Origin of the sequence: Arthrobacter sp. Marseille-P9274, assembly GCF_946892675.1 — a bacterium.
In the GTDB taxonomy this organism is placed as follows: Bacteria; Actinomycetota; Actinomycetes; order Actinomycetales; family Micrococcaceae; genus Crystallibacter.
Genome location: NZ_CAMPOV010000001.1, coordinates 1,715,902 through 1,773,162, shown reverse-complemented (window position 1 = coordinate 1,773,162; position 57,261 = coordinate 1,715,902). Strand labels below are relative to the sequence as shown.

Below are 57,261 nucleotides of genomic sequence, written 5' to 3'. Positions count from 1 at the left end.
CGGCCTGGCCTGGTGCCTAGCGCCGCATGATGCTCAGTGCCCGAACGGGTCCGGGTCCACGCCGGGCATCCAGGTCTGCCCGGGGATGCCCCAGCCGGCATTCTTGATGTGCTTGCGGGCCCGCTTGCCCCAGCGCCCGTCGAGGCGGTCGATATAGAGCTTGCCGTCCAGATGGTCGTATTCGTGCTGCATGACCCGCGCGAACCAGCCGGTGGCCTCGAAGTCCAGCGGGTTCCCGTGCTCGTCGAAGCCGCGGACGCGTATCCATTCCGCCCGCTTGAGCGGATAGGACAGCCCGGGCACCGACAGGCAGCCTTCGACCTCGTCGTCCGGATCCGGCTCGGCGCCGGACACCTTGCCCAGCGTGAGCGAAGGGTTGACGACGACGCCGCGTTCGGGAACGCCGTCGTCGTTGGCGTAGTGGTAGGTGTAGAGGCGGAGACCGACGCCGATCTGCGGCGCGGCGAGGCCGACGCCGTGGGCCTCGTCCATCGTCTCGTACATGTCCCGGACGAGTTCGCGCAGTTCGTCGTTGAAATCTTCCACGACGGCTGCGCGGCGGTGCAGGACCGGCTCCCCGGTGATGGTGACGGGACGGATCGTCATGCTTCTCCTCATGTGGCACGGCCGGAAAAAGCGAAGAGCCGCCTGGAGATGTTCCATGCGGCTCTTGCTGGGTAGGCGTGGACGCCAACACTAAATGGGGTGAGTAACGGGGATTGAACCCGCGACCTCCTGGACCACAACCAGGCGCTCTGCCAGCTGAGCTATACCCACCATATGCCTCTTTGTTCCTCCCGGCAGACTCCACTCTAGCGGTTCCTGCCGGTCTTCAACCACAAAAGGCAACGCAGAATAGTCTACATGCCCGGCGGGGTGGTTTTGGCCAATTCGGGCGCTTTCGGCCCGAATTCCGCCAAATGTGTCCCACCTAACATTCGGCGCTACTCCACGGCGGAGACGGTCGAGGCGATCTGCTTGGCCGCCGCCGAGTCGGGACCGGGGGAGGGGACGAAGACGGCCTGCCGGTAGTAGCGCAGTTCGTTGATCGAATCCTTGATGTCGCCCAAGGCCCGGTGGCCGCCGCTCTTGGCCGGGGCCTGGAAGTAGGCCCGCGTGAACCAGCGGCGGGAGAGTTCCTTGATCGTGGAGACATCGATGATGCGGTAGTGCAGGTGCTCGATGACCCGGGGCATGTCGCGGGCCAGGAAGTTGCGGTCGGTGCCTACGGAGTTGCCGGCGAGCTGGGCCTTGCGCGGTTCGGGGACCCATTGGGTGATGTATTCCATCACGCGGTCCTCCGCCTCGCTCATCGAAACGCCCGACGGGAGCTCGTCCAGCAGTTTCGAGGTGGTGTGCATCTGGCGGACGAAATCGCCCATTTGCTCCAAGGCCTCTTCGGTCGGCTTGACGATGACGTCGACGCCTTCGCCGAGGACATTGAGCTCCGAGTCGGTGACCAGGACGGCTACCTCGATCAGGGCGTCCTTTTCCAGGTCGAGCCCGGTCATTTCGCAATCTATCCAGACAATATGTTCATTAGAGATAGGCACCGCTCCAATGTACCGCGTCGGCCCCCGGGCCAGACGGCTTGGACCGGCCGCCCGGTGCGTGCTGCCCGGGCGGCGACGGGTCCGAATGCTAGAATTCGCTGTTAGGCACCCCCCGCGGCATGAGCCCGCGGCAGCCTCCTTGCCCGCCGTTCCCGGGAAAGCCGCCGAGCGGCGTGGCAACCGGCCCAGCAGTGTGCCGCGACTGACCTGACCGCCCGGATGGATTGGATATGCCGAGACCATGACAGCCAGCATGCCCGCTGCTGAAGCGACCGGCTCCGCCAAGGAGCGCGAAGGAGGCGGGCAGTCAGCGCGAAGCATTATCGAAGGCACCATCGGCTCCTTCCTAATGTTCTTCGGCTCCCTCGGGGTCGGCTGGCTGGCCTCGATTTCGGAACTGCGCCGCTGGCCGCTGCTGATCTGGCTTCGGGTGGAGCCGGCGGGCGTCGTTCTCTCCGTGGTCCTGCTGGCGCTCGGCGGCATGCTCCTGGTCCGTTCGTGGCTGCGCCTCGGCCAGCGCTTCACGGTCTGGGGGAAGGAGTCCCGCAGGGCGACCTACACCGCGATCATCGCCTGGGGCACTCCGCTGGCGTTCAGCATCCCGCTGTTCAGCCGGGACGTGTATGCCTACATCGCCCAGGGCAAGGTGATGGTCAATAACCTGAATCCCTACGTCGACGGGTACGACCAGCTCTCCAATTACCTGCAGACCGGGGCCGACGACCTCTGGGCCCAGAGCCCCACGCCCTACGGTCCGGTCTTCCTGTGGATGGAAGAGTTCGTCGTCTGGCTGACCGGCGGCCACCCCGAGTTCTCCATCATCCTGTTCCGCATCATCGCCCTGGCCGGGGCCGCCATGTGCGTCTACTACGGGCCGAAGCTGGCAGAACTGCACGGCATCAATCCGAACCGCGCGCTCTGGCTGGCCTGTGCCAATCCGCTCTTCCTGACCACCTTCATCGCCAGCGTGCACAATGACGCCCTGATGCTGGGGCTGGCCCTCGGAGGCCTGTACCTGGCCGCAGTCGGGAAGCCGCTGCCGGGCATCCTGCTCGTCACGCTGTCCGTCGGCATCAAGCCGATCACGCTGATCTTCCTGCCGTTCCTTGGGCTCCTCTGGGCCGGCAAGGGCGCCAGCTGGCCGCGCAAGTTCTTCTACTGGGCCGTGACCGCGGCCCTGTCGCTGGGGCTCCTTGGCATCCTCGGCCTGATCAACGGGTTCGGGTTCGGCTGGGTCTCGGCCCTGAGCACCCCCGGGAGCATCTGGATCTGGTACGCCCCGATCGGCCTTCTCGGCGCGGCCCTGGGCGGAATGTTCGATGCCTTCTCCCTGGACGGGGAGACGGTGACCTGGCTGGTACACAAGATGGGTACGGCACTGTCCATCGCCGTCGTACTGTGGATGATGTTCCGCGGCCGGCACGAACTGATCGTGCGCCGCCTGGCACTGGCCATGGCAGCTGTGGTGCTGCTGGCGCCGATCATCCAGGCCTGGTACGTGGTCTGGTTGCTGCCGCTGTTCGCGGCGACAGGCATCCGCAACGACTGGCAGGTGCGGACCGTGTACTCCGTCACATCGTTCCTGATGGTCTATGCCATCGCAGACCAGCTGGACATCTTCCCGTACATCGCGATCGACCTGAACGCGGCGCGGCTGCTGGCCGCGTTCGTGGCCGTAGCTTTCGCGGTCTACCTGATCTTTTTCGACCCCAGGACGCGCAAGCTGTTCCGGAAGGAATACAGGGACGCGGCCGACGACAGGCTGTTCTGAGCCACGATAGGGCGGGCCGCGAGGCGGCCGCCCGAAGGCAACGGCAGCAGAGAGTGGAGATACTGGAGCAATGACGACCGAACCCGAAGAAGTAATCGCCGCCGATTTCGACGTCACCGAGTGGGACCCCGAGCCCTACGAGATGGAGGGCTCGAATTCGGAACTAAGCAGGGTCCGGGTGACCAAGCTTTTTGACGGTTTGATCACAGGCACCAGCCGCGCCGAACTGCTGATGGCAGGCAATAGCCGGGGAGCCGGCTACGTGGGCTCGGAGGTTTTCACCGGTACCGTCGACGGCAGGTCAGGTTCGATGATCATCCAGCACTGGGGCCTTGCCGAGGGAGAAGTGGCGGTCAGCGACGGACACATCATCCCCGGGTCCGGCACCGGCGAGCTGAAGGGAATTGTTGGCAAGGCGACGTACTCGCAGGACGCGGCCGGGCAGCACAGCCTCCAGCTGCGCATCTACTTCCGGACCGAGACGCCGACCGAGCTACCCGGCTGATCCTCTAAACTCAGTACGTTACGAACCGATTGCTGTAAGGAAACACACCTGGCATGAGCCTTGCCGACTATGCGAACCGGAACCGACTCCACCGAGTCGGTGCCCGGCCGTCGCTGCACCGCTATCTAGCCGATGCCTGGAGCCGCCGCGACTTCGCCATCGCCATGGCCAAGTACAAGATCGAAGCAGCGAACCAGCGCAATCGGCTGGGCATGCTGTGGATCTTCATCAAGCCCACACTCAATGCCGTGATGTACGGCTTGATCTTCGGCGTCCTGCAGGGATCGAACCGTCCGGAGAACTTCCCGATGTACGTGGTGATCGGGGTATTCCTGTTCGAGTACTTTTCGACCTCGATGAACAACGGTGCCAAGTCGATCACCGGCAACGGGGCGCTCGTGCAGTCCCTGGCCTTCCCGAGGATCACCCTGCCGCTGTCCACCGTGATCCAGCAGCTGATGACCCTGGTGCCGATGCTCGGCGTCATGGTGGTCTACATCCTTGTCCTGGGCGCTCCGATCCGGGCGGAATGGCTGCTGATGATCCCGCTGGTGGCGATCTTCACCGTGTTCAACCTCGGCGTGGCCCTGGTCGGGGCGCGGCTCACCGTGCATATCCGCGACCTGACGCAGCTGCTGCCGCTCGTCACGAGGATCCTCTTCTACACCTCGGGGGTGCTCTTCGCCATTGACCGTATCCTGGCGCCCTACCCTTGGGCGGTGGCCCTCTTCGATTTCCACCCGCTGCACGAAGTGCTGTCGATCGCGCGGGGGCTGCTGATGCCGGGTGTCGAATTCAATCCGATCTACTGGCTGTATTTCTCGGTGTGGGCCCTCGTGGTCTTCGTCGCCGGGGTCCTGTTCTTCTGGGCAGCCGAGGAGCGCTATGGCCGAGTCGACTAAAACCGGAGAAGAAGTGCTCAACGAAACCGCAGCGGACGGGCGGAAGCCGGTTGTCGTCGTCGACAACCTGCATGTGAAATACCAGGTGCACGCGGGCGGACGCCCGGTCAAGGGCGCCGGCCGCTCGCTGCTCAAGCGTTCGGGCCGCGGCATCAAGACGGTGCACGCGCTGAAGGGCGTGTCCTTCACGGCCTACGAAAACGAATCGATCGGCGTCATCGGCTCCAACGGCTCCGGCAAGTCCACGCTGATGCGCGCCTTGGTGGGGCTGACTCCGCCGAGCGACGGGGCCGTCTACGCTTCGTCCCGGCCCAACCTGCTGGGCGTGGGCGCGGCCCTGATCCCCGACCTGTCGGGGGAGAAGAACATCCAGCTGGGCGGGCTTGCCCTGGGGTTTTCCAAGCAGGAGATCGGCCATCTGCGGGACGATATAGTCGGGTTCGCCGAGCTCGAGGACTTCATCGACCTTCCGATGCGGACCTATTCTTCCGGCATGCAGGCGCGGCTGAAGTTCGCCATCGCTGCCGCCAAGCAGCACGAGATCCTCATCGTGGACGAAGCCTTGGCAGTAGGTGACCAGCGGTTCCGCCAGCGCAGCGAGGCCAGGATCCGCGAGATCCGCGAGAATGCGGGCACCGTCTTCCTCGTCTCGCACTCCATGAAGTCCGTCCTCGACACCTGCAGCCGGGTGATCTGGATCAACAAGGGCGAACTCATGATGGACGGCGATCCGAAGGAAGTCGTCTCGGCGTACAAGGAAACCAAGAAGTAGTGCCCGACTCACCCACCCTGTCGCGCATCATCCAGCACCCCGGTGTCTCCTATGTCATGCCGATCCTCAATGAGGCCGAGCACATTGAAGCCGCCGTGCGCAGCATCCTCGACCAGGACTACGCCGGGCAGAAGGAAATCGTGCTCGCCCTCGGGCCGTCCACCGACGCCACGAATGAGGTAGTCGCCAGGATGGCGGCGGAAGAACCACGGCTGCACACGGTTGAGAACCCCACGGGCCGCACACCGGCCGGGCTGAACCTGGCCATCCGCGCCTCGCAGTATCCCGTGGTGGTCCGCGTCGATGCGCACACCGAACTGGAGCCCGGCTACACGGAGCGGGGAGTCGCCACCCTGCTGCGCACCGGGGCGGCGGATGTGGGCGGGCTGATGGACGCCCAGGGCAAGACGCCGTTCCAGCGGGCCGTCGCCACGGCGTACGTCTCGCCGCTGGGCCTGGGCGGCGCCGCCTACCACAGCGGCGCGCCGGAGGGCCCGGCGGAATCGGCCTACCTTGGCATTTTCCGGCGCGAGGCCCTCGACGCGGTCGGCCACTTCGAGGAGACCCTCTGGCGCGGCCAGGACTGGGACATGTGCCTCAGGCTCCGGCAGGCGGGCTACGCAGTGTGGTTCGATCCGGAGCTGAAGGTCACGTACTGGCCGCGCGCCACCTGGACCAAGATGGTCCGGCAGTTCTACGCCGCCGGGATCTGGCGCGCCGAGCTGGCACGGCGCCACAAGGAAGGCAAGTCCGTCCGCCACTTCCTGCCACCGGTGCTCGTCATCGCGCTGGCCGTAGGACTGGCGGCGGACGTCCTGCTGGCCGCCGGTGCCACCGCTGCCTGGCCTGCCTGGCTCGCCGTGCTGGTCCTGCTGGCGGGCCTGGTTCCCGTGCTGTATGTGCTCGGGATCGTCTATGCCGCCGTGACGATCAAGGCGGACCTGACCCTTTCCGAGCGGCTCCGGTTGCTGGCCGTCCTGCCCGGGATCCACGTCAGCTGGGGGCTGGGCTACCTGCGGGGACGGATCTTCGGCGCGCACGGCACGGTGGACACGAGCAGGAGGAAATCATGACCGGCCCGATCCGTCCGGCCCGCCCCACGCTGGAGCAGCTGCGCGAAGTGGCGCAGCCGCCGGAAGTGCGCAGCCGCAAGAACGCCGAGCACTGGACCGCGGAGCTGTACCTGCGGCACATCTCGATCTACCTGACCAGCGTCCTGGTCCGCACCGGCATTTCGGCCAACGGCGTCACCGGCCTGATGATCCTTTCCGGCTGGGCTATCTCGGCCGCCCTGCTGATCCCCGGCATCTGGGGCCCGCTGCTGGCGGTGTTCTTCTCCCAGCTGCAGCTCTACTTCGACTGCAGCGACGGCGAGGTGGCGCGGTGGCGCGGGACCCAGAGCCCGAAAGGGATCTTCCTCGACAAGATCGGCCACTACACCACGGAGGGACTGATTCCGCTGGCACTGGCCCTGCGGATCGTCCTGGACCTCGGCCTGCTCGACGCGGACTCGGCGTCCGCGTACCTGCACCTGTTCCTCGGCGCCGTGCTGGCGCTGCTGATCGTGCTCAACAAGGCACAGAACGAGATGGTCCACGCGTCGCGCGCCCTGGCGGGGATGGACAAACTGCCGGACACGGCCGAGGCCAAGGCGGTTCCGTCCGCCTCCGTGGTGGGCAGGCTGCGCCGCCTGGCCCGCTTCCTGCCGTTCCACCGCGTCCTGCACTCCGTCGAAATGAGCCTGCTGATCCTCGCCGCGGCCATCGTGTCGCTGGTGGCGGGCCGGGCGGAACTCGGCGAGCAGTGGCTGCTGTACGTCCTCGTGCCCGGTGTCCTGTTCGTAAACCTCGGCCACTTCGTGGCCATTATGGCCTCGCCCAGGCTGCGGAAGTGAGGCGGCTGCATCATGGCTGACACAGCGGAAAGCACGACGGCGGAGGGCACGTCGCGGACGAAGGCGACGTTCGGCGTCGTGATCCTCACGCAGGGAACGCGCCCGGAGGACCTAAAGCGGGGGTTCCGGTCGCTGCAGGCCCAGCGGGACGTTGACCTCGACGTCGTCGTTGTCGGCAACGGCTGGCGGCCGGAGGGCCTGCCGGACGGCTTCAAGGCACTGCATCTCGAGGAGAATCTCGGCATCCCCGCCGGCCGCAACGCCGGCGTACCCGTGGTCTCCGGAGAGTTCCTGTTCTTCCTGGACGACGACGCGTGGCTGCCGGAGGACGACTTCCTCGCCTCGTGTGCACGACTGTTCCGCGAGCACCCTGACATCGGCATGATCCAGCCCCGGATCGAGGACCCGGCGGACCCGGCCGCGCCGCAGCGCTGGATTCCCCGGCTGCGCAAGGGCGGCAACCACGACTCGAGCAACGTCTTCTCGGTGGTCGAAATGGCCATCGCCATGCGCCGCGATGTCTTCGAGAAGACGGGCGGCTGGCCGTCGAGCTTCTGGTACGCGCACGAGGGCATCGAATTCGCCTGGCGTGTCTGGGACACGGGCTTCCGGACCTGGTACGACGGCGGGCTGCGGGCCGGGCATCCGGTGATCGACCCGCGCCGGCACGAGGAGTTCTTCCGGCTCAACGCCCGCAACCGTGTCTGGCTGGCCCGCCGCAACCTGCACTGGCCGTTCAGCTGGGCCTACGTCGGCTCCTGGACGCTCGTCCAGCTCGCGCGTTCGCGCCGCCAGCCGCAGCAGCTCAAGCCCTGGTTCGCCGGCTGGCGCTCGGGCTGGACCCAGGACCCCTGGGCCCCCGGGGAAGCCAGGCGCAAACTCAAATGGTCGACCATCTTCAGGATGGGCGCTGCCGGCCGCTGGCCGGTGATCTGAGCGCGCCCGCCCGTCCTGCACAGGCCTCCAGCCGAACTGCCCTAGACTGAACAAAAGGTAAATTCCAGCTGAAGAAAAGGTCTGTGGTAGCACGTGGGCAAGACGGTCCTCACTTATGGAACATTCGACCTGTTCCACATCGGACACCTGAACATCCTGAAGCGGCTTGGCGCCCTGGGGGACCGGCTGATTGTCGGAGTATCCACGGACGAGTTCAACGCGCTCAAGGGCAAGAAGCCCGTTGTGCCCTTCGACCAGCGGATCGAGATCGTGCGGTCCATCCGCTACGTCGACGAAGCCATTCCCGAAGACCGGTGGGAACAAAAGCGCGAAGACATCGCCAAGTACGGCGTGGATGTCTTCGGGATCGGCGAGGACTGGAAGGGGAAGTTCGACGATCTGGGCGACAGTGTCGAGGTGGTCTACCTGCCCCGTACCTCCGGCATCTCCACGACGGAAATGAAGCGCGTGCTCAGCGCGTTCGACGAGCGGCACGTGGAGGAACTCAAGCGGACTCTGGACAGCATCAGCCAGATCGTCAAGGAGCTGAGCTGACCGTCCTGGGTGCCGGCGGGAACAATGTCCGCGGCTCGACGACGACCGCCGTCACCATCCTGACCGGCTTCGAGCTGGCCACTATGCAGAATGCGAGCGAGGCTGCCATAAAGGCCACCGTGCGCAGCGTCGGCTGACCGGCGTCGACCAGGCCGGTGGAACCCACCACGGTCAGCAGCGGGAGATGCAGCAGGTACGGGTACATCGTGTGCCGGCCCGCTTCGGCAATCCACGATCCCAGCCGGGACGGGGCGTTGGGCCGGCCCGGTAGGGCCAGCATGAACGCCGCCGCCATGACGGTGCCGGCGGCGAGCGCCAGCAGGCGCCAGCCGGTCCCCTCGAGGGCGGACATGTTCATCGCTTCATAGCCGACGTTCCCCAGGAACGGCTCGCGGTTAAAGTTTCCACCCAGCAGCAACGTCAGCAAGGCGCCTGCCGCGAGCACGGCGACGCCGCCAATGCGGAACCGGACATCCCCGCGCCACTCCGAAATCCTGTCCACCAGCCAGGGCCCGAGCAGGAACATCGGCAGGAAATACAGGACGCGGGACAGCGACAGGAACCCGTCGAAGTCGGAGCTGAGGCCCGCCGCCAGGGCCAGCAGGACCGCGATCGGAACGGCAAAGCGCAGTCCCCGGAACCACGGCGCCATCAGGCGCCAGCCGGCCAGTGCCACCAGGAACCACAACCCGAAGGTCTGGGAGGTGAAGGACCAGCTCGGGTTGTCATCCTCGAAGCGGTAGTTGAAGCCGAAGGCGATCAGCTGGAAAAGGACGTACGGCACGAGCAGCTGCCAGAAGATCTTGGCCAGCCCGGCGCCATCGGCCTGGGCGCGGCGGGCGCCCCAGCCGGCGAGCAGCACGAAGACCGGAATGTGGAAGATGTAGACGTAATTGGACATCACCAGGGCAAGGCCGCTGCTGCCGCGCAGCAAGCCGACCGCGTGCCCGGCCACGACCAGGACGATCGCGGCCCAGCGGGCCTGGTCGATCCAGGTCTGGCGGACGCGGGCCTGGGCCGGCGCTCCGCTGTCGGGCTGCACCTTGGCCGTCATAGGCGGCGCCACTCTTCGGCGAACGGGGCGTAGCCGGAGCTCCACGGTTTCCGTCCGTCCCGCCAGTTGACGAGCCTGGCGTCGTGCCCGTCACCGAGCAGCGGCGAATAATTCCACTTCGGATCCAGTGGGGTCCGTGCTGCTCCGAGGACGGCGTTCAACGCCTCGCCGAAGTCCATCTTGTAGTTCACCAGGAGGCTGACGACGCTCCGGGCGACGCCGGACGAACGTGCGGCTTCCAGATCCATGACCAGGACCGAGGCGTCGAAGACGCGGAAATCGAACGGGTGGAGGGCGTGGCTCACCGCCACCATTTCCATCGCCTTCGCGTGGTCGTTGCGGTGCCGGATGGAAATGGACCGGAGCAGCCGGAAGCCGCTCTGATAGCCCTTGCGGTGCTCATCGCGTGCGGCGACGACCTGTCCGTTGAGCTCCGCCCGCAGTAGGTCGGCGATGTCGGCCCGCAGCATCACGGCGTCGTTAATATAGACGGCGCGCCTGCTTCCGGTGAGGATCTCCGGGACCAGGGCCAGCAGCACGTTCCGGCGCTGCTGCGCGGACACCGAGCCGAACCCGCCGCTGAGCGCCGCCCCGGATAGCCAATGCACGCTGAACGAGGGGGAGGGCAGCCTTAAGCCGCTTTTCACTTCCTCCGGGATGTCATGATCCGGAACCCAGAGCCTGACTTCGGCCGTGGTCGAGGCTGCGATGGAGTTAACCAGCCGCTGCAGGTATTCGGCCCTTCCGGGCCGCAAATCAATGACGACGTCGACGGCCCCGCCGTCCGAGGCGACCGAGGAAGCGGCGCTCCGGGCCATGAGGCTGATGTCTTCAGTGGTCGGCTCGGCCGCAGGCTTCATGGCCAGGAAGCGGTCGGCTTCAGCCATCGCGGGCGCGCAAACCTCCGCCCACTTTGCATACACAACGTCCTCGGAGGCGCCGCCCGCGATCAGGGGAACGACCGCGGCGAGCTTGTCCAGGATGCCCTGCCGGATCTTGTCGAAGTCCTGCGGGGTAGTACCGATGAGCCCGCCGAAGCGGACATCGGACGGGTTTTTTGGATGGAACTCGACTTCGCAGCCGACAGACCGGGCAGGAAGGAAGCAATGCAGCCGGGAGGTCGAAATGTAGCGGTAGCGCTCGTGGTAATTGCCGACCCACTCGACGGCGGTGCCAAGCTTGGCCGCGAACGGCATCTCGCGCATGCTTCGCTGCGTCTGCAGCAGGACGTCCCCCTCACCCGTCTTGGGCGCATCCACGAACGCCGTTGCCGTGCGGTCGTCGCTGCCGTCGCGGCGGAAGACGGTGTCTACCGTGGTCGTCATGCAGCCCGAGAAGAAGGCAGGAACACGTGCTGCCCGCAGCAGCGCCACGGTTTGCCAGTCCCGGCAACCGACCGGGCCGTATTTTTTCAGGTACTTGATCGCTTCCGGCGTCAGCATGTCCGGCTTGTTGACGTGGAACGAGACAAAGATCGGGCGGATGTTGGGGTGGAACGGGAAGTTGAACGTCTGGCCGAAGGTGTGGTGCATGTACCACCCGAAGGCGAAGGCCCAAGTGATTTCGGGTATGTCCTGCAGCGTGCTGGCGTCCCGGAATGTCTCGACGACGCCCACAGTTGCCCCCGCAGTATCGAGCCGACGCTCATCCTTGACGCGGGAACGTGCGTTCTCCAGGAACTGCACGAGGTCCGGATCGCCGACGAATTCGAGGTTGCTGTGCCGGACCAGGTGTCCGATAGAAGACAGGGTCTGGATGTAGTCACCGACATTCCGTGACCATGCATCCGGCTGCTGGTAACTGAGCAGGCCAAAGTTCACCGCAGCCTGCGGCTTCTCCAAGGGTCTCCGTCGCGAGCCTTCCGGAAACCAGGTCTGCAGGCGTTCCAGTTCACGGTGTTGGAGACGCGTCAGGGCATGCGGCGGCCTGTGCAGGCCGTGGACGGCCAGGAGCCGCGCCGCGTCCAACTGGTTCCTGGCGAACGCCATCCGTGCGACGGATAGCAGGTCGGCCGGCGACCAGTCTTCGTGCCCCTGATTGGCCAGGAGCCGCTCGAGGATTTTGGCGGCCTCGTCAGGCGCCTGGCCGAACGCTGCGGCGAAGTATTCCGCCGGGCACAGATTGACGATGCGGTCATCGTCGATGCCGCGGAACTCGCGCCAGGCCAGGTCGGTGCCGGAGATCACCAGCAGGGCCATGCCCCGCAGGCTCCGTACGACATTGGCCGGAGAGCCGGATGCACGCAGGCTGTGGCCCGCGGAGAGCACGGTTTGTGCCTCCCCTGCTGCAATGCTGGAGCGTGCTTCCCGGATGATCGTCGGGGCCAGTGAGCCGCCGCCTGCGACGGTATCGATGATTGACGGTGCCACCGGGGCCGGTTCGGTGGCCACTGCAGGGACGCGGGCCGCAGCTACGCGCGCTGGCTTGCGCCGCGCTATGGTTTCGCCGGCGATGCTGGCCACGGTGGGCAGGAGGGCCTTCGCCACCGGCTTGAGGGATTTCCGTAGGTTGCGCTTCCCCTCTCGCAACGTACGGCCGGGCAGTGCAAAAAGATCAGTCAAGTCGTGGTCCTTGCGACGGTTTGGGGGAAACATCAGGTGACATCTTACTGAATTCGCGATGGCTGCGGTTCGAACGGCGCGAGGATTCGATGGTGACGATAGGGTTGGTGCCGAACTGCGCGTGCGTAACATCATCTGATTGACCTTTGGGGAGTACCTTTGCCTACTGCATCGTCTGGAGGGTTCGAATTGACGAAGACCGGCATCAGTGCCGCGGGTGAGCTGACCTTGCGAGGTATGGCTTGGCTGGCCAACGTCGATTTGGAAGCGGCGGCGTTCGTCGTTGTCGGCAGGAAGACGAAGTCGGAGACTGAATACCCGGCTCAATGGACAGGGAAGGGCCAGCAGCTGGAGGTTTCCGGCCGGATTCCGCTCACTGCGCTCGACATCGCCGGCGACAATCTGGCCGACGTGTATTTCATCGGCCGTGGTTCCGGCCAGGAGACGCGGACCCGCGTCGCATGGGACCGGAGCGTGGCGCACTGGCTTCCTTACCCGACCAAGCTGGGCAACTTGAGCCTGAAGAGGAAGGACTCGTGAGCGGCGTGCAGGAAACCGGGGAGGCGCGCCTTCCGGACATGAAGTATTTCATGGTGCTGTGGGGCATTGCCGACAACTTCGGGGGCATGACCACCATGAGCCTGCACCGGGCCGGTGCTTTTGGCCAGGCGGGGCACCGGGCCACGATCCTGACGTTTGACGTGAAATCCAGTTACGCCTCCACGGTCGAGCGGCTGCGCGCCCAGGGCAAACTTGCCCACGACACCGAGGTCCTCAACGTCTTCCAGTATTACCGTGCAGCAGCTGCCAGTGAGGTCGACGGCCCCAAGCCTGTCGCCGTCCCCGTCGATGACGGCGAGCGGGGCCTTCCGGAAGTAGTGCTCGATCCGGAGGGGAACATTTACTCCCGGGCATTCCTCCGGCCCGACGGCACCACAGTGGCCGCACGGCACTTCTATCGCCCCGATGGAACCGAGTTCCTGCGCGATGAGACACCTCAGACACGGGACGGCGCGAGCAAGGGGCGCTTCCTGACACTGACCGACGAAACAGGTACTGCAAGGGCCCAGTGGCGACGGGCGGGGGACTTCTATCGATTCTGGATGAGGCAACTGGCCGGGGGACAACCGGCCGCCTTCATCGTCGACAGCTCCTTCGCCGGCCCGGTCGTGGCACCTCTCGACGAGCCCAACATCATCAAGCTCATGGTGCTCCACAACAGCCACATCGGTGGTGGCGGAGATCCTTTCCTCGGCAAGCTGGCCACGGGCCAGAAGCCGATCCATGAGAACAGCCTGGCCTGGGACGGACTGGTCTTTTTGACTCGGAAGCAGCGCCAGGACTACGAGGCCCGCTTCGGAAAGTCTACGAACCTCTTCACGGTGTCCAACCCCAAACCGCGGAGCGAGGTGCTCCCGGATTTCGCCGCGCGGGTTCCGAACCGGGGAGTCATGGTGTGCCGGCTGGAGGCACAGAAAAACGTTCCGCACGCCGTCGAGGTCATGGCCCGAGTGCATCAGCAGCGGCCGCTGGTCCGCCTGGACATTTACGGGACGGGTTCGCTCCGTGACGAGCTGCAGGCAAAGATTGACGCGCTCGGGCTGCAGGACTCCGTGCGCCTGCACGGCCACACACCCAACGCGGCGGCCCAGTTCGAGACCGCGCGGTTTTCGCTGCTGACCAGCCGCAACGAAGGCCAGCCGCTCTCCCTGATGGAAAGCCTGGGCCGCGGCTGCCCACCGGTTTCCTACGACATCCGCTACGGCCCCAGCGACGTTATCGAGGACGGCGTCAACGGGTTCCTCGTTCCTGCACGGGACGTGGCAGCCGCAGCTGAACGCGTCATCCGGCTCTGCGACGACGACGATCTTGCCCGCCGGCTGGGCGCCGCCGCCTGGGAGCGGAGTGAGAGATTCTCCAACGAAGCAGTCCTGGAGCACTGGGCCCGGACGATCCGCACGGCGTGGCGCCAGCGCCTGGAGCGGCTGATCCTGACCCATCTGGACTTCCGGCTCGAGGAACTCTTTTACACCGCCGCGGGCGGCTTTGGCATCGCCGGCGACATTCTCTGGGCGCAGCAGTCCGGGCCGGCCGCGGAGGAGATTCTCCGGGCGAACCTGGTGATCGGGCGACGGTCCGGCGGGGCGCCGGCATTCTTTCCCGCCGAGGTCGAGGCACGGGGACCGGGCCGCCTCGGCATCAGGGCGGAGGTGGCTCCGGACGAAATCGCGCGCGATGTGCCCCAGGACAACAACGAGCTGGATATTTTCCTGCAAGTGCAGGGGAACAACGTACTGAAGTCATTCCGCGTCGGGTTTCCCGGGCCCGGACCGTCCTGGAGGCCGTACGCCACGGCCCACGCCTCCCTGAGCCTGAAACTCGTATAGGGCAGCGGCCCGCCCGGAGCCGGGGAATCGGCTCCGGGCGCCCAAACCCTAGCCCCTCAGCGCGTCCCTGATGGGTTGCTCGAGGTAGGGCGCGAGCGTCTTGGCGTAGGTTGCCGTGATGTGCGAGCCGTCGGAGTATGTGACGACGGACCCGATAGCGCCCTCGCAGGATCCCTTGGGGCAGAAATAGCCGTCCAGGTTCACCGTTCCGATGTGCCGGGAACCGAGCTCGCGGGCCGCGGTATACAGGGGATCTATCCAGTGCCACTCACTCGGGGTACCGCTGCAGGCGGCAGCATCGCCGTCGTTCTCGGCCAGGCAGTCGGGAATCGAGCTGATCTCGTTGCCCGGATAGGGCGGATCCTTAATGACGAGGACGTTGGTGCCGGCCTTGTCCCATTCGGCCAGATAGGACAGGTAGCCTTCGACGGCGGGCTCTTCCGTCGTCTTCCAGGACTCGCCCTGCACCGGAACCGACTGCCGTTCGGAGGTGACCACCAGGTCGTACTGGCCGCCCGTTGTTTGATCGAGGACCCAGTCGCCGTACTCCCGGCAATTGTCGGTCTTCTCCTGGGTGTCGAACTGCAGGGGAACGTCCGTCGGGTTGCAGCGTGACACCAGGTAAGTCGAGATGGTCCAGTCGTTCTTCTCCGCCAGGACCTGCAGCGCGGGCAGCCAGTGGCCAGCGTGCGAATTGCCCACCAGTGCAACCTGTGTCTCGCCGTCGCCGTATTCGCAGACGGGACGATCAGTAAACGGAGAGTTGGACCAGCACTGGTCCGCGTAGGCGGCTGGACGATCCTCCTTGGCCAAGGCCGGATCAGGGACCAGCGGGACATCGGGGTCCGGCTGGCATTCCTCGGCCCCATTGGCGACTGCCGCGGCCCCCAGGCACGGATCATTGCTGTTTTCCGCAGCGGCCAACTGCTGCTGCGCCTGTTGAGTGCGGAAACCGACTTCAGCCAGTTGCAGGCCGCCGGCGGCGACCAGGACTGCCATTCCGGCGGCGGCGAATCTGTAGGTTGGGACCAGGCTCTGGGCCGCCCGCGTGAAGCTGAAGCGGTCCTCGATAAACGTCTTGCTGAGCGCGGCCAGTACCAAGGTCGCGGCGAGGATGACCAGCTTGTCCAGCCAGCCCAGGTTCCCGCCGCTGATGTAGGGGAGCAGCACGATCAGGGGCCAATGCCAGAGATAGACGGAGTACGATACACCGCCTAGCCATTGAATTGGACGGGCCGCGAACATGGTCGCCGGTGACAGCCTGTGCCCGGACGCGGCGAGGATCACTAGGGCCGTACCAAGTACCGGCAGCGCGGCCGCATAGCCCGGGAACGGCGTCGCATCCGTAAAGGTCAGTCCGGCAATGACGATCGCGGCTACACCGATCCAGGCGAGGATCGCGTTGGCGGCCGGGTTGAGCCTGGTTGCGGCGAGCGGAGTCAAGGTGGCGATCATCCCGCCGGCCGCCAGTTCCCACATGCGCGTTGGGGTAATGAAGTAGGCGCTGCCCGGCTCGGTGGCCGTGGCATAGACGGAGAAGGCCAGCGAGGCGGCGAACACCATCGCGACCGCTGGGCGCACCAGCGCCATGGGTTTCAGGCGCGCCCTGCCGGCGGCCCAAAATACCGCCAGGATGAGGACGGGCCACAAGAAGTAGAACTGTTCTTCCACCGACAGGGACCAGAAGTGCTGGGTGGGGGTCGGTTCGTTTTCCACGGCCAGATAGTCAACCGAACTGCCGGCCAGGACCCAGTTCTGCACATAGAGGGCGGAAGCGATGACTTCTTTGGCGATGCCTTCCCACAGGGTCGGCGGTGCGACCAGGCGGGCGGCTGCAGCGGTCGCCGCCAGCACCACGAAGGCCGCCGGCAGCAGGCGCCGGATCCGCCGGCCGTAGAACTGCGCCAGGTCCTTGGGCGTCCGCGGCGGTTTCTTGATGAGGTGGGACGTGATCAGGAAGCCCGAAATCACGAAGAAGACGTCCACGCCCACGTAGCCACCGGTGAGCCGTTCGGGCCACAAATGATAGACAACGACCAGACCCACCGCGATGGCGCGGAGGCCCTGGATATCGGCGCGGAAACCGGTTTTCCGGCCGTCCGCTTTTGACTGTTCGGCTGAAATCAGAAGCCTCCTGTCGGCGTTTTTTGGGACCCCAACTTCGCAGTGCCCGCTATTCTACAGGCCGGCCTCCGCCAAGGCCCTTTCGAAGGCGCTGATAAAGCGCCGCGTGCTGGCGTAGGGGGCGGTGTCGCCGAAGATCCGGTGGACCAGGTCCAGCTGTTCCTGGCTGACCGGAGCGGCCTCGAGATCGTGCAGGACCTGCACAATGTTGCCGCTGTCGCCGGCGTCGAGCAGGGGTACGACGCCGGCGATTCCGTTCCGGTCGACCGCGGCCCCGGCATCGGCCGGCAGGGTGACCAGCAGCGGCTTGCCCCGCGGCAGCCAGTCCATCGCCATCGCGGAGATATCGCAGATGCAGACGTCGGCTTCCGTGAAGGACTCGGCAAAATCCGGGCGGTCGTCGACGTAGTGCCCCGCATCGGGCTGCGCCTTGGCGGCCGCCCTGATCATCGCTGCGATCCGGTCGACGGCCTGGCCGTGCGCCGCGAGCCGGGTTCCGCTCCGGGGATGGGGGCGGAAGACCAGGCGGTATTCGCTGCTCGCCAGAATGGCTTCGACCAGCGCCGGTCCGTGCGACACGAGGGAGCCGTAGGCCATGGCCGGGCGGTCGCCTTCCCACGTGGGGGCGTACAGGACGGTAGCGCGCCGCGTCGTGCCAGTCCTTCCCTTCAGGACGTCGCCATCGGTGCCCTCGACGAAATCGTCCAGCTGCGGCCGGCCGATTTCGACCAGGCTCCCGGGCCGCAGATGCCTGACCGCGGCCTCGATCCTGCGCCGCGAAGCTTCGCCGGCGATGAAGCAGTGGTCGTAGGCCTTCAGCTGGTTGGAGGCCATGGAGATCTTGTCGCTCTCACCGTGGCTCAGATGGATATGGATCGGCGAGGTGAGCCGCAGGACGGTGAAATTCGCCTGGTTGTTGTTGACGTAGAAGACAACCCTGGTACCGCGGGTCCGGACGAAATCCTCGACCTGCGTGATACCGGTGGCCAGGTAGACGGGCAGCGGGGCGTCCTTGAGGAGCGCGGCGGCCGTGGACGGTCGGTGGCAGAGCACGGCCACGGGGTGCGTCCTCGCGAGCCTGGACATCGGACCGAACCACTGCCGCACTTGATACGCGCTGGCAACGTCGTCCGCGAAGTAGATCACGGCGTCGTACCCCTGAGCGGTAGCAGGCGCGGCCGATGCCAGCTGCTGGCGCACCCTGCGTTCTAGCAGGAGATTGGAGGCATGGTCGGAAAGGACTTTCAGAGCACGTCGGAACTGCTCGATGCGCGGCACGGGAACTCCTGTCGGCAGGGCTAGCGGTGCCTTACAGCCTAACGAACCGTGACGGCGCCGCCGTGGCCTTTGGCTTCCGCGCCGGCGGTCAGGGGCATTGCTAGACTGTAACGGCTCTTCCGGGCAGGAGGGGCTCCCGCGGTGCTGAAAGGATTCTATGATCGCAGGAATGAAGGGGAAGGTCGCGCGCCTTCTGCCTCAGCCAGTCCTGCAGACGGCTTTCGATGTGATCGAGGGGCGCACCGCGGCCCAACGCGCTGTGGCCGGACGCATCGACAAGGCGCGCACGCACAGCGTCCGGGCCGGCCTGGAGCCGGGCTACGTCCCCCTAAGGACAGCAGGCGGAACCGTCCTGGCCAGGACGGTCCGGCAGTTTTCGGCGGTCGGCGCGGCCCAGGAGAATGCGGCGCTAGCGGCCGCCGCGGCCGAGTCCGCCGGAGTCGCGTATCGGCTGGAGCCCGGAGCGCCGGGCCGCGGACTCCGGCTGGTCGCTGCCGCCGAGGAACTTCCTTTGATTGCTCGTGAACTGCGGCATCTGGCAGAAACGCGGGCCGTCTATGCCGGCGGGAGGGGCGGGTCACCAGCCGGGCTCATCGGCAGCGTGGGCACTGATTCGTGGCCGCTGGAAGTCTTCGAGTACCGCTGCGCGGACGGCCTGGTCCTGTCCGGCAGCGAGCTGGCCTGCCACATCGGCCCCACCGGCGACACGCTTCCTCCGGCAGGGATGGACGAGGTCACCGATCCGGTCGACATCGTCTACACCTGGGTCGACGGGGAGGACCCCCGCTGGGCGCGGGAGCGGGAGGCCTCCTGGGCGCGGATCCATCCGGGAACCGTGAACCCGCACGCGGCCAACCCTGAGCGCTACCGCTCCCATGACGAACTGCGGTACTCCCTGCGCTCGGTCGACTACTACGCCCCCTGGGCCAACCGGATCTTCCTGGTGACGGCAGGCCAAGTGCCGCACTGGCTGGACACCGGCAACCCGCGGATCACCGTCGTCGACCACCGGGAAATCTTCCCGGCAGAGGCGCTGCCGACCTTCAACTCGCACGCGATCGAGGCCAGGTTGCATCGGGTTCCGGGACTGAGCGAGCATTTCCTCTACCTGAACGACGACGTATTCTTCGGGCGCCGGGTGGGCCCGGAACGGTTCTTCCATGGCAACGGCCTGGCCAAGTTCTTCCTCTCCGAACAGACGATCCCCGCCGGCGGAATTTCGGCGGCCGACTTGCCGGTGGACAGCGCGGCCAAGCGGAACCGCGCACTGCTGGAGGAACGGTTCGGCAGGACAGTGTCCTACAAGTTCAAGCACGCGGCCCACGCGCAGCGCGTGAGCACGCTGCAGCGGATCGAGCAGGACTTCCCCGCCGACCATGCCCGGACGACCCGTTCCCCGTTCCGGAGTCCGGAGGACATTTCCATTCCGTCGTCGCTGGCCCACTACTACGGTTACGGGATCGGCGCCGCAGTTCCCGGGACCATCGACTACCGATTCTGCGACATCTCGGAGGCCTCGGCCCCGGCGAAGCTGCTGCGTCTGCTGCGCAACCGGGATGCCGATGTATTTTGCCTCAACGAGACCGGTCCGGCCCGCGTCGCTCCCGAACGGCAGGACGCGATGCTGAACGACTTCCTGGACGCCTATTTTCCGGTGCCCGGTTCGTTTGAACTAGGAGAAGAATGAACACCCCCTCACTGATATCGAAGGTCAAGGCGAGGGCCGAGCAGGCGCTCGATCCGAGGTCCAATTCCGCACGGCGCGAACTTCATGAGCTCAGGGTCGTCCAGTCCGGGACCGCGGCTACAGTGGTGTTCACTCTGGCGCCCGGCGTGGCACCGTTGGCCATCTGGGCCCTCCACAGGGACGCGGGCTGGGTCCGCCTGGCCGACGTTGCCCGCGCCGCCCAGGCGCCGGGAAGCCGCGCGTCCACGGACGGCATGACTTACCAGGCCGAACTTGACCTGGAGCGTCTGGCGCAGGAGCTGCCGGACAAACTCGGTCCCGATTGGGCTGACGCGCCCGCTCCCGCGGAATCCGGCACTGCCGCCGAACCGGAAGGCACCGCCGTCGCGCTGTACATCGAGGTTGCCGCGGCCGCCGCCGACATCCCGCGCTATGGCCGCGATATCCGCTCCGACGAGGCAGGGGAGCCGCTGAAGTTCGCGGAATTCCGGCAGCTTCGCGACGAGGACGGGCCGGAGTTCCCCGCCGAATGGCGTGCCATGATCGGGCTCGGCCGCTTTATGGCGACACATGCCGGCCGGCTCGAGGCGGTGGACACCGGGAGCAATCGGGCCCAGCTCTACATCAACCGCAACGGCTATCTGGCGTTGGCCCTGAACCGGGTGTTGAAACCCTACAACGCGGTGTATGTCCACAAATTGTCCGTTGACCGCGGAGTCGTGAGCTTCACCGGACGGCTGGTGACCCGGCACGGGACGGCGTCCGGCGCCGACCTGGTGCTGGTCGGGCGGGACAGCGGATCGCGCTATTCGACGGCGGCTACCCTCCGGCTGGACGAGAAGGCCACCGCGAGGCGGTTCGGGCTGCGCGAGTACGGGTTCGAAGCGAAGCTGGACCTCGGGCCGTACCAGGACGAGCAGCTGGCGGGGGAGACCATCCTCGACGCCTGGCTCGAGGTCCAAGAAGACCCTGGCACCGAGCCGGTCCGGACCCGGATCGGCAAGACAAAGTACCTGACCCGCAAGATGTCGCGCGCCGGGTGGCAGCGGCGCGGCAAGAAGACCCTGCTGCTGACGCCCTACTACACGTTCAAGGCCAAGAAGACCTCGTTCCATGTGGAGCTGCTGGATTCCGGGGCCTTCGAACATCTGCGTCGCCGTACGCGGATTCCCCTCCAGCCGCAGCGGCGTCCGGGGAGCAAACCCGTCTGGCTGATCGGGGAGCGGCCCTACAAGGCCCAGGACACGGGCCTGCACTTCTTCCGCTACATGCGGGCGGAGCATCCGGAGATCGACGCCTACTATGTGATCGATCCGGAGTCGCCGGAGCGGCGCAATCTGGATGGCTTGGGGAACGTGGTGCCCTTCCGCTCCAAGCAGCATTTCGACCTCGCCCTGCGGGCCGAGCGGTTCATCGGTTCCCATCACCCGGATTTCCTGTATCCGACACGAATGCCGCAGTTCCGGCGGACGGTCGGCGGTGTCAAGGTATTCCTGCAGCACGGGGTCATGGGCACCAAATGGATGGTGCCGAATTACGGCAAGAAGTCCGCGGGGTTCGATACCGACGTGTTCATCGTCAGTTCGGACCGGGAAAAGGAGTACATCGTCGATGACTTCGAGTACCCGGCCAAAGACGTCGCCGTTACGGGCCTGTCGCGGTTTGACGCCCTGTTCGCCGGCGACGTCGCCGTGAAGAAGAACCAGGTCCTCATCATTCCTACCTGGCGGGACTGGTTGACGCGCCCGGAACTGTTCACCGAGTCCGAGTACTTCCAGCAGTGGAACGATCTGCTGCATGACCAGCGGCTGCGCGGCATGGCGGCCAAGCACGACGCCGAGATCATTTTCTGCCTGCACCCGAACATGCAGCAGTACCGCGGCTACTTTGCCGATGCTCCCGCCCGCGTGATCTCGCAAGGCGAGGTCGACGTGCAGCACCTGCTGAAGGAAAGCGCCGTCATGGTGACCGACTACTCCAGCGTCGGATTCGATTTCAGCTTCCTCGAAAAGCCCGTCCACTACTTCCAGTTCGACCGGGAGCGGTTCCTCGGACGCAAGGGATCGCACCTGGACCTGGACGCGGAACTTCCCGGCAAGATCGCCTTCGACGCGGATACCTTGCTCGGAGACCTCGAACGGTCGCTGGCATCGGGCTGCGTCATGACCGAGGAGTACGTCCGCCGCTCCCGCAGGTTCCTGAAATTCAAGGACCGCGACAACTCAGCGCGCATCTTCGAAGCCGTTCTCCATGCCAAGCCGGCCGAATCGCGGATCCGTAAGCTGGTCGACCCCGAGTTCGGCGAACGGGCCTTCGGCCGGTTCCGCCGCAGCCGCTTCTATTTCCCCACGATGCGGCGGTTCTACGCAGCCGCGCTGCGCCTGCCGATGGACGAGGACCTGATCGTCTTCGAGAGCGGGATCGGCAAGCAGTATGCGGACAGCCCGCGGTACATCTACGAGGAACTGGTCCGGAGGAATGACCCGCGGACCAAGGTGTGGGTCTACCGCGGCAAGCTGCCCGTAAAGGACGAACACACCAAGGTCATCAAACGGCTGTCGCCCCAGTATTACTGGTACCTCGCCCGGGCCAAGTACTGGGTCAACAACCAGAATTTCCCGTATTACATCCGCCGCCGCAAGGACGGCGTCATGATCCAGACCTGGCACGGCACACCATTGAAGCGGATGCTGCACGATCTGGACGAAGTCCACGGCCGGGACGAGGGGTACCTGGACCGCGTCAGCCAGGCCGTCCGGCAATGGAGCGTCCTGCTTTCGCCCAGCCCATACGCCACCTCGGCTTTCCGCAGCGCCTTCAAATTCGGCGGCCGGGTGCTGGAAACCGGCTATCCGCGCAATGATATCCTCGCCGACGAGTCCGCAACGAAGCAGGGTGCCGAAATCAAGCGGAAGCTGGGCATTCCGGAAGGCAAACGCGTGGTCCTCTATGCGCCGACCTTCCGCGACTCGCAAAGCAACGGCAAGGGCCGGTTCCATTTCGAGATGCCCTTCGATATGGAGACCTTCCACAAACGGCTTGGCTCGGACGCGGTGCTGCTGCTGCGCATGCACGTCCTGGTCAGCGGCAACATCGAGATTCCGGATAGCGCACGGGAATCGGTCCAGGACGTTTCCGGGTACCCGGAGATCCAGGAGCTGTACCTGGCCAGCGACGTCCTGATTACCGATTATTCGTCGGTCTTCTTCGATTTTGCCATCCTCCGTCGCCCCGTCGTCTTCTACGCCTACGACCTGGAGCTCTACCGGGACACGCTGCGCGGGTTCTATCTGGACTACAGCACCGAATTGCCGGGACCCGTCGTTGATTCCGAGGCCGGCCTTTACGCCGAGCTGGAGAAGGCTTTCCATGCAGATGCGGACCGCGATCAGCAGCTGGCGGCGTTCGTGGCGAAATTCGCGCCGCACGACGACGGCCACGCGACGGAACGCGTAGTCGACGAGCTGTTCTAGCACGAGCGGCTCGCGGATCCCGGGAGCCTCTCGCTTCCCGGGATCCCCGGTGCTGTGTTCCTGCCGGTCAGGCGCATCACCGGCGGCTACCTCGCGATGGACATGGCGGCAGCGTGCGGAAAATTTCTGTTCGGGATCATAGGCCGAATCGTGGATGCCACACTCGGCACCGGCGCTGCGGTTTTCCGCGCGCTGGAACTGCCGTCATGGCACGGATGGTTTTGCTACCCATCGAAGGAGACGAGCGCGTCGCCGAGAAGGTACTCGTTCCGGATGCGTACCAGCCCGGACATATACCTGGCTAGCACCAGCCGCTCCACCGCGCGGCCCAGCACGCCGAACGGCGCTGCGAACTCGACCCTTTCGGTCATCACAGTCTGCCCGCCGTCCTCCTCGAATTCATACGCGTGACGGAAGCTGCGGAAAGGTCCGCGGACCTGCTAGACAACAAACAGGTCCGGCGCCGACATGTGCGTAATCCGGCTCGTCATCCTGATCGGCAGCCCAAGATGCCACGCCCGCCAGGTGACCTGCTGGTCCAGCGAGATAAGTCCGGTCGTCACTCCGGCCACAGCCCGTTCCCTGGACCGGGCAAGGGAGGCGGCGTGCGCGTCAATGCTGCGCGACAAGTCGAAGAGTACGGACCTTTCGACCGTCGTCCGGGTCACGCACTCGAAGTAGACGCCCACGCGACGATTATCCCGCCGACGTGGGTGGAACCGTCAACTGCGCGGATCATGATCACAAGCGCCCCGGACAGGAATCGAACCTGCGACCAAGAGATTAGAAGGCTCCTGCTCTATCCGCTGAGCTACCGAGGCTTGGCGAAGCTCCGCCAGTCAGCAAGTTTATCCCGATCCTGCCGCGATCCCGAAAGCGGCACGGCTCTTCCTCCACAGGGCGGGCGATGTGCGAATAGTCCACAGACGCTGGGGGCAGCATGGTCTGCCGGCGTCGCCGCGAACAGACTGATCTTGCCGGCAACAGGGCCGGCAGGAACGGAAGAGGGCTGGACGATGACCGAGTACATTACGGTCCGCGGTGTTGTCGGAACAGAAGTGGAAGCAGGACTGACCAACGGCGGGACACAGACCGCCAACTTCAGGCTGGCGTCCTCGGAGCGCCGTTTGGAGAAGGACCAATGGGTGGACAAATCGACCAACTGGTACCGCGTGGAGGCTTACCGCTACCTGGCGCAGAACATTGCCCACAGCCTGAAGAAAGGCGACCGGGTGATCGTCACCGGCAAACTGAGGCTACGCCAGTGGGTCAGGGAGGATGGCCATCAGGTCACGTCACCGGAAATCGATGCGGAGTCGATCGGCCACGACCTCAAGTGGGGAACGGCAAAATATGCGCGCAACGTTGCCCGCGGTTCCGGTGCCCAGGGCGACGGCGATACTGCTGCCCGGCCGGTCTTCGCCGGGGACGGGCAGTCGCCCCAAGAGGCGCACGCCTCCGCTGCCCACTCCTGGGACCTGGGTGCGGGGGAGCCGCCGGAGGAGGAGCCGCAGGACGACGAGTACATCACGGAGGAGGCTGAGAGCCCCATGCGGGCCGCCGGTTAACGCATCTACTTGGCATGAAACAATGGCGGCGTGACCCATCAGCGATCTCTCCCAGCATCCGTTCGTCTTGGCCGTCTAGCGGGTGCGGCGGCAGTCTGCCTCGCTCTTGCTGCCTGTTCGACCGGCTCGGAGTTGCCTGGACCGGCGGCGTCCGGCGACCCCGGGCCGGGTCCTGCCCCAACGTCGGAATCGGGGCAGGACGCGGGCACGGATACAGCCGAAGCGGAGTCCGCTGTGAAGGTGTCCGAACGCAAAGTCCGTGCCGAGCTCGAAGACCTGGCGGGCGCAACACCCAAGCCCACCAGGGAGCAGATGGTTGCCGCCCTTACCAAGGCCGGGTTCAAGAAGTCCGCGGTGGAGGTGTCCGCCGATATCACCCCTACCGGCCTGGCGGTCGACGCCATCGAAGCTGCCGCCCCGGTCGACGGCGACTGCATCGTGGGCCAGGTACGGGACGGCAAGGTGGCAATCTCGGTTCTGCCGGTCCTCGACAGCGGCAAGTGCTTCGTCGGAGGCGCCGCCTAGCAGCAGCGCCCGCCATCATGCCGACGGCCGCGAATATGTGTTCTGGCGGCGCACCCACTAGCCTTGTGGGCATGGCGGAATTCATTTACACAATGACCAAGGCCCGCAAGGCCGTTGGTGACAAGGTCATCCTCGATGACGTGAGTATGTCCTTTTTCCCGGGCGCCAAGATCGGCGTCGTGGGCCCGAACGGCGCGGGCAAGTCCACGATCCTGAAAATCATGGCCGGACTCGACACGCCGTCCAACGGCGAAGCGCGGCTGAGCCCGGGCTACAGCGTCGGGATCCTGCTCCAGGAACCGCCGCTGAACGAAGAGAAGACCGTACTGGGCAACGTCCAGGAAGGCGTCGGCGAAATCTACGCCAAGATCCAGCGGTTCAACCAGATCTCGGAAGAGATGGCCGCGCCGGATGCGGATTACGATGCCCTGCTGGAAGAGATGGGCAAGCTGCAGGAAGCCATCGACGCTGCCGACGCCTGGGACCTTGATTCCCAGCTGGAGCAGGCCATGGACGCCTTGCGCTGCCCGCCGCCGGATGCTGACGTCACCGTGCTCTCCGGTGGTGAGCGGCGCCGCGTGGCGCTGTGCAAGCTCCTGCTCCAGAAGCCGGACCTGCTCCTGCTCGACGAGCCCACCAACCACCTTGACGCCGAAAGCGTCCTCTGGCTGGAGCAGCACCTGAAGTCCTACGCCGGTGCAGTCCTCGCGGTCACCCACGACCGGTACTTCCTGGACCACGTTGCGGAATGGATCGCTGAAGTGGACCGCGGCCATCTGTACCCCTATGAAGGCAACTACTCCACGTACCTGGAGAAGAAGCGCGCCCGACTGGAAGTCCAGGGCAAGAAGGACGCCAAGATGGCCAAGCGTCTCTCCGAGGAACTGGAGTGGGTCCGTTCCAACGCCAAGGGCCGCCAGACCAAGTCGAAGGCCCGCCTGGCCCGGTATGAGGAAATGGCCGCCGAGGCGGACCGGACCCGGAAGCTGGATTTCGAAGAGATCCAGATTCCACCGGGACCGCGCCTGGGCTCGCTGGTTGTCGAGGGAAAGAACCTGCAGAAGGGCTTCGACGACCGCCAGCTGATCGACGGGCTGTCTTTCTCCCTGCCGCGCAACGGCATCGTCGGTGTTATCGGGCCCAACGGTGTGGGTAAGACGACGCTGTTCAAGACGATCGTCGGCCTCGAGGAACTCGACGGCGGCGAGCTGCGGATCGGCGACTCGGTCAAGATCTCGTACGTGGACCAGAGCCGCGGCGGCATCGACCCGAACAAGACCCTGTGGGAGGTCGTTTCCGACGGCCTCGACCACATCCAGGTCGGCCAGGTTGAAATGCCCTCGCGCGCCTACGTCTCGGCCTTCGGGTTCAAGGGCCCGGACCAGCAGAAGAAGGCGGGCGTGCTCTCCGGCGGTGAGCGGAACCGCTTGAACCTGGCGCTGACCCTGAAGCAGGGCGGCAATCTGCTGCTGCTCGATGAGCCTACCAACGACCTCGACGTCGAAACGCTCTCCAGCCTCGAAAACGCGCTGCTGGAATTCGCCGGCTGCGCCGTGGTGATCTCCCACGACCGCTGGTTCCTTGACCGGGTGGCCACCCACATCCTCGCCTACGAAGGCACCGAAGAGGAGCCGGCCAGCTGGTACTGGTTCGAGGGCAACTTCGAGTCCTACGAACAGAACAAGATCGACCGGCTTGGAGCCGACGCCGCCAAGCCGCACCGGGTGACCCACCGGAAACTGACCCGCGACTGACGGACCGCCAGGTTCGCTGAAGAAGGAGGGGACAGCCGGCGCTGGACAGCGCCGGCTGTCCCCTCCTTCGTTAAGCCGGCCCCTCACCCGTTAATTCCTCCCGGCAGTGAGCCAGGCGTTGGCTTCGGCGGGGGAGTCAGGCATCCAGCGCGTCCGTGGGGACGCGCATCATGCCCTCCTGCGCTACCGTCGCGACCAGTTCTCCCGATCGGCTGAAGACGCGGCCCACCCCGAGCCCGCGGGCGCCGGAGGCACTGGGCGAGTTCTGCACGTACAGCAGCCATTCGTCGGTCCGGAACGGCCGGTGCCACCACATCGCATGGTCCAGGCTGGCGAACTTCATCCCGGGGCTGATCCACGCGATGCCGTGCGCCCGGAGGATCGGCTCGAGCAACGTGTAGTCGCTCGCGTAGGCGAGGGCAGCCCGGTGCAGGTCAGGATTGTCCGGCAGCGGCCCCTTGGCCTTCATCCAGACCGAATTCGTGGGTGTGTGTTCCCCTTTGGCGCTGATGTACAGCGGGCTTTGGACATGACGGATGTCGAATGGCCGCTGGAAGGCCCATTGCTGCGCGATGGGGTGGTCGAACTCGCCCAGCAGGTCCGCGGTGCTCGGGAGCGACTCCGGATCGGGAACGCCTTCGGGGAACGGCTCCTGGTGGTCGAGCCCGGGCGCGGGTGTCTGGAAGGAGGCGATCATGGACAGGATCGGCACGCCGTTCTGGTAGGCATGCGTCCTCCGCGCGGAGAAGGAGCGTCCGTCCCGCAGCCGCTGCACGCCGAACGTGATCGGCTCGTTCGCGTCGCCCGGCCGGAGGAAGTAACCGTGCATGGAGTGGATTTCCCGGTCAGCGCTGACGGTGCGGACGGCGGCAAGAATCGACTGCGCCAGGACTTGGCCGCCAAAGACGCGCCCATGGGGCTGCGGTTCGGAGATGCCGACGAAGATCTCCTCGTCGGTGCGGGCGCCTTCCGCCTCGGACAGGTCCAACAGCTTCAGCAGTCCTGCTACTGGATTGGTGCGTTGCTCAGAAGCAGTCATCAAGTCTCCTTGCGGTGTTACCCCGCGGTAGTAACGGGCTGGCTTCGAGCCTAGTTACTCCCCGGGCACTGCTCAACCGACCGCCGCGGTTCGCGCCGCGGAAAGCGAACCTGAGAAGATGGGACCATGGCCCACGAAACACGGTTCCCCATCCAGCTTCGCTTCAGTGACATCGATTCCTACGGGCACGTGAACAACGTGACGTTCCTGAGCCTGCTGGAGACCGCGCGGGTGCAGTTGCACAATCTGCCTCCGGCGGGCGCGGCCGGGTACGACGGCGAGGACTCCGGGACAGGCGGCAGCCTCCCGTCGGGCGCTGAGGGCAATGCGGCCGGAAGCGCATCATTGCGGGATCTGGCCGGGGCCGGCAACTACACGCTGGTGGGCCGGCAGGAGATCGAGTACCTGGCGCCGCTGCTGTACCGTCCGGAGCCCATACACGTCGGCGTCCGGGTGACCGATATCGGACGTTCCAGCTTCGAGCTGGGCTACACGGTGGCCGAGCAAGACGAGTCGACGGTCTACGCGGTCGCGGCCACGACCATGATCCTCGCCAGCCGCGAGACCGGCCGCCCGGTGGCCCTGCCGGAGGCGTACCGGCAGTCGCTGGAACAGTACAGGGGCGCCGAAGTAGCCTTCCGGCGTCGTTTGCGGCAGTCCGCAGGTGCGTGACGGCGTGGTCCGGACCGCAAGCCTTACCATGGCGGACCCGCAGGTTGCCGCCGATTTCCGCACGTTCACCAGCCGGGCACGTCGCATCAATGATGGCGCGGTCCATCTGCAAGCGTGGGGCCAGGTGCTGGCGGCCTACGTGTGCATCATGAAGCCGTCGACGCTGGGGGAGGCGACACCCACCATCCTGGGCCTGCGCACCATGGGCCTCGGGGTGCCGGCGGATGCCGAGGCTACGGTGTCGCTCGCGGCGGTGGCGGACCGGCTGGCGCGGATGGACGGCAGTGAAGTGGTGCTGCCCGTGCCGCCGATGGAGGTCCGCGAGTCGTGGACCGGCGTGCTGCCGCCGCGTTCGGGCTGGGAACCGGCTGGATCGGTCGCGGCGGATATCCTCGGCGACGCGGCGACGGCGGGGATTGCCGAGGTGTCCCGGACGGTGCCGGCGAACCCTGGACAACTGATGGTCAACACGGCCCGGAACGCGGTCTGGGGCCGGGATCTCGAACTGCCGACGGGGACAGGGATCGCGGGCGGCATTCCCGCCGGGGCTGCATTCGCTGCGTTCTCGCTCGGCTTCCTGGGCCCGGAACCCGCCATGCTGTTCGGTAACGGACGCTGGCTGCGGCTCAGCACATCACGGGGGCACGTTCTGGCGCGCCGGGCGGTGTCGCTGCAGGACTGAGCCGGCGCAGGAGGCTGATCCCGGACTGACGGCTCCGTCCCGCAGGGGTTGGCCAGGACGGGCGGGTCGGGTTCGGCCTGGCTAGGCGCTGTTGACCATGGAGTGGGCGGCGCGTTCGAAGTAGTCCCAGAGCGTCTGCTCGTACAGCGGCGGCAGCTCGAGCGAATCCACGGCTTTGCGCATGTGGTGCAGCCAGCGGTCGCGCGCCTCGAAATCCACCTTGAACGGGTTGTGCCGCATGCGCAGCCGGGGGTGGCCGCGCAGCTGGCTGTAGGTACCCGGGCCGCCCCAGTACTGCTCGAGGAACATTCGCATCCGCTCTGCGGCGGGACCGAGGTCTTCCTCCGGATACATCGGCCGCAGGACCTCGTCCTCGGCGATGCCTTCGTAGAAGACGTCCACGAGCTTCACGAACGTTTCGTGGCCGCCGACGGCGTCATAAAAGTTGTCCGTGTATTCAGGCTGCGTGAAGGCCTTGGCAGCGGCCGGTGTCGGAGTGAGCGTGGCGAGCGGCCGGCCGAGCCCGATCTGCCCCGGTGCGGCAGGGGAGGTCGTCCCGGAGGGAACAGGGGTGGGTTCAACGCCGTGCTGCTGTTCGGTCATCGTGCTCCTAGCGCGGTCGGGGTGCGTGCTTCCATTCTTCCAACCGGTTGCGGGGTCCGCGAATTCCCGGACCCCGCAACCGGTAGGCCTCCCGGTCAGCGGGTTCCCTGTGCTGTACGGACGCTGGGCTGATGGTGGACGGGGAAGTTGACCGAGCGGGCTATGAAGCAGAGCTTGTTGGCGTCCGCATGCAACCGCCGCGCCAACTCGCTTTGGTCCGGATCGCTGATAGTCACGGTCGGGCGGAGCGTGGCGGACGTCATTTCCCCGCTGCCGTCGCGGTTCACATGCAGGATCGCCTCGGCGTCGTCCGTGTATTCGGTAACCAGGAGCCCGTGGTTCACGGCAACGTGGAGGTAGGACAGCATGTGGCATTGCATCAGCGCGGTCAGCAGCAGCTGTTCAGGGTTCCAGCGGTCCTTGTCGCCGTGGAATACCGGGTCGGCCGTCCCGGGAAGGTCCGGCAGGCCGGCCGCCCGGACGATGTGGTCCCTGCCGTAGCCGCGGTAGCTCGACGTGCCGGTGCCCCGGTTGCCGGTCCATTGAAGGGACACGTGGTAGCGATGATTGCTGAGGTCCATGCCTCCATTCAACCAGCCCGCGGCGATCAGCGGCAGGCCGTGATGCGGTACAGTGCTGCGGTTCCGCTGGCATCGAGAAGCTGGAACCCCTGCGTGTAGTCGACCTGGCGGAATCCGGTCCACTGGCGGCCCTCGATCTTCCGATGTGCGGGGGCGGCGCTGTCCGCGTACACGTACTCCGCCCCGATCCGCTCCAGTGCGTCGCAGACCTGGGGATCGGTCAGGATGTCCTGGAAGTGGTGCCGCAGGTATTCCTCGTCCTTGGTTCCCTTGTTGGCCACCATCTGCGGGAAGACGACGTGCCGTCCGGTCAGCGCGTACAGGTAGGGGAGGCCGTTGAACGGGTCGCCGATGACGACGGCATCGGCCGGCAGATCGTCCCTGAGCGACCGCATGAAGTCCTCTTCGCCGGCGGACAGGGATCGGCCCTGCGGACGAGGTTCCACGGAGTAGGGGGCTTCGCTGGCGTTGTAGCGCTGCAGGTAGCGGAAGTCTCCGGTGGCTGGATAAATCACGGCGAGGACGGCGACTCCCACGAGCCCGGCCGCCAGGTGCTGGCGGCCCGGCGTGCTGTTAAGGGCCGCAACAGGCTTGACCAGGAACCTTCCGGCCACCGCCAGGGCGAGGGCGGCAAACACCGCTCCCAGCATCAGCACGAGCGGCAGGATCCTGGCCGGTTCCTTGTACCAGAATCCCGCCAGCCAGCGGAACGGCTTCTCGTCCCCGGCGGCCAGCACGAAGATGATGCCGGCGAAGGCCATGCCGGCGACCGCAGGCCTGGCCCGTTTGCTCCACAGGGCGATGATGGTGCCGGCCACCATGAGGACCGCGATCGGGTAGTTATAGGAGCCCGGTACAGAGAACCGATGGTCCGGCTGGTTCGGCAGGTCGAAGACGGCCCAAAGGACTGCCTCCTGCCATGGCGCATACGGATTGCGCGGGTAGTTGATGACGCCCTCGAGCACGTTCGAACGCGCCAGGAACAGGGACATCCCGACGAGAAGGAGGACCGTAACAGCGGCCCAGCCCAGGCCGCTGCGCCGGTCGCGCTGCCATTCGCGCCAGATGGCCAGGACGACGAATCGGAGCATATAAACGCCGGCCAGCACGAGCAGCGCAAACAGGGCCGAGGGATGGATCCAAATGGTCCCGGCTGTCACCAGCAGCAGCGCCAGCAACTCGATCACGATTCGGCGCCGCCTCCCGGCCTGGGGAGCGCGGAACTGCATCTGGATGCCGAGGGCCAGGACCGCGGGCACGAGCGCTGTCGCGAAGGCGGCCGGCCATTGGCCCTTCGTTCCGATCTGCAGGTACGGGAAGGCGAGCAGTGCCGAGCCGACCAGCGGGGAGAGCACCATGACGGCCGGAAGCATCGGGAACAGCGCCTTGCCGAGGTATGCCAGCGAGACCGGCCAAATGACGGCGGCGATGATGATGCAGGCGACGTTGCCCGCGACGACGACATCCCCCGGAGCCAGCGACACCAGGGCATGCCATCCCGTCGGGTAGAACGACGGCGTTCCGCCGCCGAAGATCGGGAGCACGCTCCAGGGACTGGCCTGCCCGTTCTCCTTGATCCATTCGAGGACGTTGACATGGTAGGTGGGATCCCAACCCTGCGACACCAAGCCGGGCGCACCCATCCCGGCCATCATGGTGGAGGCGATGATGACGGCGGCGGCAGCCAGGGTGCAGCCGGCCAGCACCTTGACCGGTCGCGGCAGGGGATTCTCCTGCTCCGGAGCAGGAGGTCGGACCAACCGGCCCACGAGGAAGGCCGCGGCGACCGAGACGAGGGCGGCCGCCGCCGCGCTGGCCGGCGTCCAGCGGATGCCGGTGAAGAGGCAGGCCATGGTCCCCAGCGCCGCGACGGCAGCCGACGCGGCAGGCGCGAGGGCGAGGGATTGGTACGTTGCAAGCCGCAGCCCCCGGAGGACCAGGAATCCAGGCAGATAGAAGGCCGCCAGGAGGGCCAGTGCGGGAAGCAGCGCATCAAGCCAGGTCACTGATTAAGTCCCTTCGGTTCATCCGGACATGACCGCACACACGGCAAATCGTGCCGAAATTGAAGGGGTTTCACAATGGGCCAGTCTAGACAGAACATGCCTGCCGCGGCTCATCCGCGGCAGGCATGTTGCCGGCCCCCGGGGGGCTAGCGGTCCGCGGCCTGCGCGCGCAGGGCGCGGACGATGCCGTCCCTGTTCTCCAGGACCAGGCGGCGCAACGACGGCGATTCGGAGCCAAGCTGGCCGAGGAACTCATCGGTCAGCCCGATAGTCTCCTCACTCGTCAGGAGGGAGGGGTAAAGGCCGACGGCGATCTGCTGGGCGATCTCGTGCGTCCGGGTGTTCCACACGTCCTTGACCGCGGCGAAGTAAGCGGCCGCGTACGGCTCGAGCAGCGTCCGGTCATGGACGCGGTTGAAGCCGGCGATGATGGACTGCTGCGTCGCGTTGGGCAGGTCCGTTTTCACGACGACGGCATTCCAGGCCTCCGCCTTGGCGCTCGCCGTGGGAATGGCGGCCTTCGCGAGGGCAGCGGCGCGGGCTCCGGTTGCCGTGGAGTCGCGGGCCAGTTCGGCGTCGATCTCGGCCTGGCCGAATTCGCCGCCGGCGACGAGCGACGTGAGCAGTTCCCAGCGCAGGTCCGCATCCACGGTCAGCCCCGGAAGCGTGCGCTCGCCCGAAAGCAGGGCGGCGACGGTCTCCAGGTGGGCGGACGAGCGGGCGTGGGCGGCGAAGGCCTTGACGAACTGGAGCTGGTTGTCGGAACCGGCCTCGGCGCCGTCGCTCAGTTCCCAGAGCCGCTGCGCCGTGCGGCCGGTCAGCTCGTCGCGGTGGTCCGGGTTGACGTAGAAGGCCAGAGTGGTGGCGAGCTGGCGCAGCAGCACCATCACCACGGAGGAGTCCGTCTCGTGCGCGATGTTGTTCAGCACCAGCTCGACGTACTCCCGGGCCGGGCTCTCGCCGTCGCGGGTCGCATCCCACGCCGAGGCCATCACCAGGGTCCGGGGCAGGGACTGGCTGATGTCCTTCAACCTCGCGGTGGATGTGGCCAGCGACTTCTCGTCCAGCCTGATTTTGGCGTAGGCGAGGTCGTCGTCGTTGAGCAGCACCAGGTCGGGCCGGGGCAGCCCCTCCAGCGCCGGGACCTTGGTCCGCTCGCCGTCGACGTCGAGCTCCTCGCGGTGGGTGCGCACCAGCTTGCCCTCCGTGTCGGAGGTGTAGAAACCGACGGCAAGGCGGTGCGGGCGGATGGTGGGGAAGTCCGGGACCGCGGACTGGAGGATCGCGAACGAGGTGATGGTGCCGCCGTCGTCCGTTTCAATCTCCGGGCGGAGCGTGTTGACCCCGGCCGTCTCCAGCCACTTGGCCGACCATTCCTTCAGATCGCGCCCGCTGGAGGCCTCGAGCTCGGTGAGCAGGTCCGCCAGCTCCGTGTTGGTCCAGGCATGCTTGTGGAAGTATTCGCGCACGCCGGCCATAAACTCCTCCTGGCCCACCCACGCCACCAGCTGGCGCAGCACGGAGGCGCCCTTGGCGTAGGTGATGCCGTCGAAGTTGACCTGGACGTCCTCCAGGTCCTTGATTTCGGCGACGATCGGATGGGTGGAGGGCAGCTGGTCCTGGCGGTAGGCCCACGACTTCTCCATCGAGGCGAAGGTGGTCCAGGCCTGCTTCCACTCGGTGGCCTCGGCGGCGCAGAGCGTGGACATGAACTCGGCGAAGGACTCGTTCAGCCACAGGTCGTTCCACCAGCGCATGGTGACGAGGTCGCCGAACCACATGTGCGCAAGCTCGTGCAGGATCGTGATGGCCCGGCGCTCCACCATGGCGTCCGTCGGCCGGGAGCGGAAGACATAGTTCTCCAGGAAGGTGACCGCCCCGGCGTTCTCCATGGCGCCCGCGTTGAACTCCGGCACGAACAGCTGGTCGTATTTGGTGAACGGGTAGGGCCTGCCGAACTGCTTCTCGAAGAACTCGAAGCCCTGCCGGGTGAGCTCGAAGATGTTCTCCGCGTCCATGTACTGCATGAGGGACTTGCGCGCGAAGACGCCGAGCGGGATCGTCCGGCCGTCCGAGCTCGTGAGTTCGCTGCGCACGGACTGGTACGGGCCGGCGATGAGCGCGGTGACGTAGGAAGAGATGGGCGGGGTCGGTTCGAACGACCAGGTTGACCGCTCGATCCCGTCCGGGGCAGTGCCGGCGGGCACGGAGGCCGGCGTGGGGGAGTTCGAGACGACATCCCAGTGCGACGGGGCGGTCACGGTGAACCGGAAGGCCGCCTTCAGGTCCGGCTGCTCGAACACGGCGAACATGCGCCGCGAGTCCGGCACCTCGAACTGGGAGTACAGGTAGACCTCGTTGTCCACCGGGTCCACGAAGCGGTGCAGCCCCTCGCCGGTGTTCATATACAGCGCATCGGCCTCGATCACCAGTTCGTTGGACTCGGCGAGCCGGGGCAGCTGGATGCGCACGCCGTCGGAGACCTCGGCAGGATCAAGGTCGACGCCGTTGAGCCTCACCTTGTGCACCGTGTCGGTCACGGCATCGATGAAGCTGGAAGCGCCGGCTGAGGCGGAGAACCGCACGACCGTAGTCGATCCGAACACCTTGGCGCCCCGGGTGAGGTCCAAGGTGACGTCGTAGGATTCGACGTCCAGCAGGCCCGCACGCTCGCGGGCCTCGTCACGGGTGAGATTCAAACCTGGCACGGTGGGGCCTCCAAAGTCGGACTGGGACGGGACAGGGTTGTTCACGCCGATACGTGAAAGAACCCTTGAATAATAGGGCCATTCTCTCACTTTCCGCTCCGGAGGCCACCAGATGATGGAATGTGTCCCCGCCGCGGGCGGGCCCGGGGTCGGCCCGACGGAGGGGTGACCTAGTAGGCTTGAAGCCGAATTCTCCCCCTGACCGACGAAGGATCTCCATGCGCGTCCACATAGCCACCGACCATGCCGGCCTGGAACTGAGCCACCACCTGATCGAGCACCTGGGCGGGAAGGGCTATGAGGTCATCGACCACGGTCCCAAGGAATACGACGCCGAGGACGACTACCCCTCGTTCTGCATCAACGCCGCGCTCGCCGTCGTGGCGGACCAGTCCGCGGGGGCCGAGGCCCTCGGCATCGTGCTGGGCGGCTCGGGCAACGGCGAGCAGATCGCGGCGAACAAGGTCAAGGGCATCCGCGCCGCCCTGGCCTGGAACCTGGAAACGGCCAAGCTGGCGCGCGAACACAATGACGCGAACGTCGTGGCCGTCGGCGGCCGGCAGCACAGCGTAGAAGAGGCCACGGCCATCATCGAGGCTTTCCTCGCGGAGCCGTTCAGCAATGCGGACCGCCATGTGCGCCGCATCGGCAAGATCGCACATTACGAAGAGACCGGCGAGGTCCTCGACTAGAGGCGCAGCCCGACATGCCTGAAGGCCACTCCATCCACCGGCTCGCCGCGCAGTTCGATTCCGTCTTCGCGGGCCGGACCCTCGCCGTGAGCAGTCCTCAGGGCCGCTTCGCCGCCGGTGCGGCGCTGATCGACGGGCATAAGCTGGAGGCGGCACGGGCGCACGGCAAGCAGCTGTTCCTGCAGTTCTCCAACGCCCTCATCCTGCGAGTGCATCTCGGCCTCTACGGGGCCTGGGATTTCGGCGGGGACAGCACTTTCCGCGGTGCCTCGAGTATCGGTGCGCCGCGCCGCGTGGGAGAGCGGGAAACGTACGACGGCGGCGCTCCGGCCGTGTACGAGGGTCCGCCCGCGCCTGTGGGCCAGGTCAGGGCGAGGCTGGTGTCGGACCACGGCTGGGCCGACCTGCGGGGCCCCACCGCGTGCGAGGTCATCACCGAAGCCGAGCGGGACGCCGTCGTTAAGAAGCTGGGACCGGACCCGCTGCACCCGGACTCCGACCCGCAGCAGTTCGTCCGGCGGCTCACGGCGAAGGGGAGCGCGGCCGGCATCCTGCTGATGGACCAGACGGTGGTCGCCGGTGTCGGCAATATCTACCGGGCCGAGAGCCTGTTCCGGCAGGGCATCAGCCCTTGGGCGGCGGGGAAGTCCCTCTCCGAAGGGCAGGCGCTCGACCTGTGGCGGGACCTCGTGGTGCTCCTGGGGGACGGCGTGCGGGACGGCCGCATCGTGACGACCAGGCCGGCCCACCGGGCCGACCCCGTGGGCCCCGCATCGCCGGAGGACGCCCACTACGTCTACCAGCGGCAGGGGCTTGCCTGCCGGGTCTGCGGCGCCGCGGTGCGGCTCGAGGACATGGGCGGACGGAAGCTCTACTGGTGTCCGGGCTGCCAGCTGCCAGGGCTGACAGCCGCAGCTGATTTGTGAACCAGGCGGGACGTCGTGCTAGAGTTTTCAACGTCCTGGGGATGTAGCTCAATGGTAGAGCCTCAGTCTTCCAAACTGATTACGCGGGTTCGATTCCCGTCATCCCCTCTGCGCGAAAAGGCGGGTCCGCAAGGGCCCGCCGTTTTTGTGTACGCGGCTTTTGGCCGCATGGAATTGTGCACGGGCACGGCTTTGGCCGTAGACTTGCCTGTGCACTACGGGGCGTAGCGTAGTGGCTAGCGCGCCTGCTTTGGGAGCAGGAGATCGCAGGTTCGAGTCCTGTCGCCCCGACTCTGTATGTGTGGTGCAGATCCCATCCAATAGCAACAGGAGTTCTAACGCTGTGAAGAGCGCTGTCGAAAACCTCACCCCGACCCGGGTCAAACTCAATGTTGAGGTTCCCTTTGAGGAACTCAAGCCCAGCATCGATGAGGCCTACAAGACAATTGCCTCCCAGATCCAGGTTCCTGGCTTCCGCAAGGGGAAGGTCCCTGCCCGCCTGATCGACCAGCGCGTCGGCCGCGGCTACGTCATCGAAACGGCCATCAACGACGGCCTGAACGGCTTCTACCAGGATGCCGTGCAGGAAAGCGGACTCCGCCCGCTGAGCCGCCCCGAGGTGGAAATCACCGAGGTTCCGGATCCCGCCGCCTCCGAGGGCCAGCTGGCCTTCCACGTCGAGGTCGACATCCGCCCCGAAATCGAGCTGCCGGAGTACTCCGGCCTCGAGGTCACCGTCGAAGCCGCCGAAGCGTCGGACGCGGACGTCGAGAAGGCGATGGATGACCTGCGCGGCCGGTTCGGCACCCTGAAGACCGTTGAGCGCCCTGCGGCTGCCGATGACTTCATCACGATGGACCTCAGCGCCAAGGTCGACGGCGAAGAGGTCGACTCGGCTGCGGATCTCTCCTACCAGGTCGGAGCCGGCACCATGCTGGACGGGCTGGACGAGGCCGTCACCGGCCTGAGCACGGGCGAGGACGCCACGTTCATGACCAAGCTGGCCGGCGGCGAGCACGCCGGTGCAGAGGCCGAGGTCAAGGTTGTCCTGAAGGCCGTCAAGGAGCGCGAGCTTCCCGAGGCCAACGACGACTTTGCGCAGCTTGCCAGCGAATTCGACACCATCGCCGAGCTGAAGGAAGACCTCGCCAAGCAGGCCGCCGACAGCAAGGTCATGGAGCAGGGCGTCGAGGCCCGCGACAAGGTCCTGGACAAGCTGGTCGAGCTCATCGAGGTTCCGGTTCCGGATTCCGTGATCGACGAGCAGATGGAACAGCACTTCCGCCCGGAGAACAGCCACGGTGAAGACCATGACACCGAAGAGCACCGTGCCGAGGTCCGCGAGAACACCGAGCGCGCCTTCCGCAACGAAATCATCCTCGATGCCGTGGCCGACAAGGAAGAGGTCGGCGTCAGCCAGGCCGAGCTGATCGACTACATCGTGTCCTCCGCCAGCCAGTACGGCATGGACCCGAACCAGTTCGCCCAGTTGATCGACCAGAGCGGCCAGGTTCCGATGATGGTCTCCGAGGTCCGCCGCCGCAAGGCGCTGGCCAAGGTGCTGGAACTGGCGAAGGTCACCGACACCAACGGTGCAGAGGTCGACCTGTCGGACTTCGTCCGCCCCGCCGGCGGCGAGGACGAGAGCAACGTCGAAGAAATGATCCAGGCAGCCGAGGCCGAGGCCGACCAGGCCGCCGGTGCCGAGGGTGTCGAAGAGTCCGCGGAGGAAGTTTCCGCCTCCGAGGAAGAAAAGAAGTAGCGGCCCACGGCCGAACAGGCGGACCGCCGGACTCCCGAGAGGGACCGGCGGTCCGCCGCTTTAACGCCCCGGAGACGGGCTCCGGCGTCGTTATCCTGCTGGAAGCGAAAGCGGTCTGCCGCGCTGTGACGGGCCTGATGCGCCGTCAGCGAACAGTGCGGCGTCAGGGAGGAATCGGGCAGCCGAACACGTTACTGTCCAAGTAAGTAAACGCCCCGAGGGCCGCCGGACAACGGTAACTGCCCGGGGAAGAAGCGAGAGGTATTTCAGCATGTCGAATGAATCCGCCACTCCGATGATGGCTACCGTCGATCCGGCCAGCCGCGAAGACTACATCTATAACCGGCTGCTCAAAGAGCGCATCATCTGGCTGGGCTCCGAGGTGCGCGACGAAAACGCCAACGCCATCTGCTCCCAGCTGCTCCTGCTCTCGGCGGAAAACCCCGAGAAGGACATCTACCTGTACATCAACTCTCCGGGCGGTTCCGTCACGGCGGGCATGGCGATCTACGACACGATGCAGTTCATTCCGAACGACGTCGTCACGGTGGCCACGGGCCTGGCCGCGTCCATGGGACAGTTCCTGCTCTCGTCCGGCACGAAGGGCAAGCGCTACGCCACGCCGCATGCCCGCATCCTGATGCACCAGCCTTCCGGCGGCATCGGGGGAACGGCGTCGGACATCAAGATCCAGGCCGAGCTGATCCTCCACATGAAGCGCGTGATGGCTGAACTGACGGCAGAGCAGACCGGGCAGTCGGTCGACCAGATCCTCAAGGACAATGACCGCGACAAGTGGTTCACGGCCGAGGAAGGCCTGGAGTACGGCTTCTTCGACCACATCTCGGCCCACGCCGGCGGAGTGACCGGCGGCGGCGGGACGTCCCAGGATTCGTGACGGCGGCTGGCTGCCGACTTCCTTCCAGACCTTCACAAGCAGGAGCATGAACATGACCCCCAACTTCGCAGCCGCAGCCGGCGGCTACGCCGGCAACCTTCCCACCAGCCGCTACGTACTGCCCCAGTTCGAGGAGCGGACGCCCTACGGCTTCAAGCGCCAGGATCCGTACACCAAGCTGTTCGAGGACCGCATCATCTTCCTGGGCGTCCAGGTGGACGATGCCTCGGCCGACGACATCATGGCCCAGCTGCTGGTGCTCGAGTCGACGGACCCGGACAGGGACATCACCCTCTACATCAATTCGCCGGGCGGCTCCTTCACGGCGATGACCGCAATCTACGACACGATGCAGTACATCCGTCCGGAAATCCAGACGGTCTGCCTCGGCCAGGCGGCCAGCGCAGCAGCGGTGCTGCTCGCGGCCGGCACCCCCGGCAAGCGGCTGGCACTGCCCAACGCCCGCGTGCTGATCCATCAGCCGGCGCTGGGCGGCGGCGAACGGGGCCAGGCTTCCGACCTGGAAATCCAGGCTGCCGAGGTCATGCGTATGCGCACCTGGCTGGAGGACACGCTGGCACTGCACAGCGGAAAGACCTCCGCCGAGATCAACCAGGACATTGAGCGGGACAAGATCCTGACGGCCGAAGACGCTCTGTCCTACGGCCTGATCGACCAGGTGCTCGATTCCCGCAAGATCAACAAGCCGGCGATCAACAAAGCTTAGCTCTTGTGTGCAGGCAGCCGGATGGCCCGCGGTGCGTAACATCGCCCCGCGGGCCATCGGGTTACTGAAACTGTCAGTGAAGTGATTTAGAGTGGAAGCTAGTCAGCAGCCTCCACCGCTCGAATCGGGTATCCGTCGAGGATGTCCCGGGGGTTGACCATCTCCAGTAGGACCAGGTAAAGGGGACCGAATATGGCTCGCATTGGCGAGAGCGCTGATCTGCTCAAGTGCTCTTTCTGCGGCAAAAGCCAGAAGCAAGTCCGGAAACTGATTGCCGGCCCCGGCGTCTACATCTGCGACGAATGCATCGAGCTCTGCAACGAGATCATTGAGGAAGAACTGTCGGAGGTCGCGGACCTCGGCTCGTTCGAGCTTCCGAAGCCTCGGGAGATCTTCGATTTCCTGCAGGAATACGTCATCGGACAGGAACCGGCCAAGCGCGCCCTGGCTGTCGCGGTCTACAACCACTACAAGCGCATCCAGTCCGGCCACGCCCCGAAGGGCTCCGCGAACCTCTCCGACGCCAGCCCGTTGGAAGACGTCGAGGTAGCCAAGTCCAACATCCTGCTGATCGGACCCACGGGCTGCGGCAAGACCTACCTGGCCCAGACCCTGGCCCGCCGCCTGAACGTTCCGTTCGCCGTCGCGGATGCGACGGCACTGACGGAAGCCGGCTATGTCGGCGAGGATGTGGAGAACATCCTGCTCAAGCTGATCCAGGCGGCCGACTACGACGTCAAGAAGGCCGAACAGGGCATCATCTACATCGACGAGATCGACAAGATCTCGCGCAAGAGCGAAAACCCGTCGATCACCCGCGATGTGTCCGGTGAGGGTGTCCAGCAGGCGCTGCTGAAGATCCTCGAAGGCACCGTTGCATCGGTTCCGCCGCAGGGCGGGCGCAAACATCCGCACCAGGAGTTCATCCAGATCGACACGACGAATGTCCTGTTCATCGTGGCCGGAGCTTTTGCGGGGCTGGAGGAGATCATCGGGTCCCGGGCCGGCCGCAAGGGAATCGGGTTCGGTGCCCCGCTGAGCGACGCCAGCAAGGACAAAGACTCCTACGGCGAGGTCATGCCGGAGGACCTGCTGAAGTTCGGGCTGATCCCCGAGTTCATCGGCCGGCTTCCCGTCATCACGACGGTCTCCAACCTGGACCGCCAGGCACTGATCCAGATCCTGACGGAACCGAAGAACGCGCTGATTAAGCAGTACCAGAAGATGTTCCATCTGGACGGCGTCGAGCTCTCCTTCGAAACAGATGCCCTCGATGCCGTGGCGGACCTGGCCCTGGAACGGGGAACGGGTGCCCGCGGCTTGCGCGCCATCATCGAAGAAGCCTTGCTTCCCGTCATGTTCGACCTCCCCAGCCGCGACGACATTGCGTCCGTGGTGATCACCGCGGACGTGGTGACCAGCAAGGGAGCGCCCACCTTGATTTCGCATGACGTGGTTGCCAAACGCAGGAACAAGTCCGCCTAGCCTGGCAACAGGCAGCAAAAATCACTCACCGCACCCGAGGAGTTCCACCATGTCCGCAAGCACTGACGTATCAACCGTTGACTTCTGGTTTGACCCGGCCTGCCCGTTTGCGTGGATTACGTCCCGCTGGATCCTGGAGGTCGAGCAGGTACGCGATATCAAGGTCGAGTGGCACGTGATGAGCCTGGCCGTGCTGAATGACGGACGGGACGAGCTTCCCGACAACTACAAGGAGTTCCTTAAGTCGGCCTGGGGCCCCGTCCGCGTGATTATCGCGGCGCGCGAGCTGCACGGCAACGAGTACGTCAAGAAGCTCTACGACGCGATGGGCACCCGCACCCACAATGAAGGCAATAAGGACACGTCGGCGGTCATCGCGGCGGCTCTGGAAGAAGCGGGCCTGCCGGCCGATCTTGCCGACTACGCCACGTCGACGGAGTACGACGAGCAGCTGCGGGCCAGCCACGAAGAGGGCATCTCGCTGGTGGGCGACGAGGTTGGGACGCCGGTCGTTTCATTCAACGGCACCGCCTTCTTCGGCCCGGTGCTGACCAGGATCCCCCGCGGCGAAGACGCCGGCCGGATCTTCGACGGCGCCGTTGCCCTCGCAGAGTTCCCGTACTTCTACGAGATCAAGCGGTCGCGGACCACCAGCCCCGAATTCAACTAGGCTCGACGGCACGTCGGAAAAAAACATCTCGAAAAAGTTGGCAAACCTCTGGCGTGTCGGCTTGCATGCGAGTATAAATATCTATACGCATCCCCCAAAAGATGCGGGAACGAACACCAAAGATTCAGAGACTAGTTATACGGACCAAGTTCCGTTAACAGCCAGTCCGTGACGGGACTCGGAAGACCTGAAAATCCAAGGAGTTCGGGAGATTCCAAACGTCACTAGGAGTCATAGAGTCGAAGCCCCACCAACGGCTAAACGCTGATGGGGCTTCCCCTATTTAACCCGGTCCCTAGGCGGGTGCCTCGGCCGGGGCCAGGTCGACACCGGTCACCGCGAGCTCGCCGTCGGCCTCGACGATCTTGAGCTCGCGGGCATTGCCTGCCGCCTTGAGATCTCCCAGACCCGCCTCGAGCTGGCCGACCTGCAGGGCAGACCCGCTGATGACCGCGCTCAGGACCTCAGTCCGCTGCTTGACCTTGGCCTCCGACTTCGCCTTTCGGATCCCGCCGAGCGCCTGGCCTACCGTGCCGAGCAGGCCCTTGTCCGCCGCGGCGGCAATCGAGGCCAGGGCGCCGGTGGCCGGCCATTCCGCGCGGTGCACCGATCCGGCACGCCACCAGCTCCACACTTCTTCCGTGGCGAAGGGGAGGAAGGGGGCGAACAGGCGCAGCAACGCGTCGAGCGTGGTAGCCAGCGTCGCCAGCACCGAGCCCTGCTCCGCCTCGCCCGCGGCACCGTAGGCCCGGTCCTTGACCAGCTCCACATAGTCGTCCGTGAAGGACCAGAAGAACGACTCGGTGATTTGCAGCGCCCGTGCGTAGTCGTAGTTATCGAAGGCCGCGGTGGCCTGATCGATGACGTCGGCCAGCTGGCCCAGCAGCGACTTGTCCAGCGGGTTGGTCACAGTGCCTGCGTCGTCGGTGATGACCGAGGCTTCCGTGGCGCCGAGGTTCAGGACGAACTTTGAGGCATTCAGCAGCTTGATGGCGAGGCGCCGGCCGATCTTCATCTGCGCGATCTCGTAGGCGGTGTCCGCGCCCAGCCGGGCCGAGGCCGCCCAGTAGCGGACCGCGTCGGCGCCGAACTGCTCCAGCACATCCGTGGGAACCACCACGTTGCCCTTGGACTTGGACATCTTCTTCCGGTCCGGGTCCAGGATCCACCCGGAGATCGCCGCGTGCCGCCACGGGGCGCAGGACTGCAGGGCATCGCCGCGGACCACGGTCGAGAAGAGCCAGGTCCGGATGATGTCATGGCCCTGGGGCCGCAGGTCGAACGGGAAGACCTTGCCGAAGAACTCTTCGTCGCGGCTCCAGCGGCCGACGATCTGCGGGGTCAGCGACGAAGTCGCCCACGTGTCCAGTACGTCGGCGTCGCCCGTGAAGCCTCCGGGGACATCGCGCTGGTCCTCGCGGTAGCCGGGGGCCGCTTCCGCGGCCGGGTCCACGGGCAGCATTTCGTCGGCGGGCAGTACCGGGTTGTCGTAGTCCGGATTGCCCGCATCATCCAGCGGGTACCAGACCGGAATCGGCACACCGAAGAACCGCTGGCGGGAAACGAGCCAGTCCCCGTTGAGCCCCTCGATCCAGTTCTCGTAGCGGGAGCGCATGAAGGCCGGGTGGAAATCGATGTCCCGGCCGCGTCCGATCAGCCGTTCCCTGCGGTCGGCATCCCGCCCGCCGTTGCGGATGTACCACTGGCGGGAGGTCACGACCTCCAGGGGCTTGTCGCCCTTTTCGTAGAAGTTGACCGGGTGGGTCATCTTCTTCGGTTCGCCGTCCAGTTCTCCGGCGGCCTGCAGCAGTTCAACGACCTTTTCCTTGGCGGAGAACACCGTCTTGCCCGCCAGCTCGGCGTAGTTCGCCTTGCCTTCCTCGGACGTGATCCACTCCGGAGCCTCCGGGACGATGCGTCCGTCACGGCCCACGATGGCCCGGGTCGGCAGCTGCAGCTCGCGCCACCAGGTAACGTCCGTCAGGTCGCCGAAGGTGCAGACCATGGCGATGCCGGCGCCCTTGTCCGGCTTGGCGAGCGGATGCGCCTTTACTTCAACCTCGACGCCGAAGAGCGGGGAGGTCACAGTGGTGCCGAAGAGCTTCTGGTAGCGCTCATCGTCCGGATGCGCCACCAGGGCCACGCAGGCCGGCAGCAGCTCGGGGCGGGTGGTCTCGATGTGGACGGCCTCGCCGTCGTGGGTCTTGAAGGCGTAGCGGTAGTAGGCCCCGGGCATCTCGCGGTCTTCGAGCTCCGCCTGCGCGACCGCGGTGCGGTAGGTCACGTCCCAAAGCGTCGGTGCTTCGGCCATGTAGGCATCCCCGGCAGTCAGGTTGGCCAGGAAGGCCCGCTGCGACACGGCGCGGGAAACGTCGTCGATGGTCCGGTAGGTCAGATCCCAGTCAACCGAAAGGCCGAGCGTGCTGAACAGGTTCTCGAAGACCTTCTCGTCCTCGACGGCCAGCTGCTCGCACAGCTCGATGAAGTTGCGGCGGGACACCACATCGAAATCCCGCTGGTTCTTTGCCGGCTTGGCCGGAGGCTGGTAGCCGGCGTCGTAGGGGATCGCCGGATCGCAGCGCACGCCGTAGAAGTTCTGGACGCGGCGCTCGGTCGGCAGGCCGTTGTCGTCCCAGCCCATCGGGTAGAAGACGTTCTTGCCGCGCATGCGCTGGTACCGGGCGAGCACGTCGGTCTGCGTATAGGAGAACATGTGCCCCACGTGCAGCGAGCCCGAGGCCGTCGGCGGGGGAGTGTCAATCGAGTAGACGTCGCTGCGGACCGTGTCCGGGTTGAACGCGTAGGTCCCTTCCTCGCGCCAGCGGCGGGACAGGACAGCCTCGAGGCCCTCGAGGGCCGGCTTGTCGGGGACGTTTACGGAAACGGGCGTGTCTGTGCCCGGGGAATGTTCTGCCATGCTGGCCATTGTTTCATGCCGGACGGGGAATCTTGATTCGTACGACGGCGGTGCAGCACCTACCTGCCCCGGGCAGCCTCGCGTAGCATGCGGCTATGGCGAACGTTCAGATCAAGCGGGTCTACGAACCGGCCGGCGACGATGACGGCTACCGGGTCCTGGTGGACCGGATCTGGCCGCGCGGGATCACGAAGGACGACGCCCGCCTGGACCTCTGGCTGAAGGAAGCCGGCACCTCCGCAGGATTGCGTAAGGAGTTCAGCCACCGGCCGGAGAAGTTCCAGGCCTTTGCGGCGGCCTACCGCCGGGAGCTCGAGGGGACGGAGGCGCTGGAACGGCTGGTGGAGCTCGCCCGGGAACAGCCGAGGCTTTGCCTGCTGTACGGAGCCAAGGACGAGACGCACAACCAGGCCGTCGTGCTGCGCGAGCTGATCCTGGAAGAACTCGGCGGCAAGCAGCGCTGACCCGCCGCGCCGGGTGCGGTGATAGGCGCGGCCCCGCGGGTTGGGCGCCGAGTGCGACCGCACGGGGTGCTGCGATGAGCATGGCGCTGTGCGCCGCGGTGGCACCGTCGGGGCAGCCTGCCGGGCCGCTACGCTAGGGGCATGACCAAGCGCGCAGTAGTAACAGGAGCAAGTTCGGGAATCGGTGCGGCCTCGGTGCGCGCCCTGCGCAAGAGCGGCTGGGACGTTGTGGCCGTGGCGCGCCGCGAGGAGAAGCTGGCCGAACTGGCCAGGGAGACCGGCGCCGTCGTTATGGCCGCGGACATCACCGATGCCGCCGCAGTGGAACGCCTGGCCCGGGACGTGCTGGCCGGCGGCGGGGTCGATGCCCTGGTCAACGTGGCCGGCGGGGCCTTCGGCGTGGACACGATCGCCGACGCCCAATTCGCCGACTGGGAAAAAATGTACAACGTCAACGTGCTCGGCACGCTGCGGATGATCCGGGCCTTCCTCCCGGCCCTGCGGGAAAACGGCGAAGGGTCGGTCCTGCTGCTGACCTCGACCGCCGGACTCGTCGCCTACGAGGGCGGCGGGGGCTATGTCGCGGCCAAGTTCGCCGAACATTCGATGGCCAACACGCTGCGGCTGGAGGAGGCAGAGCACAACGTGCGCGTGATCGAGATCGCCCCGGGCCTGGTCCACACTGAGGAATTCTCGCTGAACCGCCTTGACGGGGACCGGGCGGCGGCGGAGGACATCTACGCGGGCGTGGAGAAGCCTCTGCTCGCCGAGGACATTGCCGACGTCGTGGCCTATTCGCTGAACCTGCCGCACCACGTGAACCTGGACCAGATAGTGATCCGGCCCGTCGCGCAGGCGGCCGCGCACAAGTTGATCCGTTCGGCCCGGTAGGCGGAACCGCAAGGTGCCGCTGCACGTAGTGGCCTGCGCCCACGGGACGGACGATCCGGCCGGCCGGCTGCTCATCGACGGGCTCCGCGCCGCGTCTGCGGCCGAGGCAGGACGCCGCGGGTTGGAGGTCCGTGTCCACGAGGCCTACGTCGATGTCCAGCAGCCCGCCCTCGACGGCGTCGTCGCGGGCCTCCCGGCCGGGGAGCCCGCCGTCGTTGTCCCGTTGCTGCTGTCCACGGGGTTCCACACCCAGGTCGATATCCGCGCGGCCGTGGACTCGCGTCCCGGTACAAGGGCCGCCGCGGCCATCGGGCCGGACCGCCGGCTTGCGGCAGTGCTGGCCGAGCGCCTCACCGGCGCGGACATCGGCGACGGAGACCATGTCGTCCTCGCCTCGGCCGGCACCCGCATGGACCGCGGCATCCAGGAGGTAGCGCAGGTGGCGGGGTGGCTGTCCGAGGAGATCGGCAGGCCGGTGACGCTCGGCTTCGGCGCGGCCGCGGAACCGCGGATCGGCGCTGCGGTCGAGGCCGCCCGTGCGGTGCCGGGCTGCCGGAGGGTGCTGATTGCCTCCTACCTCCTGGCCCCGGGTCATTTCCACTCGGTGCTGGGCCGCGCCGGCGCGGACGCCGTCACCGCCCCGCTGCTGCCGTCGCCGATCGTTGCGGAATGTGTCGTCGACCGGCTGTTCGGGGCGCTTCACATGACGCGCTAAGTCGTCATTCATTGCCTCTCATTGAGCGGTAAGAAGCGGCGCGACGCCGGATGAGGACACAGTTGAAGGCCCCGGAACACCGCCCCTACGGTGGCTGCCATGACTCAGGCAATCGAGACACCGGCGGCCTCGCAAACGGCCTCGCAAAGCAGGCGGCGCCCGTCCGCCAAGCCCCACGGCCAGTGGAAAGTGGACGGAACGGCTCCGCTGAACCACAACGAGGAATTCAAGCAGCGGGACAACGGCCTGAATGTGCGCGAGCGCATCGAGACGGTCTACGCCGTCGAGGGCTTTGACTCGATTCCGTCGGACGACCTCCACGGCAGGTTCCGCTGGTGGGGCCTGTACACGCAGCGGAAGCCGGGCATCGACGGCGGCAAGACGGCCACCCTCGAGCCGCATGAGCTCGAGGACCGGTACTTCATGCTGCGGGTGCGGATCGACGGGGGAGCGCTGACCACCGAGCAGTTGCGGGTCATCGGCGGCATCTCCGTCGAATTCGCCCGCGGCACGGCCGATGTCACCGACCGCCAGAACATCCAGCTGCATTGGATCGACGTCGCCGACGTGCCGGAGATCTGGCGCCGCCTCGAGTCCGTCGGGCTCTCCACTACCGAAGCCTGCGGCGACGTCCCGCGCGTGATTCTTGGATCGCCGGTGGCCGGCATCGCCAAGGACGAGATCATCGATCCGACGCCGGTCATCCGCGAGATCTCCGCCCGGTTCATCGGCGATCCGGAGCTGGCCAACCTGCCGCGCAAGTTCAAGTCCGCCATTACGGGGCACCCGTCGCAGGACGTGGTGCACGAGATCAACGACATCTCCCTGGTGGGCGTGGTCCATCCCGAGCTGGGCCCGGGCTACGACCTGTGGGTCGGCGGCGGATTGTCGACCAGTGCGCGCCTCGCCGAACGCCTGGGAACCTTCGTCACCGAGGAGCAGGCGGCCGAGGTCTGGCATGCCGTGGTGCGGATCTTCCGGGACTACGGCTACCGCCGGCTGCGGAACAAGGCGCGGCTGAAGTACCTGATGAACGACTGGGGGCCGGCAAAATTCCGTGCCGTGCTGCAGGACGAGTACCTGGGATATGAGCTGCCTGACGGGCCGGCGCCGTCCCGGGCCACAACGCCCGGGGACCACGTCGGGGTCCACGAGCAGAACGACGGCAACTTCTATATCGGCGCCGCGCCCCTCGTCGGGCGCGTCAACGGGACAGTGCTGACCGCGCTGGCGGACCTGCTGGAGCGCCACGGGTCCCGGCGGCTGCGCACGACGCCGCACCAGAAGATCGTCGTCCTGGACGTCGCCCCCGAGGAGGTGGACGCCGTCGTCGACGGGCTGGAGGCGCTGGGACTGAGCAGCGCGCCGTCGCTGTTCCGCCGCTCGACCATCGCCTGCACGGGGCTGGAGTTCTGCAAGCTCGCCATCGTCGACACCAAGGACACCGCCGAGCGGACGGTCGCAGGCCTCGAGGACAGCCTGGCAGACGTTGCGGAGCGGCTGCCGGGGCAGCTGAGCCTGCACATCAATGGCTGCCCGAATTCCTGCGCCCGGATCCAGACGGCGGACATCGGCCTCAAGGGGCAGCTGCTGCCGGACGCGGACGGTGGGCAGACGCCGGGTTTCCAGGTGCACCTCGGCGGGGGGCTCGCTTCCAGCGACAGGGAACAGGCCGGCTTGGGCCGCACCGTGCGTGGGCTGAAGGTGACCGCTGACGGGCTGGTGGGCTACGTGGACCGCGTGGTGCGCCGCTACGACGAACAGCATGCCGAGGGCGAAACCTTCGCCGAGTGGGCACATCGCGCGGACGAGGAGTTGCTCAAGTGAACGGCGGCGGCAACGGAACGGTACGCACACCCGCGGAAACCGAGGCACTGGGCCACTTGGCGGCCTCGGGTGCCGCGGAACTCGGCGGCGATGCCCCGGCAGAAGAGGTCGTGGCCTGGGTGCGGCGGAACTTCGCGACCAGGGAGGCCGCCGTCGCGTGTTCCATGGCCGACGCCGTGCTGCCGCACCTGGTGGCGGCGCAGCTTCCCGGTGTCGACGTCCTGTTCCTGGAAACGGGCTACCACTTTGCCGAGACCCTGGCCACGAGGGCAGAGGTGGCCCACAGGCTCGAAGTAAACGTGGTGGACGTGCTGCCGGAGCAGACCGTCGCCCAGCAGGATGCAACGCACGGTACGGACCTGTTCGCCCGCGACCCGGGCCTGTGCTGTCGGCTGCGGAAGATGGATCCCCTCGCTTCGGCGCTCGCAGGCTACCGGGTATGGTTCACCGGCGTGCGCCGCGACGAGGCGCCGACCCGCACCAACACGCCGCTGGTGGACTGGGACGAGGCCCACGGCCTGGTCAAGGTCAACCCGGTCGCGGCATGGAGCTTCGAGGAGCTGGCCGGCTACGCGTCACGCCACGCCGTGCCGCTGAACCTGCTGCTGCAGCACGGTTACCCGTCGATTGGCTGCCGCCCGTGCACGCGGCCCGTTGCCCCCGGTGAGGATCCGCGGGCCGGGCGCTGGGCGGGCCTGGCCAAAACCGAGTGCGGCATCCACGCCTGAACCGCATCAAACCATCTGCGCCTTCCCTTCCCCGACAAGCAAGGACCGACGATGACCCTGACCCATCCATACGACGCTCCGGCGCCGGCCCCGGAACGGCTCGGCGTCCTGGACACACTCGAGGCGGAATCAATCCACATCATCCGCGAAGTCGTGGCGGAATTCGAACGCCCCGCGATGTTGTTCTCCGGCGGCAAGGACTCGGTGGTCATGCTTCACCTGGCCGCGAAGGCGTTCTGGCCTGGGCGTGTGCCGTTTCCGGTCCTGCACGTGGACACCGGGCACAACTTCCCCGAGGTGCTGGCCTTCCGGGACCGGACGGTAGAGCGGCTCGGCCTGAAGCTCGTCGTCGCTTCCGTGCAGGAATACATCGACCGGGGGGAGTTGAAGGAACGGGCCGACGGTACCCGGAACCCGCTGCAGACCGCGCCGCTGCTCGATAGCATCGCCGGACACCGTTTCGACGCCGTCTTCGGCGGCGGCCGACGCGACGAGGACAAGGCCCGGGCCAAGGAACGCATCCTGAGCCTGCGCGACGAATTCGGCCAGTGGGATCCGCGCAACCAGCGTCCTGAGCTGTGGAACCTGTACAACGGCCGCCACGCCGCGGGCCAGCACGTCCGGGCCTTCCCGATCAGCAACTGGACCGAACTGGATATCTGGCGCTACATCGCCCGCGAGCGCATCGACCTGCCGCCGATCTACTACGCCCACCCGCGTGAGGTTTTCCGCCGCGACGGGATGTGGCGGGCCGTCGGGGAATCCTCCCGGCCGGGCCCGGAGGAAGAAGTGTCCGTCCGGACGGTCCGCTACCGCACCGTCGGAGACATGTCCTGCACCGGCGCCGTCCTCTCCGAGGCGGCAACCGCCGAGGACGTGGTGCTCGAAGTCGCCGCGTCCACCCTGACCGAGCGCGGGGCCACCCGCGCCGACGACCGAATCTCCGAGGCGGCCATGGAAGACCGCAAGAAGGACGGGTACTTCTGATGACCGAGGGACTTTTGGAACGGCCGGAGCTGGCGTCCGGGACGCTCTTCCGCTTCGCCACCGCAGGCTCCGTCGACGACGGCAAGTCCACCCTGGTGGGACGGCTGCTGCACGACTCGAAGGCGATCCTGGCCGACCAGCTGGAATCGGTCGCCCGCACGTCGGCCGACCGGGGTTTCGGCGGAGACGAAGGAGGACTCGACCTGGCGCTGCTGACGGACGGCCTGAGGGCCGAACGCGAACAGGGCATCACCATCGACGTCGCCTACCGCTACTTTGCCACCGACAGGCGCACCTTCATCCTGGCGGACTGCCCGGGCCATGTGCAGTACACGCGGAACACCGTCACCGGTGCGTCGACCGCCGATGCCGTGGTGGTCCTCGTGGACGCCCGCAAGGGGGTCCTCGAGCAGACCCGCCGGCACCTGGGCGTGATCGCCCTGCTGCGCGTGCCGCACGTCGTCGTGGCGGTGAACAAGATCGATCTCGTCGGCTATTCCGAGCAGGCCTTCGCGCGCATCGAGGCCGACGTCCTCAGGGTGGCGGCGGACCTCGGCCTGCAGGATGCGGTCAGTATCCCGGTCTCCGCCTTGGCCGGAGACAACGTGGTCGAGCGTTCGGAGCGCACCCCCTGGTACGCCGGGCCCACGCTGCTCGAGCTGCTGGAGTCCCTTCCGGGCAGCGATGAAGAGGACGACGCCGTTGCCTCCTTCCGTTTTCCGGTCCAGCTGGTGCTGCGGCCGCAGGGGGCGCTGGCACCCGGGCTCGATTCGGAGGCCTTCCGGGATTACCGCGCCTACGCCGGCCAGGTCGTGGCGGGAACCGTGCGGGTCGGGGACACCGTCTCGGTCCTGGCCCCGGGGCACCCGCCGAGAACCACGACGGTCGCCGGAATCGACGCCGCGGGAAGCGAACTGCAGGAGGCGTCGTCCCCGCAGTCGGTGGCGCTGCGCCTGGCCGACGAATTCGACGTCGCCCGCGGGGACCTGATCGCTGCCGCCGGCGGCGCCCCGGCGGCTTCCGCTGACCTGTCGGCTTCCGTGAGCTGGCTGGCGCCGCAGCCGCTTCGGGAGGGCGCCAAGGTCCTGGTCAAGCACGGCACCGCCACGGTGCGCGCGCGGGTCGAGGCCATCGGCGGCCGGCTCGATCTGGACACGCTGCGGGCCGTCCCGGCGGAGGAGCTGGAACTGAACGACATCGGACGTGTGGCGCTGCGGCTGTCCGCCCCGCTGCCGATCGAGCCGTACGCCGTCCACCGGCGGACCGGGGCCTTCCTGCTGATCGAACCGCAGGACGGAACTACCCTGGCCGCCGGAATGGTCACCAGTGGGGGTGCCTGGTGAGCCCGGAGCGGCAGACCCCGATGACCGTCCGGATCACGGCCGCCGGCTCGAAACCCCGGCGGCGGCGCGGCTGGGACATCGCGGTGGCCCTGCTGTTCTGCGCGGCCATCGCCGGCTCCGGGGCCGCGGCCCTCTCGGCGGCGGGCAACGGCGCCCGCGAGCGCGGGGAAGGCGCGGCCTCCTCCGCGGCAGAACTGCGGCTGGGCTATTTCGGCAACGTCACGCACGCCCCTGCACTGGTCGGCGTCCGGCAGGGCTTCCTCGCCGACGCCCTGGAGACGGGGACCGGCACCACCCTGAGCACGCAGGTGTTCAACGCCGGTCCCGCCGCGATCGAGGCCCTCAATGCCGGGGCCATCGACGCCGCCTACCTTGGCCCGAACCCGGCCATCAACTCCTTCGTCCAGAGCCGCGGCGAGTCCGTGGCCGTCATCGCGGGCGCCACCTCCGGCGGCGCCCAGCTCGTGGTCCGGCCCGGGATCAGGAACGCGGCGCAGCTCAAAGGAAAGGTGCTGGCCACCCCGCAGCTCGGCGGAACGCAGGACGTGGCCCTGCGGTCCTACCTGGCATCCCAGGGCCTGGCCGCCGGCCCGGACGGCGGCGGGGACGTGACCATCAATCCGACCGAGAACGCCCAGACCCTGAAGCTGTTCCAGGACGGGAAGCTGGACGGCGCCTGGCTGCCCGAACCATGGGCCTCCCGCCTGGTGCTCCAGGCCGGGGCCCAGGTCCTCGTCGACGAGGCGGACCTGTGGGACGGATCGCTGGCGGGGAAGCCCGGCCAGTTCACCACCACCGTGCTGATCGTCAGCAGGAAGTACGCCGCGGACCATCCCGGGACGGTTGAGGCGCTGCTGCGGGGCCACGTCGCAGCCATCGACTGGCTCAACGCGGCCGCCCCGGCGGAAAGGGCAGAGGCCGTCAACGCCGGCCTCAAGGAGGCCGCGGGCGCGGAGCTGCAAGGCGACGTCATCGACCGCGCGCTGCGGAACATCGAGTTCACGCCCGACCCGCTGGCCGGGACATTCCCCCGGCTGCTCGAGGACGGAGTGGAGTCCGGCCTCACCAGGCCGGCGGAGCTGGCCGACCTGTTCGACCTGCGAGGGCTGAACCAGGTGCTCGCGGAGGAGCCCTGGCATTCGCCGGTCAGCGCCGCGAAGCTGGGCGCGGAGTGAGGCGGGCGGCGCAATGACGGTAGTGCTGGAAAACCTCGGCAAGAGCTTCGGCGGCGGGCCGGCCGTGCTCGACGGCGTGGACGCGCGGCTAGGGCAGGGGGAATTCGTCGCCCTGCTTGGTGCCTCGGGCTGCGGCAAGTCGACGCTGCTCAACATCATCGCGGGCCTGGAGCCTCCCAGTTCAGGTGCCCTGGAGGTTCCCGCGGAGGGCGCGGCCTTTATGTTCCAGGATCCCGCACTGTTTCCCTGGCTCACCGCCCGCGGCAACGTGGAGCTGGCGCTCAAGCTGCGCGGCGTGGGCAAGGCGGCCCGGCGCCGGCGCGCAACGGAACTGCTGGAACTGGTCCACCTGGGCGAGGCCGTCGGAAAGCGGCCGCACGAGCTGTCCGGCGGGATGCGCCAGCGCGTTGCCCTCGCCCGGGCACTGAGCCAGGACCGGCAACTGCTGCTCATGGACGAGCCGTTCGCCGCCCTCGACGCCATCACCCGGGACCTGCTCCACGAGGAGCTGGAACGGATCTGGCGGGAGACCGGCCGGACCATCGTCTTCGTCACGCACAACGTACGGGAGGCCGTCCGGCTGGGCCAGCGCGTCCTGCTGCTGTCCTCCCGTCCCGGCCGAGTGGTCCGGGAATGGGCAGTGCCGGCGGAGGCGCGGAGCCAATCCGCCTCTGCGGCGGCCCTCGCCGCAGAGATCACCGCACGCCTGAGGGAAGAGATCCGCCGCCATGCCGCATAACGCAACCAACCTCGAACCGCGCCCGCTGCCCTCGGCGGCTGCCGGGCTCGCCCCGCCGGCAGCACCGGGGGTCACCGGCGCGGGCCTGGGGCTGCCGTCGGTACCGGCAGGAGACGAGCTCCGCGCCGTCGAGGCCGGGCTGGACACGCTGCAGTCCGCGGGAATGTCCCCGCGCAGGGACTGGAGCCGGATCCTGCTGCCGCTCGCCGCCGTCGTTGTGGTGCTCCTGGTGTGGCAGTTCCTGGTCTCGATGGACCTCAAGCGCCGCGACCTGGTGCCCGGCCCGCTGGACGTCTTCGCGTCCCTCAGCCGGCTGTGGACCGAGGGACTGGTGCAGGAGTCCGTGGGCACGTCGCTGCAGCGCGGATTGGCCGGTTTCCTGGTCTCGGTCGCCGTCGGCACGCCGCTGGGCCTGCTGCTCGGCCAGGTCGCCGTGCTGCGCCGCGCCTTCGGACCGCTGGTCTCCGGCCTGCAGGTCCTTCCCTCGGTGGCGTGGGTGCCGGCGGCCATCGTCTGGTTCGGCCTGACCGACGCCACGGCCTATTTCGTGGTGCTGATGGGCGCGATCCCCTCGATCGTGAACGGTTTGGTGGCGGGGATGGACCAGGTCCCGCCCCAGTACCGCAGCGTGGCGCGGGTGCTGGGGGCCTCGCGGCTGGAAACGGCGCTGCAGGTGGTCCTGCCGGCCGCGCTGCCAGGCTATGTCGCCGGCCTGAAGCAGGGCTGGGCCTTCTCCTGGCGCTCGCTGATGGCGGCGGAGATCATCGCCGTCGGCGGGACCATGGGCTACGGCCTGGGCTCCCTGCTCGACCAGGGACGGACCCTCTCTGACATGGGGATCGTGATGAGCGCGGTCCTGATCATCCTGGCCGTCGGCATTCTGGTCGAGCTGCTGGTCTTCGGACCCGTCGAGCGGCGGCTCCTGCGGCGCCGGGGCCTGCTGGCGGGGAGCACACGATGAACGCGCAGGACCTGTACCCGGCATCGCTGCGGCTGCTCGGCAAGCCGGTGCTGCTGGTGGGCGGCGGCCGGGTCGCGGGACGGCGGGCCCGGGCGCTGCTGGACGCCGGCGCCGCGGTCACCGTCGTCGCCCCGGAAGCGGGGAACGACGTCGGACGCCTGGCGGAGGCGGGACTGCTCACCTGGGTGCGCCGCGGCTATGCGCCGGGAGACCTCGACGGCGTGTGGCTCGCCCAGACCGCCACCGGGAATCCCGGGCTGGACCGGCAGGTGGCTGCCGATGCGGAGGAACGCCGGATCTGGTGCGTCAACGCCGCCGATGCCGAGGCCTCCGCCGCGTGGACGCCCGCGGTGGGCCGCGCGGATGGCATCACCGTAGCAGTGAACGCCGGGGGCGATCCGCGGCGGGCCAAGGCGCTCAAGGACGCGATCATGCTTGCGCTCCGGACCGGTCGGCTGCCGCTGCGGCGGCGCCGGCAGGCGGACGCCCGCCCGGGCCGCGTGGCGCTGGTCGGCGGCGGCCCCGGGGACGCGGGCCTGATCACGCTGCGCGGCCGCCAGCTGCTCGCCGAGGCGGATGTGGTCGTCGCGGACCGGCTGGGTCCCCGGGACCTGCTCGCCGAACTGGAAGAGGGCGTCCGCGTCATCGAAGTCGGAAAGGCTCCGGGCAACCATCTGGCCGGCCAGGACGAGATCAACACGATCCTGGTCCGCGAGGCCCGGGCGGGCCGGCTGGTCGTCCGGCTCAAGGGCGGCGATCCGTACGTCCTCGGTAGGGGCGGCGAGGAGGCCCGCTTCTGCCGGGAGCACGGCGTCGACGTCGAAGTGGTGCCCGGGGTCACCAGCGCCATCTCCGTCCCCGCGGCCGCCGGGATCCCGGTCACGCACCGGGGTATGGCGGCCGGGTTCAGCGTCGCCACCGGCCACGAGGAGCTGGCCGAGCTGCCGGCACGGGCGGACCATACCCTCGTCCTGCTGATGGGAGTGCGCCGCCTGCCCGAAACCGCGGCCCTGCTGCGCTCGCGGGGGCTGGGCGGCGGGACCCCGGTCGCCATCGTCGAGCGCGGCTGGCTGCCGGACCAGCGCGTGACCATCGGCACTCTGGATACCATCGCCGCACAGGCGGCGCGCATCGGCGTGGAAAATCCCGCCGTAATCGTCGTCGGGGACGTCGTCCGGCTGAGTCCGTACGCGCCCGCGGAGCTGGCCGGACAGCTGTCCGGACAACCGGCCAAGCCCCCGGTGGGGGCGGCTGCGCCCTGATCCTGCCGGCGTCCCCCGGACCGCACTTTTCCACCATCAGCCACAGAAGGCACAAGGAGTACCCGCATGAGTGAAGGCACCACCGGCAACAACAACGTCCCCGGACGCGGCCTGCGCGTCGCCATCGTCGGCGCCGGCCCGGCCGGCGTCTACGCCGCCGACCTGCTGACCAAGAGCGAGCCCGCCGCGTCCGGCGGGCTCGGCCTGAGCATCGACCTGTTCGATCGGTACCCGGCGCCCTACGGACTCATCCGCTACGGGGTGGCGCCGGACCACCCGCGGATCAAGGGCATCGTCACCGCGCTGCACAAGGTGCTGGACCGCGGGGACATCCGCTTCTTTGGGAACGTGGACTACGGCACCGACCTCGACCTGGACGATCTTCGCCGGCACTACGATGCCGTGGTTTTCGCTACCGGCGCGGTCAAGGACGCCGACCTGAACATCCCCGGCGTGGAGCTGGAGGGATCGTTCGGCGCCGCGGACTTCGTCTCCTGGTACG

The 57,261-nt window shown here is 66.9% G+C and carries 50 protein-coding genes and 4 tRNA genes (1 of these 54 only partly in view); 38 read left to right on the top strand and 16 right to left on the bottom strand.

Features of this window, described 5'->3' with window-relative positions; all coding sequences use genetic code 11:
- Positions 1 to 33 precede the first annotated feature (33 nt).
- The 3 genes from def to orn all read right to left on the bottom strand — a co-directional run bounded on the left by def (position 34) and on the right by orn (position 1,553).
- Entirely contained in the window at positions 34 to 606 is a 573-nt protein-coding gene (gene def, locus OC550_RS08065) for a peptide deformylase (protein ID WP_262104969.1), read from the bottom strand.
- A gap of 95 nt (positions 607 to 701) precedes the next feature.
- Positions 702 to 777, bottom strand: a tRNA-His gene (locus OC550_RS08060).
- A gap of 167 nt (positions 778 to 944) precedes the next feature.
- Entirely contained in the window at positions 945 to 1,553 is a 609-nt protein-coding gene (orn, locus tag OC550_RS08055) for an oligoribonuclease (RefSeq protein ID WP_262104967.1), read from the bottom strand.
- Positions 1,554 to 1,794: 241 nt separating this feature from the next.
- Here orn and mptB point away from each other — a divergent pair, with 241 nt between their 5' ends.
- The 8 genes from mptB (at position 1,795) to OC550_RS08015 (ending at position 8,888) form a co-directional block, all read left to right on the top strand.
- The gene (gene mptB / locus OC550_RS08050) at positions 1,795 to 3,324 is read left to right on the top strand and encodes a polyprenol phosphomannose-dependent alpha 1,6 mannosyltransferase MptB (RefSeq protein WP_262104965.1); all 1,530 of its coding nucleotides are present in this window, start codon (positions 1,795 to 1,797) and stop codon (positions 3,322 to 3,324) included.
- Between the two features lie 70 nt (positions 3,325 to 3,394).
- Complete coding sequence (locus tag OC550_RS08045; protein WP_262104963.1) at positions 3,395 to 3,829, top strand: DUF3224 domain-containing protein; 435 nt, start codon at positions 3,395 to 3,397, stop codon at positions 3,827 to 3,829.
- A 53-nt stretch (positions 3,830 to 3,882) separates the two neighbouring features.
- A complete protein-coding gene (locus OC550_RS08040) occupies positions 3,883 to 4,731 on the top strand; it encodes an ABC transporter permease (protein WP_262104962.1) in 849 nt (282 codons plus the stop codon).
- Positions 4,715 to 5,503, top strand: a complete 789-nt coding sequence (locus OC550_RS08035; RefSeq protein WP_262104961.1) for an ABC transporter ATP-binding protein — start codon at positions 4,715 to 4,717, stop codon at positions 5,501 to 5,503. Before OC550_RS08040 ends, OC550_RS08035 begins: the two co-directional genes overlap by 17 nt.
- Positions 5,503 to 6,576 (top strand): glycosyltransferase family 2 protein, encoded by a 1,074-nt coding sequence (locus tag OC550_RS08030; protein ID WP_262104960.1) that lies wholly within the window; start codon positions 5,503 to 5,505, stop codon positions 6,574 to 6,576. Before OC550_RS08035 ends, OC550_RS08030 begins: the two co-directional genes overlap by 1 nt.
- Positions 6,573 to 7,397, top strand: coding sequence for a CDP-alcohol phosphatidyltransferase family protein (locus tag OC550_RS08025; RefSeq protein WP_262104959.1), 825 nt, complete (start codon positions 6,573 to 6,575; stop codon positions 7,395 to 7,397). The genes OC550_RS08030 and OC550_RS08025 overlap by 4 nt, the downstream gene beginning before the upstream one ends.
- Positions 7,398 to 7,409: 12 nt before the next feature.
- Positions 7,410 to 8,333, top strand: a complete 924-nt coding sequence (locus OC550_RS08020; protein ID WP_262104958.1) for a glycosyltransferase family 2 protein — start codon at positions 7,410 to 7,412, stop codon at positions 8,331 to 8,333.
- 93 nt (positions 8,334 to 8,426) lie between these two features.
- On the top strand, positions 8,427 to 8,888 hold the full coding sequence (locus OC550_RS08015) for an adenylyltransferase/cytidyltransferase family protein (RefSeq protein WP_262104957.1): 462 nt from the start codon (positions 8,427 to 8,429) through the stop codon (positions 8,886 to 8,888).
- Here the strand turns inward: OC550_RS08015 and OC550_RS08010 are convergent.
- Entirely contained in the window at positions 8,872 to 9,942 is a 1,071-nt protein-coding gene (locus OC550_RS08010; protein ID WP_262104956.1) for an acyltransferase family protein, read from the bottom strand. The genes OC550_RS08015 and OC550_RS08010 overlap by 17 nt on opposite strands.
- The gene (locus OC550_RS08005) at positions 9,939 to 12,503 is read right to left on the bottom strand and encodes a glycosyltransferase (RefSeq protein WP_262104955.1); all 2,565 of its coding nucleotides are present in this window, start codon (positions 12,501 to 12,503) and stop codon (positions 9,939 to 9,941) included. The genes OC550_RS08010 and OC550_RS08005 overlap by 4 nt, the downstream gene beginning before the upstream one ends.
- Positions 12,504 to 12,692: 189 nt before the next feature.
- Here OC550_RS08005 and OC550_RS08000 point away from each other — a divergent pair, with 189 nt between their 5' ends.
- Positions 12,693 to 13,043 (top strand): hypothetical protein, encoded by a 351-nt coding sequence (locus OC550_RS08000; RefSeq protein ID WP_262104954.1) that lies wholly within the window; start codon positions 12,693 to 12,695, stop codon positions 13,041 to 13,043.
- Positions 13,040 to 14,890, top strand: coding sequence for a glycosyltransferase (locus OC550_RS07995; RefSeq protein ID WP_262104953.1), 1,851 nt, complete (start codon positions 13,040 to 13,042; stop codon positions 14,888 to 14,890). Before OC550_RS08000 ends, OC550_RS07995 begins: the two co-directional genes overlap by 4 nt.
- A gap of 48 nt (positions 14,891 to 14,938) precedes the next feature.
- Here OC550_RS07995 and OC550_RS07990 read toward each other — a convergent pair whose 3' ends face one another.
- Together OC550_RS07990 and OC550_RS07985 are read right to left on the bottom strand one after the other, a co-directional pair.
- Complete coding sequence (locus OC550_RS07990) at positions 14,939 to 16,960, bottom strand: acyltransferase family protein (protein WP_262106290.1); 2,022 nt, start codon at positions 16,958 to 16,960, stop codon at positions 14,939 to 14,941.
- 108 nt (positions 16,961 to 17,068) lie between these two features.
- On the bottom strand, positions 17,069 to 18,292 hold the full coding sequence (locus tag OC550_RS07985; RefSeq protein WP_262104951.1) for a CDP-glycerol glycerophosphotransferase family protein: 1,224 nt from the start codon (positions 18,290 to 18,292) through the stop codon (positions 17,069 to 17,071).
- A gap of 169 nt (positions 18,293 to 18,461) precedes the next feature.
- Between OC550_RS07985 and OC550_RS07980 the strand changes: the two genes are divergently transcribed.
- Complete coding sequence (locus tag OC550_RS07980; RefSeq protein WP_262104949.1) at positions 18,462 to 19,979, top strand: stealth family protein; 1,518 nt, start codon at positions 18,462 to 18,464, stop codon at positions 19,977 to 19,979.
- Positions 19,976 to 23,452: a CDP-glycerol glycerophosphotransferase family protein gene (locus tag OC550_RS07975; RefSeq protein WP_262104947.1), complete on the top strand. Its 3,477-nt coding sequence runs from the start codon at positions 19,976 to 19,978 to the stop codon at positions 23,450 to 23,452. The genes OC550_RS07980 and OC550_RS07975 overlap by 4 nt, the downstream gene beginning before the upstream one ends.
- Before the next feature lie 224 nt (positions 23,453 to 23,676).
- Here the strand turns inward: OC550_RS07975 and OC550_RS22295 are convergent, their stop codons facing one another.
- The 3 genes from OC550_RS22295 to OC550_RS07965 all read right to left on the bottom strand — a co-directional run bounded on the left by OC550_RS22295 (position 23,677) and on the right by OC550_RS07965 (position 24,273).
- Positions 23,677 to 23,823: a hypothetical protein gene (locus OC550_RS22295; RefSeq protein ID WP_306556914.1), complete on the bottom strand. Its 147-nt coding sequence runs from the start codon at positions 23,821 to 23,823 to the stop codon at positions 23,677 to 23,679.
- A 69-nt stretch (positions 23,824 to 23,892) separates the two neighbouring features.
- Entirely contained in the window at positions 23,893 to 24,141 is a 249-nt protein-coding gene (locus OC550_RS22290) for a hypothetical protein (protein ID WP_306556913.1), read from the bottom strand.
- 59 nt (positions 24,142 to 24,200) lie between these two features.
- Positions 24,201 to 24,273 (bottom strand) — tRNA-Arg (locus OC550_RS07965).
- Between the two features lie 195 nt (positions 24,274 to 24,468).
- Between OC550_RS07965 and OC550_RS07960 the strand changes: the two genes are divergently transcribed.
- The 3 genes from OC550_RS07960 to ettA all read left to right on the top strand — a co-directional run bounded on the left by OC550_RS07960 (position 24,469) and on the right by ettA (position 27,299).
- The gene (locus OC550_RS07960) at positions 24,469 to 25,020 is read left to right on the top strand and encodes a single-stranded DNA-binding protein (protein ID WP_262104946.1); all 552 of its coding nucleotides are present in this window, start codon (positions 24,469 to 24,471) and stop codon (positions 25,018 to 25,020) included.
- 240 nt (positions 25,021 to 25,260) lie between these two features.
- Positions 25,261 to 25,545: a hypothetical protein gene (locus OC550_RS07955; protein ID WP_262104944.1), complete on the top strand. Its 285-nt coding sequence runs from the start codon at positions 25,261 to 25,263 to the stop codon at positions 25,543 to 25,545.
- Positions 25,546 to 25,616: 71 nt separating this feature from the next.
- Entirely contained in the window at positions 25,617 to 27,299 is a 1,683-nt protein-coding gene (ettA, locus tag OC550_RS07950; protein ID WP_262104942.1) for an energy-dependent translational throttle protein EttA, read from the top strand.
- A 136-nt stretch (positions 27,300 to 27,435) separates the two neighbouring features.
- On the opposite strand, the gene OC550_RS07945 is transcribed toward ettA, so the two are convergent.
- Positions 27,436 to 28,338, bottom strand: coding sequence for an acyl-CoA thioesterase II (locus tag OC550_RS07945; RefSeq protein WP_262104940.1), 903 nt, complete (start codon positions 28,336 to 28,338; stop codon positions 27,436 to 27,438).
- A 126-nt stretch (positions 28,339 to 28,464) separates the two neighbouring features.
- Here OC550_RS07945 and OC550_RS07940 point away from each other — a divergent pair, with 126 nt between their 5' ends.
- Both OC550_RS07940 and OC550_RS07935 read left to right on the top strand, forming a co-directional pair.
- Positions 28,465 to 29,010, top strand: coding sequence for a thioesterase family protein (locus OC550_RS07940; protein WP_262104938.1), 546 nt, complete (start codon positions 28,465 to 28,467; stop codon positions 29,008 to 29,010).
- A gap of 28 nt (positions 29,011 to 29,038) precedes the next feature.
- The gene (locus tag OC550_RS07935) at positions 29,039 to 29,692 is read left to right on the top strand and encodes a hypothetical protein (protein ID WP_262104936.1); all 654 of its coding nucleotides are present in this window, start codon (positions 29,039 to 29,041) and stop codon (positions 29,690 to 29,692) included.
- 81 nt (positions 29,693 to 29,773) lie between these two features.
- Here the strand turns inward: OC550_RS07935 and OC550_RS07930 are convergent, their stop codons facing one another.
- From OC550_RS07930 to pepN, 4 genes are all read right to left on the bottom strand, one after another.
- Positions 29,774 to 30,220 (bottom strand): globin, encoded by a 447-nt coding sequence (locus tag OC550_RS07930; protein WP_262106289.1) that lies wholly within the window; start codon positions 30,218 to 30,220, stop codon positions 29,774 to 29,776.
- A gap of 170 nt (positions 30,221 to 30,390) precedes the next feature.
- On the bottom strand, positions 30,391 to 30,876 hold the full coding sequence (locus tag OC550_RS07925) for an OsmC family protein (RefSeq protein ID WP_262104934.1): 486 nt from the start codon (positions 30,874 to 30,876) through the stop codon (positions 30,391 to 30,393).
- Between the two features lie 26 nt (positions 30,877 to 30,902).
- Positions 30,903 to 32,882 carry a DUF6541 family protein gene (locus tag OC550_RS07920; RefSeq protein ID WP_262104932.1) on the bottom strand — a complete coding sequence of 660 codons (1,980 nt, stop codon included), beginning with the start codon at positions 32,880 to 32,882 and terminating at the stop codon, positions 30,903 to 30,905.
- 146 nt (positions 32,883 to 33,028) lie between these two features.
- Positions 33,029 to 35,581, bottom strand: a complete 2,553-nt coding sequence (gene pepN, locus OC550_RS07915; protein WP_262106288.1) for an aminopeptidase N — start codon at positions 35,579 to 35,581, stop codon at positions 33,029 to 33,031.
- Positions 35,582 to 35,808: 227 nt separating this feature from the next.
- Here pepN and OC550_RS07910 point away from each other — a divergent pair, with 227 nt between their 5' ends.
- The 9 genes from OC550_RS07910 (at position 35,809) to OC550_RS07870 (ending at position 42,750) form a co-directional block, all read left to right on the top strand.
- Positions 35,809 to 36,282 carry a ribose-5-phosphate isomerase gene (locus OC550_RS07910; protein WP_262104931.1) on the top strand — a complete coding sequence of 158 codons (474 nt, stop codon included), beginning with the start codon at positions 35,809 to 35,811 and terminating at the stop codon, positions 36,280 to 36,282.
- Positions 36,283 to 36,296: 14 nt separating this feature from the next.
- Positions 36,297 to 37,208, top strand: a complete 912-nt coding sequence (locus tag OC550_RS07905) for an Fpg/Nei family DNA glycosylase (protein ID WP_262104929.1) — start codon at positions 36,297 to 36,299, stop codon at positions 37,206 to 37,208.
- A 37-nt stretch (positions 37,209 to 37,245) separates the two neighbouring features.
- Positions 37,246 to 37,316: transfer RNA gene (locus OC550_RS07900), tRNA-Gly, on the top strand.
- A 110-nt stretch (positions 37,317 to 37,426) separates the two neighbouring features.
- Positions 37,427 to 37,499 (top strand) — tRNA-Pro (locus OC550_RS07895).
- Between the two features lie 52 nt (positions 37,500 to 37,551).
- Positions 37,552 to 38,970, top strand: coding sequence for a trigger factor (gene tig, locus OC550_RS07890; protein ID WP_262104927.1), 1,419 nt, complete (start codon positions 37,552 to 37,554; stop codon positions 38,968 to 38,970).
- A gap of 298 nt (positions 38,971 to 39,268) precedes the next feature.
- The gene (locus OC550_RS07885; protein ID WP_262106287.1) at positions 39,269 to 39,868 is read left to right on the top strand and encodes an ATP-dependent Clp protease proteolytic subunit; all 600 of its coding nucleotides are present in this window, start codon (positions 39,269 to 39,271) and stop codon (positions 39,866 to 39,868) included.
- A 52-nt stretch (positions 39,869 to 39,920) separates the two neighbouring features.
- Positions 39,921 to 40,595: an ATP-dependent Clp protease proteolytic subunit gene (locus OC550_RS07880; protein ID WP_262104925.1), complete on the top strand. Its 675-nt coding sequence runs from the start codon at positions 39,921 to 39,923 to the stop codon at positions 40,593 to 40,595.
- Positions 40,596 to 40,787: 192 nt separating this feature from the next.
- Positions 40,788 to 42,080, top strand: a complete 1,293-nt coding sequence (clpX, locus tag OC550_RS07875) for an ATP-dependent Clp protease ATP-binding subunit ClpX (protein WP_262104923.1) — start codon at positions 40,788 to 40,790, stop codon at positions 42,078 to 42,080.
- Between the two features lie 49 nt (positions 42,081 to 42,129).
- Positions 42,130 to 42,750, top strand: a complete 621-nt coding sequence (locus OC550_RS07870; protein ID WP_262104922.1) for a DsbA family protein — start codon at positions 42,130 to 42,132, stop codon at positions 42,748 to 42,750.
- Between the two features lie 295 nt (positions 42,751 to 43,045).
- Here OC550_RS07870 and valS read toward each other — a convergent pair whose 3' ends face one another.
- A complete protein-coding gene (valS, locus tag OC550_RS07865) occupies positions 43,046 to 45,667 on the bottom strand; it encodes a valine--tRNA ligase (protein WP_262104919.1) in 2,622 nt (873 codons plus the stop codon).
- Positions 45,668 to 45,762: 95 nt separating this feature from the next.
- On the opposite strand from valS, the gene OC550_RS07860 reads away from it, so the two are divergent.
- From OC550_RS07860 to OC550_RS07805, 12 genes are all read left to right on the top strand, one after another.
- Positions 45,763 to 46,131, top strand: coding sequence for a DUF488 domain-containing protein (locus OC550_RS07860; RefSeq protein WP_262104917.1), 369 nt, complete (start codon positions 45,763 to 45,765; stop codon positions 46,129 to 46,131).
- A gap of 141 nt (positions 46,132 to 46,272) precedes the next feature.
- The gene (locus OC550_RS07855; protein ID WP_262104915.1) at positions 46,273 to 47,022 is read left to right on the top strand and encodes an SDR family oxidoreductase; all 750 of its coding nucleotides are present in this window, start codon (positions 46,273 to 46,275) and stop codon (positions 47,020 to 47,022) included.
- 13 nt (positions 47,023 to 47,035) lie between these two features.
- A complete protein-coding gene (locus tag OC550_RS07850) occupies positions 47,036 to 47,737 on the top strand; it encodes a sirohydrochlorin chelatase (RefSeq protein WP_262104914.1) in 702 nt (233 codons plus the stop codon).
- 99 nt (positions 47,738 to 47,836) lie between these two features.
- Positions 47,837 to 49,564 carry a nitrite/sulfite reductase gene (locus OC550_RS07845; protein WP_262104912.1) on the top strand — a complete coding sequence of 576 codons (1,728 nt, stop codon included), beginning with the start codon at positions 47,837 to 47,839 and terminating at the stop codon, positions 49,562 to 49,564.
- Positions 49,561 to 50,292 (top strand): phosphoadenylyl-sulfate reductase, encoded by a 732-nt coding sequence (locus OC550_RS07840; protein ID WP_262104909.1) that lies wholly within the window; start codon positions 49,561 to 49,563, stop codon positions 50,290 to 50,292. The genes OC550_RS07845 and OC550_RS07840 overlap by 4 nt, the downstream gene beginning before the upstream one ends.
- Before the next feature lie 51 nt (positions 50,293 to 50,343).
- Complete coding sequence (gene cysD / locus OC550_RS07835; protein ID WP_262104908.1) at positions 50,344 to 51,279, top strand: sulfate adenylyltransferase subunit CysD; 936 nt, start codon at positions 50,344 to 50,346, stop codon at positions 51,277 to 51,279.
- A complete protein-coding gene (locus OC550_RS07830) occupies positions 51,279 to 52,622 on the top strand; it encodes a sulfate adenylyltransferase subunit 1 (protein ID WP_262104907.1) in 1,344 nt (447 codons plus the stop codon). The genes cysD and OC550_RS07830 overlap by 1 nt, the downstream gene beginning before the upstream one ends.
- A complete protein-coding gene (locus tag OC550_RS07825) occupies positions 52,616 to 53,797 on the top strand; it encodes an ABC transporter substrate-binding protein (protein WP_262106286.1) in 1,182 nt (393 codons plus the stop codon). The genes OC550_RS07830 and OC550_RS07825 overlap by 7 nt, the downstream gene beginning before the upstream one ends.
- Before the next feature lie 13 nt (positions 53,798 to 53,810).
- Entirely contained in the window at positions 53,811 to 54,536 is a 726-nt protein-coding gene (locus OC550_RS07820) for an ABC transporter ATP-binding protein (protein ID WP_262104906.1), read from the top strand.
- Positions 54,526 to 55,497, top strand: coding sequence for an ABC transporter permease (locus tag OC550_RS07815; protein WP_262104905.1), 972 nt, complete (start codon positions 54,526 to 54,528; stop codon positions 55,495 to 55,497). The genes OC550_RS07820 and OC550_RS07815 overlap by 11 nt, the downstream gene beginning before the upstream one ends.
- Entirely contained in the window at positions 55,494 to 56,759 is a 1,266-nt protein-coding gene (cobA, locus tag OC550_RS07810; protein WP_262104904.1) for a uroporphyrinogen-III C-methyltransferase, read from the top strand. The genes OC550_RS07815 and cobA overlap by 4 nt, the downstream gene beginning before the upstream one ends.
- 66 nt (positions 56,760 to 56,825) lie before the next feature.
- Positions 56,826 to 57,261 carry the 5' portion of an FAD-dependent oxidoreductase gene (locus OC550_RS07805; RefSeq protein ID WP_262104903.1) on the top strand. 1,070 nt of this gene lie beyond the right edge of the window, so 436 of the gene's 1,506 nt are visible here — the first part of the coding sequence; its start codon is at positions 56,826 to 56,828; the stop codon falls past the right edge of the window.

Excerpts from the sequence above, each read along its gene's own strand:
- def (WP_262104969.1), bottom strand. The coding sequence starts at position 606 with ATGACGATCCGTCCCGTCACCATCACCGGGGAGCCGGTCCTGCACCGC.
- mptB (WP_262104965.1), top strand. The coding sequence starts at position 1,795 with ATGACAGCCAGCATGCCCGCTGCTGAAGCGACCGGCTCCGCCAAGGAG.
- OC550_RS08045 (WP_262104963.1), top strand. The coding sequence starts at position 3,395 with ATGACGACCGAACCCGAAGAAGTAATCGCCGCCGATTTCGACGTCACC.
- OC550_RS08040 (WP_262104962.1), top strand. The coding sequence starts at position 3,883 with ATGAGCCTTGCCGACTATGCGAACCGGAACCGACTCCACCGAGTCGGT.
- OC550_RS08035 (WP_262104961.1), top strand. The coding sequence starts at position 4,715 with ATGGCCGAGTCGACTAAAACCGGAGAAGAAGTGCTCAACGAAACCGCA.
- OC550_RS08025 (WP_262104959.1), top strand. The coding sequence starts at position 6,573 with ATGACCGGCCCGATCCGTCCGGCCCGCCCCACGCTGGAGCAGCTGCGC.
- OC550_RS08020 (WP_262104958.1), top strand. The coding sequence starts at position 7,410 with ATGGCTGACACAGCGGAAAGCACGACGGCGGAGGGCACGTCGCGGACG.
- OC550_RS08010 (WP_262104956.1), bottom strand. The coding sequence starts at position 9,942 with ATGACGGCCAAGGTGCAGCCCGACAGCGGAGCGCCGGCCCAGGCCCGC.
- OC550_RS07980 (WP_262104949.1), top strand. The coding sequence starts at position 18,462 with ATGAAGGGGAAGGTCGCGCGCCTTCTGCCTCAGCCAGTCCTGCAGACG.
- OC550_RS07975 (WP_262104947.1), top strand. The coding sequence starts at position 19,976 with ATGAACACCCCCTCACTGATATCGAAGGTCAAGGCGAGGGCCGAGCAG.
- OC550_RS22295 (WP_306556914.1), bottom strand. The coding sequence starts at position 23,823 with ATGACCGAAAGGGTCGAGTTCGCAGCGCCGTTCGGCGTGCTGGGCCGC.
- OC550_RS07960 (WP_262104946.1), top strand. The coding sequence starts at position 24,469 with ATGACCGAGTACATTACGGTCCGCGGTGTTGTCGGAACAGAAGTGGAA.
- ettA (WP_262104942.1), top strand. The coding sequence starts at position 25,617 with ATGGCGGAATTCATTTACACAATGACCAAGGCCCGCAAGGCCGTTGGT.
- OC550_RS07945 (WP_262104940.1), bottom strand. The coding sequence starts at position 28,338 with ATGACTGCTTCTGAGCAACGCACCAATCCAGTAGCAGGACTGCTGAAG.
- OC550_RS07940 (WP_262104938.1), top strand. The coding sequence starts at position 28,465 with ATGGCCCACGAAACACGGTTCCCCATCCAGCTTCGCTTCAGTGACATC.
- OC550_RS07935 (WP_262104936.1), top strand. The coding sequence starts at position 29,039 with ATGGCGGACCCGCAGGTTGCCGCCGATTTCCGCACGTTCACCAGCCGG.
- OC550_RS07925 (WP_262104934.1), bottom strand. The coding sequence starts at position 30,876 with ATGGACCTCAGCAATCATCGCTACCACGTGTCCCTTCAATGGACCGGC.
- OC550_RS07910 (WP_262104931.1), top strand. The coding sequence starts at position 35,809 with ATGCGCGTCCACATAGCCACCGACCATGCCGGCCTGGAACTGAGCCAC.
- OC550_RS07905 (WP_262104929.1), top strand. The coding sequence starts at position 36,297 with ATGCCTGAAGGCCACTCCATCCACCGGCTCGCCGCGCAGTTCGATTCC.
- OC550_RS07885 (WP_262106287.1), top strand. The coding sequence starts at position 39,269 with ATGGCTACCGTCGATCCGGCCAGCCGCGAAGACTACATCTATAACCGG.
- OC550_RS07880 (WP_262104925.1), top strand. The coding sequence starts at position 39,921 with ATGACCCCCAACTTCGCAGCCGCAGCCGGCGGCTACGCCGGCAACCTT.
- clpX (WP_262104923.1), top strand. The coding sequence starts at position 40,788 with ATGGCTCGCATTGGCGAGAGCGCTGATCTGCTCAAGTGCTCTTTCTGC.
- OC550_RS07870 (WP_262104922.1), top strand. The coding sequence starts at position 42,130 with ATGTCCGCAAGCACTGACGTATCAACCGTTGACTTCTGGTTTGACCCG.
- valS (WP_262104919.1), bottom strand. The coding sequence starts at position 45,667 with ATGGCAGAACATTCCCCGGGCACAGACACGCCCGTTTCCGTAAACGTC.
- OC550_RS07860 (WP_262104917.1), top strand. The coding sequence starts at position 45,763 with ATGGCGAACGTTCAGATCAAGCGGGTCTACGAACCGGCCGGCGACGAT.
- OC550_RS07855 (WP_262104915.1), top strand. The coding sequence starts at position 46,273 with ATGACCAAGCGCGCAGTAGTAACAGGAGCAAGTTCGGGAATCGGTGCG.
- OC550_RS07845 (WP_262104912.1), top strand. The coding sequence starts at position 47,837 with ATGACTCAGGCAATCGAGACACCGGCGGCCTCGCAAACGGCCTCGCAA.
- cysD (WP_262104908.1), top strand. The coding sequence starts at position 50,344 with ATGACCCTGACCCATCCATACGACGCTCCGGCGCCGGCCCCGGAACGG.
- OC550_RS07830 (WP_262104907.1), top strand. The coding sequence starts at position 51,279 with ATGACCGAGGGACTTTTGGAACGGCCGGAGCTGGCGTCCGGGACGCTC.
- OC550_RS07820 (WP_262104906.1), top strand. The coding sequence starts at position 53,811 with ATGACGGTAGTGCTGGAAAACCTCGGCAAGAGCTTCGGCGGCGGGCCG.
- OC550_RS07815 (WP_262104905.1), top strand. The coding sequence starts at position 54,526 with ATGCCGCATAACGCAACCAACCTCGAACCGCGCCCGCTGCCCTCGGCG.
- cobA (WP_262104904.1), top strand. The coding sequence starts at position 55,494 with ATGAACGCGCAGGACCTGTACCCGGCATCGCTGCGGCTGCTCGGCAAG.